Origin of the sequence: Gluconacetobacter dulcium (assembly GCF_014174165.1) — a bacterium.
GTDB lineage: Bacteria > Pseudomonadota > Alphaproteobacteria > Acetobacterales > Acetobacteraceae > Gluconacetobacter > Gluconacetobacter dulcium.
This window is the reverse complement of the sequence record NZ_JABEQN010000023.1, coordinates 1-55171: the sequence shown is the minus strand read 5'-3', so window position 1 is coordinate 55171 and position 55171 is coordinate 1. Positions and strand designations below refer to the sequence as shown.

Genomic DNA, 55171 nt, shown 5'->3' with positions numbered 1-55171 from the left:
CCACCGGCTTGGCATGGCGCAGCACGAACAGCACGTCGCGGAGCGAGGCATGGGCGGGAAATTCAAGTTCGGCCGCGTGCAGAACACCATCCTGGCGGGTCAGATGCACAGCCACGCGAAACAGCAGGTCGCTGGCCCGCCCCGGCGCGATCACCCCTGCACGCTGCAAGGTCGCCGCCGTGCTGGCCAGGCCACCACGGGCAACGACCACCGCGCGGGCCTCGGGCGCCGGTCCCGGCGCGCCATATTGCCACCATCCCCAGGCGGCAATGCCCCCGCCCGCCGCGCACACCACCAGCAGCAGGCTCAGGCTGAAAATCAGAAGACGCTTGAGCATGATGCTCTTTTTCCGCGTCACGATGTCAAAAACAAGGCCCCCGGAAGCGGATCAGGCAGGCGCCCGATCCGTCATTCCGCGCAGGCTCAGACGCCGCGAACGATGATGCTGGCGTTGGTGCCGCCGAACCCGAAACTGTTCGACAGGGCGATATCGATCTTGCGGCGCTGGGCCTCATGCGCCACGCGGTCGATCGCGCTTTCGGTGGACGGATTGTCCAGGTTCAGCGTCGGCGGCGCGACATTGTCGCGGATCGCCAGGATCGAGAAAATCGCCTCGACGGCACCCGCCGCACCCAGCAGATGGCCGATCGCGGATTTGGTCGACGACATCGCGACCTGGCTCGCCGCATCGCCGAACAGACGCTCGACTGCCTGCAATTCCAGGTCATCGGCCATGGTCGACGTGCCATGGGCATTCACATAGCCGATATCGGAAACCGCGATGCCGGCGCTGCGCACGGCGGCCTGCATGGCGCGATAGGCACCCTCATGCCCCTCGGCCGGCGCGGTGATGTGGTACGCATCGCCCGACATGCCGTATCCGATGATCTCGCCATAGATCTTGGCGCCGCGCGCCTTCGCGTGCTCGTATTCTTCCAGCACCACGATGCCGGCGCCCTCGCCCATGACGAAGCCGTCGCGATCGCGATCCCAGGGACGCGAGGCTTTCTCCGGCTCGGCGTTGAACGCGGTGGAGAGCGCACGGGCCGAGCTGAACCCGGCAATGCCCAACGGGCACACGGCCGCTTCGGCGCCGCCGGCCACCATCACATCGGCATCGCCGAGCATGATCAGGCGCGAGGCATCGCCGATCGCATGCACGCCAGAGGCGCACGCGGTCACAACCGAATGATTGGGGCCTTTAAAGCCGTATTTGATCGAAACATGGCCGGAGACCAGATTGATCAGCGCCGACGGAATGAAGAAGGGCGACAGGCGACGCGCCCGCCCCTCATGCACCGTGATCGACGCATCGTAAATCGTCTGGAGTCCGCCGATGCCCGAACCGATCATCACGCCGGTCCGGCAGCGGTCTTCCTCGGATTCGGGCTTCCACCCGGAATCCTCGACCGCCTCGGTCGCCGCGACCAGACCCAGATGGATGAAGCGATCCATCTTCTTCTGGTCCTTGACCGGCACCCAGTCGGACAGGGTCAGGCAGCCCGCCTCGGTCGGCCCGGCCGGTACCTCGCCGGCGACATGCGCCGGCAGGTCCGAGGGATCGAACGAGGCAATGCGGCCGATCCCGCTTTCGCCGGCGATCAGGCGCGACCAGTTATGTTCGAGCCCCAGCCCGAGCGGGCTGACAATGCCCATACCGGTAACAACAACGCGCCGACGTCCCGGCGCTCCTCCGGCAGATTGTATCAACCCGCACCGCTCCCTGATCACAAAATCCGACGTTCCGTAGAAGCAGCCTCAGGCGGCCTTCTGCTTCTCGATGTAGTCGATGGCGTCCTTCACGGTCGCGATCTTCTCGGCTGCATCTTCCGGGATCTCGACGCTGAAAGCCTCTTCGAAGGCCATCACCAGCTCGACCGTATCCAGGCTGTCCGCGCCCAGATCGTCGATGAAGGAGGCCTCCGGCGTGACCTTGCTTTCCTCGACGCCGAGGTGCTCGACCACGATCTTCTTAACCTTGTCAGCGATTTCGCTCATCTGTCTTCGCTTCCTGTCTGCCCCAATGAGATACGGGCGGTTCGAAATTCATTCGTCCTGTCTGACGTCCCGCGAAACGGAACTGCCGGACCATGCCCAGCCCGCTTCCGGACGAAGCAGCGGCGGATTAGCACGGTTCCTCGGCACTCGCCAAGGCGGCGGACCTTCTTTCCGTCATAATCCGCTGCCAAAACCTGAAATCCGCCTTCGCGAAATCGGCCTGTTGTCCGCCATATCCCGGCCTGCGTCCAGCGGAATCAGCGTGTTCCCCGCCGATCAGGGCATCGCCATCCCGCCATTGACGTTCAGCGTCGTGCCCGTGATCCACCCGGCCTCGTCCGATGCCAGATAGGCGACGGAAGCCGCGATATCCTCGGGTTTGCCCATCCGTCCCAGCGGAATGCCACCCAGCAGCTTCTCGCGCTGCGCCTCGGGCAGCACATCGGTCATCGCGGTCTGGATAAAGCCCGGCGCCACGACATTGACGGTCACGCCGCGCGACCCGGCTTCCTGCGCCAGGGATTTGCTCATGCCGATCATGCCCGCCTTGGCCGCCGCATAATTCGCCTGGCCGGCATTGCCGGTCACCCCGACGATCGAGGCGATGCTGACGATTCGCCCGGCCCGGCGGCGCAGCATGCCCTTCAGCGCGGCGCGGCACAGGCGGAAGGGCGCGGCCAGATCCACGTCCATCACGCGGTTCCAGTCCTCGTCCTTCATGCGAATCGCCAGCCCGTCCCGCGTCAGGCCGGCATTATTGACCAGGATATCCAGCGGCGCGCCGGCCGCGACCTCGGCGGCGGCCACCAGCGCATCGGCCGCCTTGGGGTCCGACAGGTCGGCGGGGCACACATGGACCCGCTCGCCGTCGGGCGCGATCTCGCTGGCCACGGCGGCCAGCACCGCCTCGCGCGTGCCGGAAAGCACCACCCGCGCCCCCTGGGCATGCAGGGTCCGCGCGATCGCGGCACCGATTCCCCCCGATGCGCCCGTCACCAGCGCGGTCTTGCCATCCAACCTGAACATCAGCCCGTCCTTGCCTGAAAAACCATCTCTTATAACGACGCGAGAAACGCCTCGATATCCGCCGGGGTGCCGACCGAACGGGCCGCCGCATCGGGCGCGATGCGCCGCACCAGCCCGGACAGCACCTTGCCGGCCCCCAGTTCGACAAAACTGTCGACGCCCATCGCCGCCATCGCCTCGACACTCTCGCGCCAGCGCACGGTGCCGGTCACCTGCCGCACCAGCAGGTCGCGAATCGCCTGCGGGTCAGTCACCTTGGCCGCCGAGACATTGGCCACCAGCGGCACCACCGGCGGCGTAATTTCGGCCCGCTCCAGCGCCTCGCCCATCGCATCGGCCGCCGGGGCCATCAGCGAGCAATGAAACGGCGCCGACACCGGCAGCACCACCGCCCGCTTCACCCCGCGCGCCTTGGCAATCGGAATCGCCCGCTCGATCGCCGTCGCCCGGCCCGAAATGACGATCTGTCCGCCGCCATTATCGTTGGCCACTTCGATGATTTCCGTGCGGTCCGGCTCGCCTTCCACACGCACGATCGCGGCCTCGGCGCAGATCGCGCGCGCCTCGTCCAGATCCACGCCGATCAGCGCCGCCATCCCGCCCTCGCCTGCCGGCACCGCCTTCTGCATCGCCGTGCCGCGCAGGCGCAGCAGGCGCGCCGTCTGCGCGATCCCGAACGACCCCGCCGCCGCCAGCGCCGAATATTCGCCCAGCGAATGCCCGGCCACCAGCGCGGCCACGCGCTTCAGCTCCAGCCCGCCTTCCTTCTCCAGCACCCGCAGCACCGCCAGCGACACCGCCATCAGGGCAGGCTGGGTATTTTCGGTGCGGGTCAGATCCTCCATCGGCCCCTCGAAGATCAGGGCGGAAAGCTTCTGGTTCAGCGCATCGTCGACTTCCTGGAACACTTCGCGCGCCGGGGCGAAGGCTGCGGCCAGTTCGGCGCCCATCCCGACGGACTGGCTACCCTGACCGGGGAAGATGAAGGCGTGAACGGTCATGCTGTCCTCATTATCCAAAAGAAATCTCACGTTCCGGCCCGCGAAATGCCGACAGGACGCGGCGCCTGTCAATCGCGCGGCATGGCCTCACGGCGACGGAGCGCCAGCAGCAGGGCGTCCCATGGCAGGGCCGCGACTTCGCGCAGGCGCCAGAACCAGCGCCGCAGCAGGCTCCGGGCCGCCGGCACCTGGGGCGGGGGCACCCGTACCACCCGCCAGCCCGCCAGCCGCATCAGCACCAGACAGCGCGGCAGGTGATAGCCGCTGCTGGCAACCGCGACGGCGCCGCGATAACCACGCGCCCGCAGCAGCACGGAGCACGCCAGCACCGAGTCCAGCGTATCCCGCGCCGTCGCCTCGATCAGGATCGCCGAGTCCGGCACCCCGGCCCGGCGCAGCAATTCCGCCATCACGGGCGCCTCGGCCGGGCGCCCACCCAGGCTGCCGCCGGTCGGCACGAACAGCGGCGCCGCGCAGGTCCGCCCGAAAGCCTCGGCCGCCGCGACCCGGCGGCATAATGTCGCGGAAGGTGTGCCGTCGGGATGAACCGCGGCCCCGAAGATCACGATGGCGAGCGGCGCATCCGGCCGCCCGTTCACAACGGCGCCTGAAGCAGAAGCTGGTTCAGCCCGGCGAAGGTGGCGAAGGTTATCCGCCACACCTGCCGGAACTGCGCGGCATCGACGCCCCGATTATCCAGGAGCGCGGCCAGTTCGCCCACCGTGCGCCTGCCATCGACCAGCGGCAGCAGCCCGCGCGCCTGCGAAATGACCGGCACCAGCACTTCACGCCCCGCCAGACGGACCGGCAACCGATTATCGGGCCGCATCAGCCGCGAGAGACCCAACCCGTCCAGGCCCCGCAGCACCGGCACACACGCCGGGTCCATCGGATCGGCCCGCCCCACGACCTCACCCGCCCGGCGAACATAAGCCACCTGAAACGCCCGCCCTACCCCAAGCAACTCGGCCAGACCGGCCCGCGCGCGATCGGGCAGGAAGTCGAGATCGGTGCAAAAGGCCGGGTCCGCCTCCAGAAGCGCCGGCTCATATTCCAGCGGCGCCATCAGGCAGACAGGCGCCAGCCCCGCCGCCGCCAGCAGGTCGAACAGCCCACCGACAGCGCAGCCACCACCGCGCCCATCCGATGCGGGCATCACCACGCGGATGCCGCCGCCCGGCGCCAGCACCCCGCCCAGGGCCTCCAGCCGAGCCCCCGGCTCCGCCTCCGCGCTTAGGTCGCAATCAATATAATCGTAAACAGAAGACGGGAGCGGCGCATCGGCAGCGAGAAACCCGACCTCCCCCGGTCGCCCCTCCGCCTCCAGGCTCTCCGTCAGTCGCGCCGCACGCGCCGCATCGCCCCCGGCCACCAGCACGCGCAGCGCGCGGGAGCGCGGCCGCAAGGCCCCGAACAGCCAGTAATCGACTTCACGCGGATCACCGGCCGATCCAGTCGTCAGAGAGGATGCATGCACCATGGCCCTATCGGGGCAGCAGCTTTCCGCGCTGCCAGGCCTCGGCCGCCTCATCGCCGGTCATGCCGTCGCAGCGCACCGCATATTCCAGCGCGCTCACCACCTTGTGGCCCAGCATCAGCTCGTCCAGCTCATCCAGCAGGTCGGAATCCAGTTCCGCCCGCGCCTCGCGACGCACCAGCATCCGGGCCGCCTGCTCGCCGGCCAGCACGGTCCTGGGGTCTTCCAGCGACCGCAGCCGGCCGCCATGGTGCAGGAAATGCGGCTGCCACAGCGGCAGGACCGCCGCCTCGCCGGTCTCGATCGCCTTCGCGGCATATCGCCAGGCCTCTTCATCCGGACGGGCATCGATGGTGAAGCCGCGCTCCGTCAGCCCATAGGACCCGACGCCGAGCCGCACCCGTTCCAGCACCGATTCCGCCGCCACGATGTTGCGGTTGACCACTCCGTCATCCAGCCCCAGATCAGCGATCGAAACCACGCCCGGCGCGCAGCCTTCAGGCATGAACCAGCCGAAAACAGGCTTGTACAACTCACCCAGCGGGTCCATGCCCAGCGACGGGTCCGCCCACACGGCATCGACATCGGGCAGCCACGCGGACACGAACAGGTCGATCCCGCCCGCCTTCATGGCCGCCGTCAGCTCGTCCCGGCTACCGGTAACGTATTCGACGTCCAGGTCATAAGCTTCCAGCACACGCACGACTGCCGCGGCAGCGGCCGCGTGCAGGATGGTTTCCGGATGGCCAAGCGTCACCGTCGTCATCGCACCTCTCCCCGATCACGAGGGTGGTTCCAGCAGGTGGCACCCGTTTGCGCAAGGGGCGGAACGGCAAAAAACCGCCCCGCCCCTGTTCTCAGACTACGCGGTTTCCCGCCGTCACCAGATCTTCACCCGCTCTTCAGGCTTCAGATACAGCGTGTCGCCCGGCTTGACGTTCCAGGCCTTGTACCAGGCATCAATATTGTGCATCGGAATATTCACCCGCGCCTGCGGCGGCGAATGCGGGTCCGTCATCACGCGCTGGCGGATGGTGTCGTCACGCAGTTTCTGCCGCCAGACCTGCGCCCAGCCGAGGAACACGCGCTGGTCCCCCGTCAGGCCACCGATCACCGGGGCCGGCTTGCCGTGCAGCGAGGCATGATAGGCATCCAGCGCCAGCGTCAGCCCCCCCAGATCGGCGATGTTCTCGCCCATCGTCAGCTTGCCGTTCACATGCACGCCCGGCAACACCTCGAAGGCGTCGTACTGCTTGCCGAAGCGATCGGCGAGCGTGTTGAAGCGTGCCGCGTCGTCCTTGGTCCACCATTCCTTCAGGCGGCCCATATAGTCGAACTTGCGCCCTTCATCGTCGAAGGAATGCGTCATCTCATGGCCGATCACGCCGCCGATCGCACCGTAATTGACCGCCGGGTCCGCCTTGGGGTTGAAGAAGGGCGGCTGGAGAATGGCGGCCGGAAACACCACCTCGTTGAACAGGGGGTTATTGTAGGCATTGACCGTCTGCGGGGTCATGTCCCACTCGTCCCGATCGACCGGGTGGCCCAGATGACCCAGCCAGTACCGCCATTCGAAGGCTTCGGCGCGGGCGGCATTGCCATAGGCGTCCCCCTGCCTGACGACGAGGGTCGAATAATCCCGCCAGCGTTTGGGGTAACCGATCTGGATGGTGAAATGGTCCAGCTTCTGCACGGCGGCGGCGCGGGTCTGCGCCCCCATCCATGTATTATGCTGCAACCGCACCCGGAAGGCCGCTTTCAGTTCGGTGGTCAGCGATTCCATCATCCGCCGGTATTCCGGCGGGAAATAGCGCGCGACATAGGTCTGTCCCAGCGCCATGCCCATCGCATGGCCGGTCGCGGTCACGCCGCGCTTCCACCGGTCGGGCAATTGCGGCTGGCCGCCCAGCGTCCGGTCGTTGAAATCGAACGATGCCTGCACGAACGCCTTGGGCAGGTAATGCGCGGCGCTGCCCGCCAGATGAAAGGCCAGCCACGCCCGCAGCGTGTCCAACGGCGTTTCCGACGCAATCTTCGCCTCGCCGACCACGGCGTCGGGCTCGCCGACGATCAGCGTGCCCGATTTCACGATCGTCTCGGGCAGTTCGGCGCCCGTCAGATAAGCCGCCCAGTCGAAGCCGGGCGCACGCCTGGCCAGATCGGCAACATTGATGGGGTTATAGGTCTTGTCGGGGTCGCGCATGTCCTGCCGCGCCCAGTGAACCTCCGCCAGCCGGGTCTCGAACGCCACGATGGCCTGGGCCTGCTTCGCGGCATCCGGCCATCCGATCAGGGTCAGGACCTGCTGGACATAAGCCTGATAGGCGGTCTTCTTCGCCGCCAGCGCGGGCTTCAGGTAATAATCGCGATCCGGCAGGCCCAGCCCGCCCTGGTCCAGCGTCAGCGCATAGACCGTCGGGTCCTTGGCATCCGGCTGGATGCCCATGCCGAACAGCGAATGCTGGAACCCCGTCTGCGCATGTCCCAGCAGGGCGGCAAAGGCGCTCCGGTCTCCCACCGCGCGAACGGCGTCCAGGTCGGCGGCGAGCGGCGTGGTCCCCCGCGCTTCGATCCCCTTTTCGTCCATGAAGGTGGCGTAGAACGTGCCCAGCTTCTGGTCGACCGTCACGGGATCGGCCACCGGATGGGCCGCCAGCTCGTTCAGGATATCCTGCACGCGCTTGCGCGACAGTTCATGGAGCATGTTGAACGGCCCATAGGCCGTCATGTCGGGCGGAATGACGATATCGTGTACCGCCCGGCCATTCGCGTAACCGAAGAAATTATTGCCCGGCGCGATCGACAGGTCGCGCCCGTCCATATCGAAGCCCCATGCGCCGTAAGACGGGGCATCGATCCCATCGGGCGCCTTCGCGGCGGCGGCCTGATCGGCCGCCACCGCCCCACCGCCCCAGCTCACGGCCACCAGCAGGGCCGCGCCGCACAGCCAGCCACGCCGGCCATACCGTCTGAAATCCGACATCCCGTTGCCTCGAAATTCTGTTACAAACGGGTTACGGTAGAACGGTTTATTTGCGGTGCCCAGCCCGTGCCGCGGTCGCTTTCACAGGCTCCGGCGGACGCGCCAGCGCGGCCACGCGATAGTCGAAACACAGGACGCCGGCCAGATACGGTGCCGCGAACGCCTTGAACGCATCATGCGCGGGATCGAAGAAGCCCGGCTGGGTCACGACCGGCCGGCCGACATAATAATTCCGGTCCCCTTCCGAGCGAAAACTCACCAGAAAGCCCATCTGGTATCCCTCGTCCGTGCCCTCGCCGCTGTTCTGAAAGCCGGTCTCGATCGACTCGACCACCGGACGGCCATCCGGACGACGGGAATCGACCGCCAGTTCCAGAAAGCGCCGGGCCACCTCCGCCTTCTGGAACGGCGTCACACTCTTGAGGAAGCGGAACAGCACCACATGCCGGATCAGGGCCGGGCGAAATCCGGGCGCGGTAAAGGCGGCAACCCCGACCTGGGCCAGATCCTGCTGCACCGCGACGGCGGCGGCATCGGGCGGCGGCGGCGTCGCGGGCGATGTCGCGATCGGCAGAGAATACGGATCGGCCAGCGCGGCCGCCGTCGGCGACAGCGCCGCCACGGTCAGGCCGAGGCTCGCGGCCGCGATCATTTTGCGCACCAACATCGTCACTCCCTCCTGGTTCCCGCCCCGTCAGGCCAACGCCGCCTGACGCGCGAATTTCTTCTGGCGTATGCGAATCAGATAATACATGCCCCGCGCGACCAGTTCATGCACCCAGCCATGCGGCGCGATCCCGATCGTCTTCAGGATCATCCCGGTCACGCGCACAGTGTGCCGGGGCTGATAATAGCGCATCGCCCGCGCCATATAAGCCGCAATGCAGCGGCCATGGTCGTACGGCAGGCCAACCGGATCGTTGGTCGTATGATAGGCCGAGGCGAGTTCGTCATCCTCGCTTTCCGTCACCCGACCCAGCGCAATGCGCATGCGCTGCCACACACCCAGCTTCTCGCGCTTCAGGTAGCGGTTCATGTGGTCGTAGAACAGCTTGAAATGCCTGTATTCGTCCGCCGCGATCTGCCGACAGATCGCCTTCAGCAGCGGCTCGTCCGTGGCATCGGCCAGGGCGGTATAGAAGGATGACGTCCCCGTCTCGACCATGCAGCGGGCAATCAGCTCGCCGGTGCGCGATCCGCGAATGGACCGATCGACCTCCAGTTCCAGCTTGTACGACGCGCGATACCGTTCGAACGCCAGCGGATAGTCCCATGACGGGTCCGCCAGCATCGCCCACCGCCCCAGCGCGTCGCCATGCTGCACTTCCTCGATCGCCCAATTGTCCGCCGCCGCGCGAAAGGCCGGGTCGTCGAAGAACACATTGTTCAGATAATGCGCATAATCCACGCCGTTCCGCTCGACGACCGACGCCGCCTTGACCAACTGGACGATATCGGGGTCGACGCGCGCCGGATCGAAACAGTCCCAATCCATCTGCTCAAGGCGCCAATGTTTCATCGTACTCCGTCTTTCATGCCATCCGCCCCGCTTCCCTCTTTCCCGTCCTTCCATGCGGAAGGGCATATACGAAGCCTGAACAAGTCCTTTTCAGCATCCGAGATGGCATAAACCGGCCGATTATGCCATGCAGACGATCGCTGACGCATACGCGGCCGGTGCACCGTCCGGGCTTCCCGAGACGCAACGACAACAAACGCGGATCATAACCGTATGAACATACACGAATATCAGGCGAAAGCCCTGTTGAAGGGATTCGGCATGCCCGTACTGGACGGGCGGGTCGTCCGTTCACCCGACGAAGCCCTGGTGGCCGCCCGCACGATCGGCGGCCCGATCGTCGTCGTCAAGGCACAGATTCATGCCGGCGGTCGCGGCGCCGGCCATTTCGCCGACGATCCGGGTGGCAAGGGCGGCGTCCGCCTGGCCCGCACGCCCGACGACGCGCAGCAGGCCGCCGTCGCGATGCTGGACAGCACGCTGATCACCCGCCAGACCGGCCCGGCCGGCCGCATCGTCCGCCGCCTGTATATCGAAGCCGGCTGCGAGATCGCGCGCGAACTCTATCTCTCCCTGCTGGTCGATCGCGCCACCGGCCGCATCGTCATCGTCGCCTCCCAGGACGGCGGCATGGCGATCGAAGACGTCGCCGCCGCCACGCCGGAGCGCATCCTGAAAGAGGCGATCGACCCCGCCATCGGCCTGTCCGACTACCAGGCCCGCACTCTCGCGGCGCGGCTGGACCTCCACGGCCGGTCGATCCGCGCCTTCACCACCGTGCTGCGCGCGGCCTACGAGGCGTTCGTGTCGCTCGACGCCGCGATCGTCGAGATCAACCCGCTGGTCGTCACCGGCTCGGGCGACCTGGTGGCGCTCGACGCCAAGATGAGCTTCGACGACAACGCCCTGTTCCGCCATCCGGAACTGGAAGAACTGCGCGACGAGAACGAGGAAGACCCCCGCGAGCGCGAAGCCGCCCGCCACGGCCTGGCCTATGTCGGGCTGGACGGCACGATCGGCTGCATGGTCAACGGCGCCGGCCTGGCCATGGCGACCATGGACATCATCAAGATGGAAGGCGAGGAACCGGCCAACTTCCTCGATGTCGGCGGCGGCGCCTCGCGCGAGCGGGTGGCGGCGGCGTTCCGCATCGTGCTGTCCGACCAGAAGGTGCGCGGCATCCTGGTGAACATCTTCGGCGGCATCATGCGCTGCGACATCATCGCCGAGGCCATCGTCGCCGCCTCGCGCGAAACGGGCCTGCGCGTGCCCCTCGTGGTTCGCCTTGCCGGCACGAATGTCGAACGCGGCGAGGAAATCCTGTCCCACTCCGGCCTGAAGATCATCCCCGCCAGTGACCTGGGCGACGCGGCGCGCAAGATCGTCGCCGCCGTGCGCGCGGAAGGAGTCGCCTGATGTCCATCCTCGTCCATAGCGATACCCGCGTCATCACCCAGGGCTTCACCGGCGCCCAGGGCACCTTCCACTCCGAACAGGCCCTGGCCTATGGCACCAAACTGGTCGGCGGCGTCACCCCCGGCCGTGGCGGCGAAACCCATCTCGGCCTGCCGGTCTTCGACACGGTCGCCCAGGCGTGCGCGGCCACGCGGGTCGATGCCAGCGTCATCTACGTGCCGCCCGCCGGCGCGGCCGATGCGATCCTCGAGGCCATCGCCGCCGGCGTGCCCCTGATCGTCTGCATCACCGAGGGCATTCCGGTGCTGGACATGGTGCGCGTGCAGCAGGTGCTGCACCGGTCGGACAGCCTGCTGATCGGCCCCAACTGCCCCGGCATCATCACGCCGGGCGAATGCAAGATCGGCATCATGCCCGGCGCGATCCACCGCCCCGGCAAGGTCGGCATCGTCTCGCGCTCCGGCACCCTGACCTACGAGGCCGTGGCCCAGACCACCGCCGTCGGACTGGGGCAGAGCACCTGCGTCGGCATCGGCGGCGACCCGGTCAAGGGCATGGATTTCACCGATGTGCTGGAACGCTTCATCGCCGACCCCGACACCGACTCGATCATCATGATCGGCGAGATCGGCGGAACCTCGGAAATCGACGGCGCCACCCTGATCCGCGACAGCGGGACGAAGAAGCCGGTCGTGGGCTTCATCGCTGGCGCCACCGCCCCGCCGGGCCGCCGCATGGGCCATGCCGGCGCCGTCATCACCGGCGGGCACGAGACGGCGGCCGCCAAGATCGAAGCCCTGCGCGACGCCGGAATCCACATCTCCACCAGCCCCGCCCTGCTGGGCCAGACACTGCTCGACGTCCTGTCAGGCAGTTTCTAACACCCCACCCGGTCCGCCCCACCCAAGGGGCGGACCGATCACACCTGCCAGCGGCCGATCCGCCCGTCTGCGGAAAAATACCGAAAAATCGCCTCCAACTGGCCATCCAGCATGGCCCGTCCCGGATGGATCGCCGCCCCCGCCCAGCGGCCGCATGCAGGATCGGCGTCATCTCCGGGGTCATAATCACCTCGACCGCCAGAACGCCCGGTCCGACCCGTTCCGGGCCGAAAGGCAACGGATCGTCCGCACGCAGGCCAAGCGAGGTCGCATTGACGACCAGATCATGCCCGCCGACATCCCGCTCATGGAGCGCCAGCAGCCGCTCTCGCGAGCGATTGATCAGCGTCAGCCGCGCAGGCCCCCGCTCGGCCAGCGCCACCGAGGTCGCACTGGCCGCCCCGCCCGCCCCGACGATGCAGATCCGTCGCCCGGCCACCGAATGCCCGGCGGCGGCCAGCCCCGCGACAAAACCCTCGCCATCCAGCATGTCACCCGCAAACGCATCCTCGCCAACCCGGCGCAGCACATTGACCGCCCCCGCCAGTCTGGCACGGGGCGTCAGATCCCGGCACAATTCCAGGACATATCACCCCTCCGGATAATCCTCACGCCAGGGACATCAGATATCCCGACACCGCTCCGGCTCTCGGCAAAGCCGGCGATATTTCCGATAATCGGCCTGATGCCGAAACAGGAACAGCACATAATAATCGCGATAATGACGCTTGTTGCGCGCGACCTTTTCATAAAACGGAAAAACGTCGCAGGGTCCGTCGAACCCCTCCACCGCCGCCCCATCGGCGATCACGCACCGCACCTGAAAAAGCGGACCATACAAGGCACTGTCCGAGCTGTTGATCCGGCACACATGATACAGATCCTTCCGAAAATCCTTGAGACGTTCGGGAAGAAGAAAAATCATGTCCTTTTCGATGAATCTCTGCACACCATCCGGCCGGCGCAGGTAGCGCATGTCGTCCGGCATGTCGGCGTGGAAGGCGAAATCTCGTACAATCATATCCCGGCCCGACCTACCAGACGGATGACATTTAATCAAAACACGATGAATATAAATCCGGAGGCAGAAGCCACATGCCCCCATTTCCTTGACGCACCACCACACGCCTTATATTCATAAGACGATGATTTAATGCACATGAGGACGCACCCGCGTGCAGCAGAATGAAACGGCGGCCACGGCCGCCCTCGCGGAGCACGGCGTGCCCTTCAGCGTCCATCGCTACGACTACAACCCGGCAGGCGCGCTGATCGGCATGCAGGCAGCCACCGCCATGGGCGAGGACCCGGCATGCGTCTTCAAAACCCTGATGGTGCGGGTCGATCGCGAAAAACCCGTCTGCCTGATCGTTCCCGCCGCCGGCAAGGTCAACCTCAAGGCCGTTGCCGCCCTGTTCGACGGCCGCAATGCCCGGATGATCCCGGCCGAAGAGGCCGAGGCCCTGACCGGCTTTCAGGTTGGGGGCATCAGCCCGTTCGGCCAGAGAACATCGGTACCGATCGTGATCGACGAAACAGCGTCCGGCAAGGAGCATATCTACATCAATGCCGGGGAGCGGGGCCTGGTCGTAAAGATCACGCCGGAAGACGCACGCGTGGCCGCCAACGCCATCCTGGCACCGATTCTATCGTCTTAAGCTCCAGCGGAACATCACGCAGCGTCCTGATGCAACAGCCTGGCTGCGCTCCCCATCAAAGCCTGATTGAAAACGCGCGTCGGGTCGCCGCCGGCCCACATTTTCATTCAGGCTCTCAGGCCGCCGCCAGCACCATCGGCAACACGTCCGACACCAGCCGCCGGGAAAGCTCGGCCTCGTCCCGCTTCGAAAGCCCCTTCAGCCGCATCATCAGCAGCGGCAGCATGACGGCCCCCATCACCATCATCAGCGTCAGTTCGGGCGACCCGTCATGCCGCAGCAATCCATCCTCACGCGCCTCCTGCAACAGGGGCAGCATGGCCTCCTGGTAGGGTTCCCAGATTTCACGCAGGATATAATCCTGCCGCTCACCGGGCAGGCTCAGTTCGTCGGAGAGAAATTTCGCCAGTTCGGGAATATCGCAATTGGCGGTGATGAAGCGCGTCAGCCCTTCCCTTACCCGCTCCTCGGTCGAGCTCGAGCCACCATGCAGTTCCTCGATCGAATGGCGCGCCGCAGCCAGACGCAGCGCAATCTCGTCCACCACCGCTTTCCACAGCGCGAATTTCGACCCGAACTGATGGGAAATCAGCGCGGGATCGACCCCCGCCTCCGCCGCGATCTCCCGCAATCCCGCTCCGTCATACCCCTTGCGCGAGAAACAATGCAGGGCCGCGCCCAGCATGGCGTCACGCGCCGCAGGTGTTCCCTTCGCCGGCCGCCCCCGGCGACGGCTGAGCGGAGTATGATGGATCGGCACCAGATCGTCCTTTTTCAGTGTCAAGTCCAAATCCTAGCACCGCCGGATCGGGTTTCCTATTCGTTCCCTGATGAAAAACCCGGCAAAGCGGCGGTCGGGCACGATTCACGCTGACGCCACAATGTCATCAACCGTGCCCGCAGGGCCGGCCGGCTGGCATAGAGATAAAGCCCCCGCATCGGCCGCGTCATCAGCACGCTGATCGCGTTCAGCATGATCTGTTCGCGCGCGCCCTCCGGGTCGGCAATCGTCCCTTTCCCGGCAAACGCGGCGCCATCCTCATAGCGCGCCGCATCGATGGTGATCCGATCCGTCGCCGCGTCATAATCGACGCTCGAGCCGAGAATGACCCCGGCATAATTCAGGTCGAACCCCTGCACGGTATAAACCGATCCCACTTCGTCAATGGTATCGGCCCGCTCCGCCCACGGCAGCCGCGCCTGCGGCAACGCCCGATCCCATCGCAGGTGAAAGCGCCCCTCGGTGATGAAATGATCATGTCCGTCGAGAACATAAGGATAATCATAAGTCGCCAGCATCCGGCACAGCCCAACCGCGTCCTCATGCCGGCGGATCAGCGCGTACATCGCCTGCGCATCGTCGAAGAGGCGGAAATCGAACGGCTGGGGCGCCGGCAGCGGCAGCAGTTCCCGCCGGCAGAACGCCTCGATCCAGCGCGGTACGTCATCATGGGCGTGCATGCGCAACTGGGTCGTCAGCCGCTCGAAGACGGCTGGCCGATCCCCCAGCAGCCGACGCAGCGACGCCTCATCCCAGAAACTCTTGAATTTCAGAACCTGCCGCGGATCGAAGACCATGACGACGACGCGGCTGGCCCGGATAATCTCCTCCAACTGATTGTCCTGAAGAAAACGATTATAGGCATCCCGGCGGCTCAACAGCAGATGCGCCTCGTCGACGAACACGATATCCGTCCCCTGCCCGCTCTTGTGCGCCTGGTTGATGAAGTTGGTCGGCCGCTCATAATCGCGTTTGCGCAGGATCGCGGAGCCCTCGGCAATCCGGCGGTACAGCTTGATCATCTCCGGGTGATTGACCAGAAACATCATGCTCCGGCCCGACAGGGCATCCCCGCTGCAACGCCCCGCCGCCTGCCGCAGCCTGGCGAACGCAGCATTCATGACGATGCTCTTGCCCGTGCCGGCAGCGCCCTCCAGCACCAGCACGCCGCCACGCCCCCCTGCATGCAGCCGGCAGAAATCCACGATCCGGCCCACCAGCCGCTCCTGTTCCTCCGTCAGCTCACGATCGGGCGAGAGTTTGAGCGCGGCACGATTGTCTGAAATAGGCATGGCGAACGTGCAGTCCCTGCGTCTGAACCGCGCCCTCGGTCAAAAAGGGCGCCTCCGTAGTGGCCATTTCCGCTATTCAACGGTCAATGATTTTTTAAATCCACACCCTCTCTCCTCTATCCCATGGCGCACCCCAACAAGCCCTGTCGGCGCGACATGGGTGACATCCCCCCCGCTTCTGTGGCACAGCGTTCTCCCTTATCGCCGACAATCCAGGAACCTGCCCGATGCCCGATGGTCTCATGCCGGCCGCATCGCCCGCTTTCGCCGATCCGTCCCTTCCGCCGGTCCGTACCGACTGGACGCGAGACGAAATCGCGGCGCTGATCGCCCTGCCCTTCCCCGAACTGCTGTTCCGGGCCCAGAGCGTGCATCGCGCCCGCTTCGACCCCACCGAGGTGCAGATCTCCACCCTGCTCTCGATCAAGACCGGCGGCTGCCCGGAAGACTGCGCCTACTGCCCGCAGAGCGCGATGCACGAGGATGGCGGCGTCAAGGCCAGCCGCCTGATGGCGGTGGACGCCGTGCTGAAGGAAGCTCGCGCCGCGCGTGATGCCGGGGCCGCCCGCTTCTGCATGGGCGCCGCCTGGCGCTCCCCCAAGGATCATGACCTCGAAACCGTCTGCGCGATGGTCGAGGGCGTGAAGGCCCTGGGGCTGGAAAGCTGCGTCACCCTGGGCATGCTCGATGCCCGCCAGGCCCAGCGCCTGCGCGATGCCGGGCTGGACTACTACAACCACAATCTCGACACGTCGCCCGAGCATTACGGCAACATCATCTCCACGCGCACCTATCAGGACCGGCTGGACACGCTGTCCAATGTTCGTGACGCCGGGATCAATGTCTGCTGCGGCGGCATCGTCGGCATGGGCGAGGACGAAAGCGACCGCGCGGGCCTCATCGCCAGCCTGGCCAGCCTGCCCAAACACCCCGAGAGCGTGCCGATCAACCTGCTGGTGCGCGTCGCCGGCACCCCGCTGGCCGAGGCCGAGGCGGTCGACCCGATCGATTTCGTGCGCATCATCGCCGCCGCCCGCATCGCCATGCCCGCCAGCCGCGTGCGCCTGGCCGCCGGCCGCGAGGACATGACGGACGAAGCCCAGACCCTGTGCTTCCTGGCCGGCGCCAACTCGATCTTCTACGGCGAAAAGCTGCTGACCACCCCCAACCCCGAAGCCAGCCGCGACGCCCGCCTGCTGGCTCGCCTGGGCATGCATACGTCTCTGGTTCAGGCGTCCTGAACAGGCTGCCGGCCGCCTCCATGCGGCCGGCAGACACCGACAGCACGATTTAAGGCTTGCGTCCGGGCACAGCCTGTCCGAAATCACGCCGCATGGCCTATATGATCAAGGAGATGTTCGCGACCCTCCAGGGTGAGGGCGCGCATGCCGGCCGCGCCGCCGTATTCTGCCGTTTCGCCGGATGCAATCTCTGGTCGGGGCGGGAGGCCGATCGCGCGGGCGCGACCTGTCGTTTCTGCGACACCGATTTCGTCGGCACCGACGGCGAAGGCGGCGGCCGCTTCGCCGACGCCGGCACCCTGGCCGACGCCATCGCCGCCACCTGGGCCGCACCGAACATGGAGCACGCCTTCGTCGTCTTCACCGGCGGCGAACCCCTGCTGCAACTCGACGCCCCCCTCATCGCGGCGGTCCATGCGCGCGGCTTCGAAATCGCCATCGAAACCAACGGCACCCTCCCGGCCCCGGAGGGCATCGACTGGATCTGCGTCAGCCCCAAGGCCGACGCACCGCTCGTCCAGCGCACCGGCCACGAACTGAAACTGGTTTTCCCCCAGCCGGAGCGACTGCCCGAAACCGTCGCCGATCTCGATTTCCAGCAATTCTGGCTCCAGCCGATGGACGGCCCCGACCAGGCCCGCAATACCGAACAGGCGGTCGCCTACTGCCGCACCCACCCACGCTGGCGCCTCTCGTTGCAGACCCACAAGCTGATCGGGATTCCCTGACATGGCCGCATCCCTCACCCCCACCGACCCGAAGCAGGAAAGCGCGATCGTCCTGTTCTCCGGCGGCCAGGATTCCGCGACCTGCCTCGCCTGGGCGCTGTCGCGCTTCGGCCGCGTCGAGACGCTGGGCTTCGCCTACGGCCAGCGCCACGCGGTGGAACTGGAATGCCGCGACACATTGCGCGCGGGCATGGCGGCGCACGACCCGGCCTGGGCGGCCCGCCTGGGCGAGGACCACACGCTGGCGCTCGACGCCCTGGGCGCGGTCTCCGACACCGCGCTGACCCGCGACGCCGCCATCACGATGAACGAGAACGGCCTGCCCAGCACCTTCGTGCCCGGCCGCAACCTGATCTTCCTCACCTTCGCCGCCGCCCTGGCCGCCCGCCGGGGCGCCCGCCACATCATCGGCGGCATGTGCGAGACCGATTATTCCGGCTACCCCGATTGCCGCGACGACACGATCAAGGCCATGCAGGTGGCGCTGAACCTCGGCATGGCCAGCCGCCTGGTCCTGCACACGCCGCTGATGTGGATCGACAAGGCCGATACCTGGCGCCTGGCCGAAAGCCTGGGCGGCCCCGATCTGGTCGCCCTGATCAACCGCGAGAGCCATAGCTGCTATCTGGGTACGCGCGAGACGATGCACCCCTGGGGCCATGGCTGCGGCACCTGCCCGGCCTGCGACCTGCGCCGCAATGGCTGGGAACGCTACATGGCGGGGCGCAAGAATGCTTGATCTGGTCTTCACCCGCCGTTTCTCGATGGGCCACCGGCTGATCCACGGCGCCAGCGAAAGCTGCGCCCTGCCCCACGGCCACAACGAATTCGTCACCGTGCGCCTGCGCCCCACCGCTCCCCGCCGGCTCGACGGGGCCGGCAACATGGTCGTGTCCTTCCAGCGCGCCAAGTCGCGCTGGCACCGCTTCGTGGACGAACGGCTGGACCACGCCCTGCAACTGGCCGAGGACGATCCCCTCCTGGCCTGGTTCCGCGCGCACGAGCCCGAACGCGCCCGCCGCATCATCGTCACGCCCGGCGACCCGACCACGGAACTGATGGCCTGCCTGATGATGGCCAAACTCAACGCGCTGCTCGACGCCGACGGCGCCCTGCTGCGCTGCGCGGAGATCACCTTGCAGGAGACCCCGACCAACACCGTCCGCTACGAAGGCGACCCGCTGGACATGCTGCCCGCCCCCCGCCCGGCCGGACAATGCTGGTGGCGGCGCGCCGACGACAGCATCGCCGACGCCTGACCCGGCAATGTCCGAATCCGCCCTTTCCGCCGCCCCGCTCTCCGGCCTCGCCCGCTACCGCGCCGAATGGGCGGCCAATCCGGCGCGCGAGATCCTGGCCGGCATGGTCGGCACCTTCGCGCTGATCCCCGAAGTCATCGCCTTCTCCTTCGCCGCCGGGGTCGATCCGGAGGTCGGGCTGTATGCGTCGTTCGTCATCAGCGTCGTCATCGCCATCGCGGGCGGCCGCCCGGCCATGATCTCCGGCGCCGCCGGCTCGGTCGCCCTGGTGGCGGCGGCGCTGGTCCGCGCGCATGGCGTGCAATACCTGCTGGCCGCCACCCTGCTGGCCGGACTGTTGCAGATGCTGGCCGGCGCGGCACGGCTGCACCTGCTCATGCGCTACGTCTCGCGCCCCGTCCGCACCGGCTTCGTCAACGCGCTGGCCATCCTGATCTTCTCCGCGCAACTGCCGCACATGTTCCATGTCACATGGCACACCTACGCCCTGATCGCGCTGGGCCTGGCCATCATCTACGGCGTGCCGCGCCTGTTCACCGCCATCCCTTCACCGCTGATCTGCATCCTGGCCCTCACGGCCGTCGCCACCATCTGGCCCATGCCGGTGCATACGGTGGCCGATCTGGGCCGCCTGCCCGACAGCCTGCCGCACCTGGTCTGGCCACGGGTGCCGTTCTCCCTCGCCACGCTGGACATCATCCTGCCCTTCGCCGCCGCCATGGCCATGGTCGGCCTGCTGGAATCGATGATGACCGCCAGCGTCGTCGACGACATGACGGAAACCCACAGCAGCAAACGCACCGAATGCGTCGGCCTCGGCCTGGCCAATGTCGCCGCCGGCCTGTTCGGCGGCATCGCCGGCTGCGGCATGATCGGCCAGACGGTGGGCAATCTCCGCTATGGCGGGCGCGGCCGTCTCTCCACCTTCATCGCCGGCGCCTTCCTCCTGCTGCTGATGGTGGCGCTGCGGCCATGGGTCGCCCGCGTACCCGTCGCCGCCCTGGTGGCGATCATGATCATGGTCTCGGCCAGCACCTTTTCCTGGTCGTCGCTGCGCGACCTGCGCACCCACCCGCGCGGCGCCAGCCTGGTCATGCTGGCAACGGTGGCGGTGGTCGTCGTCACCCACAATCTGGCGGCGGGCGTGCTGGTGGGCGTGCTGCTCAGCGGCCTGCTCTTCGCCGCCAGCGTCTCGCGACTGGTCACGGTCGCAGCCCGGTACGACGCCGCCACCGACACCCGGACCTACAGCGTAACGGGCCAGCTCTTCTTCGCCTCCGCCGACCTGTTCGCCGAGGCGTTCGACACGCACGACACCGCCCGCCACATCCGCATCGACCTGCGCCACGCCCATTTCTGGGACATCACGGCCGTCGGCACCCTGCGCGACATCGTCGCGCGAATGGAAAGCCACGGTCTCGCGGTCGAACTCGCGGGCCTGAACACGGCCAGCGCGACCCTCATCACCCGCCATTCGGACCTCAGAACGGGGCTGTAAATGCGCGCTGGCGGCGATCCGACGCGCGTTTCCTGCGCTTCGGTGCTCGCGGCCATCAAGGCCGCTCCGCTCCGATGCTCGGAAACACACGACGGCCGTGCCGCTGCGCGGCACTCTCGCTCGCCAGCCCACATTTCCAGCCCCGTTCTCCGAGGCACCACACGCCTCAGACCGACGGAGCCGACTCCGCGAACAGCCCCCATGTCCAGCCCCGTTCCCCGAGCCCCCCCTCAGACCGGCGGCGCCGGCGCCGCAAACGGGTCGGGCGCCCCGACAGCAGGCGCGGCACTCGGCGATTGCGCATGAAGGCTCTGCCCGGCCTGTAGCGTCAGGGCCGCCGCGCCGGCGGCATCCCCCGCCTGCCCCGCCGCGCGGGCCGCCAGGGTCAGCGCCCGCGCCATGCCGCGATAATCCACCATCTGCCGCCGCAGATCGGCAGCCTGCACAGCCAGGTCCCGCGCCCCCGCCGGGTCATGGGGCAAGCGCATCCGGGCCTGCAATTCATCCTCGTCCGCCTGCCATTTCGCAGCCACGGGGCGCCTATGGGCCAGATGCGCCACTGCCTGCCCCAGCATCGCGCGGTCGCCCACCCCATCCGCGATCAGCCCGGTCAGCAGGCTGGCCTGTTCGGCAATCGCCGGATCGGGGCTCGCCATCGCCCCGGCGGCCAACGGCGCCGCCTCGCGGTCCCGCGACAGCCGATGCAGGGCCGCGGCCTGCGTCAGGTCCAATCCCGCATCGGTGCCCGACCGCCCCCGCACCGCCAGCGCGGCCCGCGTGGCCGCAAGGGTCGAGAGCGCATCGGCCGGCTTGTCCTGCGCCAGTTGCACCACCGCCAGATTATAGCCGGCATCGCCGATCGCCCCGGCATCGTCGCGCGCCAGCGCACGCGTGCCGGCCTGCCGATACTGGCCTTCCGCGACCGCCAGCCGCTCCAGTCCCGCCGACTGGCGCCCGCTCTCCATCGCCTGGTCCAGCACGGCATCGCCGGCGGGCGCCACCCTGCCGCCCCCACACCCGGCCAATGCCGGCATGGCCAGCACCAGCAGCAGGGCCGCGCGCGTGTACCGAGCCTTCATGGCGCGATCCTCCCCGCCGGCAAGCGGTTCGACGCGGGGGCCTTCGTCCCGCCACCGCCCAGCAGCCACAGGCCGCGCAACTGGTCGGTCAGCTTCTGGAGGCTGGCGGCGGTGGTCTGCGCCTGCGTCAGCAGCACCGGCAGCTCGGCCGACGTCTCCTGGAGGTTGCGCGTAATCGCCGGCATGTTCGGGGTGGCCTTGCGCAGATCGCCCGACATGGCGCGGACATTGGCCATGCTGGCATCGGCCTTCGCCATGACCGACGACAATTGCCGCTCGATCGGCGTCAGATGGGCAACCGCATCGTTCAGCGATGTCACCAGCGTCTCGGCCTGACGGATCAGCTTGTCGTCGGTCATCAACTGCCCGGCGGTGCCCTTGCCGGCATGCAGGTCCGTCACCGTGGCATCCAGCATCGACATCATATGCTGCGCACTATCCAGCACCGGCATCACCCGCGCGCGAATATCGGCGAATGTCTGGGTGATCATGTCGGCCGGATTGGGTGCCGAATGCGCGGTCAGCACCGCGTAATGCCAGTCCATCACCTCCCCGGTGCCGCGCGTGATGTCGATATAGTTCGCCCCGGCCACCACGAAGCGCCGTCGGATGGTGGCGGTGCTGTCACGACGCACGAAGGGTTCGATATCCGGGTCGATATCCGCGATCGCGTACATCCCGCCGCTCGGATTGATGCGGATGCGCCGGATGGTGCCGGCATGAATACCCACCACCTCGACATCGTCGCCCGGCGCCAGCCCGCTGACGCCGCCGTCAGGCAGCACGATCTGCAACCGACCGGCCGGCGTCAGCCAGTTATGCAGCACACCCGCCTCAATCACCGCCGCCGCACAGATCAGCAGCGCCACCAGCACCAGCAGCCCGACCCATTCGTCGGCATAGCGCACCCGCACCAATTGCCGCGCCAGGCCCTTTACTTGATCCTTGGCCATCAGACCCCCCGCACCGGGAAAAGACCTTCATCGAGAAGGCGCAGATGAACATTCACCGCCGACCGGTAATCGGCCCAGGTGGCGGCATGGCGTACGAACCAGATCACCGCCGCGCCCCGGTCGCGCGCCGCCGTGATCGCCTCCAGAAACGCGACCGCCGCGTCCGCCGGCAGCACGTCGGAGATATCCTCCAGCACCAGCAGGTCGGGCCGGCCGAGAAAAGCCCGCACACAGGCGGCGCGCGCCAGATCGGCCGCCGACAGATGCCCCGGACTGGTCACCGGCAGGCCGGGAAAGCCGAATGCCAGCCCCAGCGCCATCGCATCCGCCACCACGTCCGCCGTCGGCCGCGTCGTGTGGTGCAGTTGCTGGAGAATGATGTTCTGGTGCGTGCCGAACAGGTCCAGCCACGATCCGCGCCGGGTAATCCGCCCGATCCGCCCCCGCAGGGCGTAAAACTGGCGGTCTCCCAGTTCGGCCCAGTCCAGCCCCATGAACCGCACGTTGCCCGAGGCCAGCGAGATCATGCCGCAGCACAGATCGGCAAACAGCGTCGCCCGCGCGGAATCCCGGCATTCCACCACCGCGCAGTCACCGGGCATCAGCCGCAGGTCGATCGGCACCGGCGCCATGCCGCTTTCGTCGAACGACGGCTGGGCGGCGCGAAGTTCCAGGATCGCTCCCTCGTTCGCCATCGCTCAGCCCCCCAGGATGAACAGGATATTGACGACCATCACCGTCATGATGCCGCGCGCGAACCCGCGCGGCATCAGGGTCGCGATCGTATCGTCGGCATCCACCAGCAGGCCGGTCATGCAGGCCCCCAGGCCCACGAAGAACCCGACCAGAATGAATTTCAGCGGAATGACCAGAAAATCCCACGACGACATCGCGGCCAGCACATTGGCGAAGAACGTCCACACCGATGTCGTGATCACGCCCGAGGCATGGGTGATGATGAAGCCCATCAGCAGCGCATTGGTGGCGAACAGGATGCCCAGCGTAAAGCCGCCGACCATGAACGCGCAGGTGCGCGGCAGCACCAGCAGCAGGAACGGGTCCATGCCCTGCGCCTGGAGGGCGCGGATCTGCCCCCCCAGCGTCAGCATGCCGATTTCCGTCAGCACCAGCATGCCGCTGCGCCCCAGCAGGATGATCCCCACCAGCACCGGCGAGATCTCGCGCACCAGCACCGACACCAGGATCGAGCCCGTCATCTGCGCCATGCCGGCAAAACCAAGCCAGTAGACCGCCTGCGACACCACCATCAGCCCCGCCAGCGTGGCGGTCACGATGGTGCTCAGAAACCCGCCGCCCACCACCTGGCGCAGGCACAGGCGGAATTCCTCCCGCACCGTCCGCCGCCAGGAATTGGGGCGCATGCTCTCGCGCACCACCCCCCACGCCGACCCGATCAGCACCAGCACGAACCGGACCTGATGGCGCGTCAGCCGCCCGATCCAGGCCAGGGCGGGCCTGATACGCGCCAGCCGCGCCTTCAGCCAGCCCGACGGCCCGTCCGGCAGCCCCTCAGGCAGCCCCTCCGGCGACCCGTCTTCCGACAGGTCGGGCGGCCCCGGTGCAACCGTCCCGCCCGTCACCGGCGCCCCGCCAGAACATAGGTGCGCGTCATTCCCGCATGCGGCACGAAGAAGCGCCCGCGTTCACGGAACAGGAACCGCCCGCGCAGAAGCTGATACACCTCATCCGACACCTGGATGGTGCCGACATCCGGCGCCCCCTGGGCCATCATCTCGGCCATGCCGATGGCATCGCCCCACAGGTTGAACACTTTCGGGTCGTCACCGAGCAACCCGCCGAACACCGGCCCGACATCGATCCCCATGCGAAAGACCGGGTCCAGGTCGGCGCGCGACAGGATCGAGAGCGACGCCTCGCGCATCACCAGCGCCGCGTTCGCCATCCGCTCGGCGGCCGCCGGATCGGGCGTGTGCGTACACCCGGCCACGCAGACCAGCCGATGGCCCAGCATCTTGATGGAATACAGCCCATGGTCCCGCGCCACGGTCTGGAGCTGAAGCGCCAGCGCCTCCACCAGCGCGATGATCCGCGCCGGATCGTCCCGCGAGGACGTAATGATATCGGCAAAGGTAATGACCATGACCGCCACGGCCGGGAACAGCCCTTCCACCGGCCCCCCATGCCCGTCAGCCTGCGTGCTGCCCGGCGGAATCAGGAAACCGTCGCCCAGCGAATGTTCGGCCTCCTCCGCCGGCGGCGCGGCCAGTTCCTCGGCGGCGGCGGCAACGGCGCTGTAATGCTGGGCGGAAAAACGCGCCGACACCACCCCGCCGATCATGGCGACGAAATGCGACACCAGCCCGGCACGCGGCGCATCCTCCAGCGTGATCATGCCGATCGGCCCCGACGCCCCCAGAATGGGCGCCAGGAACAGGCTGCGGCTGCCGAAGGTCCGCATGAACAGCCGATGGAAACTGACCGTCCGCTCGTCCGCCCCCGCATCGGGCACCGTAATCGCATCGCCATGCGTCACCAGGTCGAAAAAAGCCTGGAGGTCGGTGCGCGACAGTTCGAAACCGCCCGAATGGGCATCGTGCCGCGCATCGTAGGAATCGACGCACAGCAACGTGGCGCCGTCATGCATCAGCCGCCAGACCGAGGCCCGCCGCGCCAGCGTCATCTCCGCCAGGCTGCGCGTCAGGATCAGCGCCTCGTCGGTCGGGTCGAACAGCGCCGGATAGCCGGCCACCGCCCGCAATGCCTGGCTCTCGCGCCCCGAAACCGCACGCAGGCCCGCCAGTTCCGCCGCCACCCGGTCGGTCCGCCGCCCCTGGCGGAACAGCAGCCCCCCCAGCAGCGCGGCAAGCGCCACGATCATCAGCGAGAACAGCAGGTTCTGCCGGCCGTCCACCATCGCGAAATTGGCGAAATCGCTTTCCGGCGCAACCAGGATCAGCACCCATTTCTTCGCCGTCGAGGGCAGCGGGGCCGCCATGGTCACGAAATTACGCTTGCCGCTGCGAATCGCATGCGGCCCGTATCCCAGCACGCGATACACGTCGAACGCCTGCGCCAGCGCCGGATAGGTCTGGGGGTCCAGCACCATCTTCGACGGGTCCCAGTTGGCTTTCTTCGCCACATCCAGCATGTGCCGTCCGGCCAGAAGATGCCCGTCCTGATCGACGATCAGCGCATGGCCGTTCTTGCCGATCTTGAGGGAATCCAGAAAATTCGTCAGCTCGTTCATCGACAGATTGACGGCGAAGACGAATGTCTTGCCATCCAGCCCCTGATAGACGATCGAGGCCGTGATGATCATCTGGCCGGTCTGGCTGATCAGATAGGGCGCCGACCAGTAAAGCTTGCCGGACTCCGCCGTCCCCCTGAACCACTCGCGGGTCCGTGGGTCAAAATTGCCGGTCGGATTGCTCTCCGTCCGCAGCAAGTTGCCCTTCTCGTCGCGAAACTGATGGACGAACTGCGCCCCGGCCCCCTCGCCGGTCAGTTGCGTCGTCTCCAGCCCCTTGCCCTTCGGGTCGCGTTCGATCAGGTCGAAATGCCCGTCGGAATCGGCCAGATAGAAGGAATGAACCTGCGGCACATGCCGCAGCATGCTGCCGCCGTAGGAATTGAAGATCTTGATGATGGCGGCCTGCGAGCCATGCTCCAGCATATCGCGCGCAATCACCGTTCCCGCCGTGGCCGGGCCAAGGTAATCGCCGACTTCCTGCGCGATGTAGTTCTGCTCGCTGACCAGCAGGTCGTGGGTCAGCGCCAGCGCGCCCGAGCGGATCGAGCGATAGGAATGCAGCCCGATTCCGGCGATGACGGCCACCACCAGCACGACGCCGAAAATGGGCACACCGACATGCAGCAGAAAACGCCTGACCTGATCGGAACGGGCATCGGCGGGGTCCACGATCTCGTCAGCGTTCAATGATCTCTTCCCGATCTGTTGGCCCGGAGCGCACGACGGCTGCCTGTTACGATAGGATACACGCGCCACAAAAACCAACCCGCGAGATGCCTACCAGCCCCCCCGCCCCGTTACAGAGACCAGATCGGCTCCTTGACCTTCTCCAGAAAGCGGCTGTGCGCCGCCAGTTCCTCGGGCGTCGGCACGATCGGGCGCGGCGTGCGGTTCGTGACCCGCGCGTAGCTGTGCGCCGCCGGCCCGCCGGCCCCGTCTTCCATCATCAGGCCCAGTCCGCGCTGGCGCCCCCCCATCAGTTCCAGATAGACCTCGGCCAGCAGCCGGCAGTCGAGCAGCGCATTATGGGTGGTGCGGGCCGAGAGATCGATCTCAAAACGCCGGCACAGGGCATCCAGGCTGTTCGGCAGGCCCGGATAGCGTTCGCGCGCGATATCCAGCGTATCGACCATCCGGTCCAGCGACAGCACCGGCCGGCCGGCACGCTCCAGTTCCGCGTTCAGGAAGCCGAAATCGAAGCGCGCATTATGGGCGATCATCTCGTCCGGCCCGATAAACGCCAGAAACGCATCCGCGATTTCATGAAACCGGGGCTTGCCCTCCAGATCCGCCAGCTTGAAGCCGTGAACTTTCGTCGCCTCCTCGGGAATATCGCGCTCGGGATGGATCAGCACATGGAAATTCTGCCCGGTCGGCAGATCGTCGATCAGTTCCAGCGCGGCGATTTCGATAACCCGGTCCCCCTTCTTCGGGTCCAGGCCAGTCGTCTCCGTATCGAACAGAATCGTTCGCTTCATGGCGTCTTCCCTTCCGCGCACAACCGCGTTCCAGCATCCACGCACAACCGCGTTCCGGCATCCGCGCGCATCCGCATTTCGGCATCCGCGCGCATCCGCGCGACCAGTCGCCGCACCCGGCGCACGGTATCATTCCGCGACAACCCGGTACAGATCACATCATCCGCCCGCCGCCGCTTCTCGCGGTCGGGCATCTGGCGCGCGATCACCGCCGCCACCTCGCCGGGCGCCATGCCCCGCCTCCTGGCCACGCGATGGATCTGCACATCCGGCGGCGCCGACACCACCGCGACCCGGTCGCACAACCGGTCCCCCCCCGTCTCGAACAGCAGGGGAATATCCAGTACCGCCCAGGAATGCCCAGCCCGCCGCGCCCGCGCCAGAAACCGGTCTCGCTCCTGCCGCACCATGGGGTGCAGAATGCGCTCCAGCCCCTTCATCACCGCCCCATCGGCAATGGCCGCGCGCCGCAGCACCGCGCGATCCAGCACCCCGTCCCGCACCGCATCCGGCACCAGCCGCCCGATCGCCGGCAGCGCCCGGCCACCGGGCGCCTGCAACGCATGGACCGCCGCATCGGCATCGAACACCGGAAAGCCGGCGCGCCGCAGCATCCGCGCCACCGTCGACTTGCCCATGCCGATCCCGCCGGTCAGGCCGAGAATGCGCATCGTCACCGCGCGAGGTCGGCGTCGAACAGCGCCTGGATATCGGCATCGACCTCCGGATCGACCCCGAACCAGCATTTGAACCCCAGCCGCGCCTGATGCAGCAGCATCCCCGTGCCGTCCACCACCCGCAGCCCCCGCGCCACGGCGGCGGTCAGCAGCGGCGTCATGCGCGGCACATACACGATGTCCGACACCACCATGTCATCGGGCGCCCGCGACAGGTCGGGCGTAAACACGTCGTCCGGCCCGCCATGCATGCCCAGCGACGTGGTATTCACCAGCAGCGCATGCCCCGGCAGACGGTCCGTCCAGTCCGCCCAGTCGATCACCGAAACCGGCACCTGCCCGTCCGCCGACAGCGCCTCGGCCAATGCGACAGACCGAGCGGCCGTGCGATTGGCCACCGAAACCGCGACCCCGCGATCCAGCAGGCTGGCGGCAACCGCCCGCGCGGCGCCTCCGGCGCCCAGCAGCAGCACCGGCCCCCGCGTCACATCCACGCCCTTCGCCTCCAGGCTGGCGACGAACCCGTCGCCATCGGTCGAATGCGCCTCGATCGTCCCATCCTGCCCGAAGACCAGCGTATTGACCGACCCGGAGCGCACGGCGGAGCGATGCAGCCGGTCGGCAATCGCAAACGCCGCCTCCTTGTGCGGAATGGTCACGTTCGCCCCCCGGAACCCCGCGGCGCGCAGGCCATGCACCGCCACGTCGAACGCGCCGGGCGCCACCGGCAGCGGCACATAGGCACCGTCGATCCCATACCGGGCCAGCCAGAAATTATGCAGCAGCGGCGAGCGCGAATGCGCCACCGGCCACCCGATCACCCCGGCCAGCGCGGTCGTCCCGCGAATCGTCAGCCGGCCGGGCGCCACCCGCGCCAAGGAAGGATGCGCCACCACGTCGTCCATTTCCGCCTTCATGCCGTGTAGCGCGCCCAGGCCAGCGGCAGCAGCCGCGCCAGCCGGTCCGCCCATTCGCGCTGCCCCGCCGCATCGGCGACCAGGTCCTGCCTTATCTCCAGTTCCACATGCGGCAGGTCGCGCCTCTCGCCATGGAACGGCACCGTGAAATCGCTGGTATCGGTCAACGCATAGGGCTCATTGTCCCCCACCAGCAGGCCCGGTTCCCGCTCCAGCAGATCCTTCAGGATCAGCCCGAAACGCGGGCCATGATTATGCAGGATGCCCGCATGCCACGGGCGCGCCACGTTATCCATCTCGGGCGTGAAACTATGCAGCGACACCAGCACCGTCGGCTGCCCCCGCGTCAGGCGCGCATCCAGTTCCTCGGTAATCCGGTCGTGATAGGGCTGGAAAATCCGCTCCACCCGCTCCGTCTCCGCCGCCGCATCCAGCGCCGCATTGCGCGGCACCACGGTCCCGTCACTGGCCCGCACGATCGAGGTCGGGTGCCCCGGCGCGCGATTGCAGTCGATCACCAGCCGCGAATAGACCTGCTCGACCAGAATCGTCTCCAGCCGTTCGGCCAGCAGCCGCCCCATGCCGGCCATGCCGATATCCCAGGCGATATGCCGTTCCCAGTCCGGCGCCGACACGCCCAGATCGCCCAGCCGGGCCGGCACCGCCCGCCCCGCATGGTCGCTGACCAGAACGAATGGCGACAGGCTCCCCCGGCCATGCACCCGCACCGGCTGCGGATCGTCCGCGCCCAGCAGCGGTCCATCCTGTCGCATTCTGTCATCCTTACCTGATATGCCGATTCCGGCCGGTTCTACCGCGCCCCCCGCCGGCACGAAAGCCACAGCCCGCACCACAGCCTCATACCGCAGCCCCTCAACCGCCGGCCGCCAGCCCCCGCACCCGCTCCGGCGTCGATGCCGGGTCCCAGCGCACCGGGCCGACGACCCGCGCCACCTCGCGCCCCGCCCGGTCGATCACCAGCGTCACCGGCACTCCATCCTCGCGCAGCGCGGTCGGGATCTGCATGTGCGGGTCGCACAGCACCGGCAGGCCGGCAATGCCATGGGTGCGATAGAATCGCCGCACCAGGTCCACCCCTCCATGGTCGATCGAAACCGGCAGCACCGCGATATCCCCCGCCGGCGCCACCTGCCGCGCCAGCGCGGCCAGCGCCGGCATCTCCGCCACACAGGGCTGGCACCAGGTCGCCCACAGATTCAGCACCACGATCCGCCCACGCCAGTCGGCCAGATGCCGCGTCGCCCCCGCGTCATCCACAAAGCTCAGGTCCGGCAGCGCGCGCGGCGCGGCCGTGCGATGCGCCGGCAGGTCTACCGGCACCGGCCCTTCCGCCCGCGCCGGCGGCGCAAGGATGGAATTGCACCCGGCCCACGCGGCCAGTAGGGTGCCGCCATCTGCGAGCAACGCTCGCCGACCGACGGTTTTCGACAGGATCTGGGGCATGGCATGTCTGTGAACGAAGAACATGCGACCGACAATGACTCCGCACGGGCGAATGTCCAGTGGGGCGGTCGGTTCGCGGGTGGCCCCTCGGCCATCATGCAGGACATCAACGCCTCGATCGGCTTCGACAAGGCCCTGTGGCGGCAGGATATCGCGGGCTCGCTGGCCCACGCCGCCATGCTGGCGAAAACCGGCATCATCAGCGCCGAAGACGAAGCCGAGATCCGACGCGGCCTGACCGGCATCGGCGAGGAGATCGAAGCCGGCCGGTTCGATTTCAGCCCCCGGCTGGAAGACATCCACATGAATATCGAGGCCCGCCTGTCCGACCGGATCGGCGAGGCCGGCAAGCGCCTGCACACCGCGCGCTCGCGCAACGATCAGGTCGCGACCGATTTCCGCCTCTGGGTGCGCGACGCCATCGACGGGCTGGACGGCCAGATCGCATCCCTGATGCGCGCCCTCGCCCGCCGCGCGCGCGAACACGCGGCCGACCCCATGCCGGGCTTCACCCACCTGCAAACCGCCCAGCCCGTTACCTTCGGCCATCACCTGATGGCCTATGTGGAAATGCTGGCCCGCGATCGCGGCCGCCTGGCCGACACCCGCCGCCGCCTGAACGAATGCCCGCTCGGCTCGGCGGCCCTGGCCGGCACCTCCTTCCCGATCGACCGGCGGATGACGGCCAGCGCCCTGGGCTTCGACCGCCCGACCGCCAATTCGCTCGACGCCGTGTCCGACCGCGATTTCGCGCTGGAATATCTCTCGGCCCTGTCGATCATGGCCATGCACCTGTCGCGCCTGTCCGAGGAAATCGTGATCTGGTGCTCGGCCCCCTTCGCCTTCATCCGCCTGTCCGACGCCTTCACCACCGGCTCGTCGATCATGCCGCAGAAGCGCAACCCCGACGCGGCGGAACTGGTGCGTGCCAAGATCGGCCGCATCGGCGGTGCGCTGGTCGGGCTGCTGACGGTCATGAAGGGCCTGCCGCTGGCCTACGCCAAGGACATGCAGGAGGACAAGGAACCGGTCTTCGCCGCCACCGACGCCGCCGCCCTGTCTCTGGCGGCCTGCGACGGCATGATCCGCGACCTCAAGCCCAATACCGAGCGCATGCGCGCCTATGCGGGCTCCGGCTTCTCCACCGCCACCGACCTCGCGGACTGGCTGGTGCGGGTGCTCAAGCTTCCCTTCCGCACCGCCCACCACGTCACCGGCCGTCTGGTCGCGCTGGCGGAGAGCCGCAACGTGGACCTCGCCGACCTGTCCCTGGCCGACATGCAGGCCGAAGAGCCCGGCATCACGCAGGACATCTTCTCGGTCCTCACCGTCGAAGCCTCGCTCGCCTCCCGCACCAGCGAGGGCGGCACCGCCCCCGCCAATGTCCGCGCGCAGGCCGAACGCTGGCTGGCCGCCCTGGGCGATACACCATGACCCGGCGCCTGATGCGCCCCCTGGGCACCGCGTTGGGCACCGCGCTGGGCCTCGCCCTTCTGCTGACGGGCCTCGCGGCCTGCGGCAAGAAAGGCTCCCCCTCCGCCCCCGGCCCAACCTCGCATATGACGTATCCCCGCACCTACCCCATGCCCGACTAAATTTGTCGGGGGAAACGCGCGCTGGTGGCGATCCGATGCGCGTTTCCTGTGCTCCGGTGCTCACGGCCGTCAAGGCCGCTCCGCTCCGGTGCTCGGAAACACACACACCGGCCGCGGCCCTGCGGGCCGCTCTCGCTCACCAGCCCACGTTTCCCCCCACAAATTCCGAGTCTCACGCCCACCGGGAAACGGTCTGGCGTTCACGGCCTTTCGGCCGCTCCGCTTCGATGTCCGCCATGACGCTGGCAGCTTTCAGAACGGCTTCAGCAGGCGATCCAGATAATCCAGTTCGTCGCGCGGACGGGTGCGGTCGGAATCCCGGCGACGCAATTCCTGCTCGATCTCGCGGGCACGCTCGCGCGACATCGCATCGGGCACATGGGTATCGGCATCAATTCCCTCCTTGCCCTCGCCAGTCCGCCGGCCCAGCGGATCGCGGTCCCCCTTTTCGTCTTCCTGCGCGCTCTCGCTGGAATCCTCGCCGTCGCCCGGCTTGCCGCCGCCGGAACTGTTCGAGAAGCCCGGCAGGAAACTGGTCATGCCGCCGCCGCCCGATCCCTTCATCGCCTGATGCATCTGCTGGTCGCCCTTCTGGAGGTCGGCCAGGGCCTTGCGCTGCGCCGCCGCCGCCGCCGCGTCATCGCCGCCGGCCAGCGCGGTGCGCGCGTTCTTGATCGACTGCCCCGCGTCGGTAAAACCGGACGGCGCGTCCTTCCCCGTCAGGCCCTTGAATTCACGCCCCAACTCACCCAACGCCCGCCCCAGCGCGCGCTGCATGGCCCGGTCACTCCCTCGCGCGGCCTCGTCGCCCGGCATATCCGCGCCCTGCTGGCCCGGCCCGGACGACGGCGCCCCTTTCGCCCCATCGGCCGAAGCACTCCCCGGCGGCGGCCCGCCCTGCGGGCCGGACTGCTCGTCCTGCATGCCGGGCAACGGCCGCAGGCCAAGGCGGCGCATCAGTTCGGCCGCCGGCATCGTGGTCAGATCCCCATCCGAATCCGCCTCTTCCTCCTGCTTCGCCCGCCGCGCCGCCTCGGCCTTGTCCCGCGCGCGCTGCACGCGATCGAGCCGCGCCTGGCTGTGATCCAGCAGGCCGGACTGGCGGGCAATCAGGTCCCGCAGCGCCGCCTGCTGCTCGGCGGCCTGCTGGCGCGCCATCATCTGCGCCGCCAGGTTCGCCATATCCTGCGGCGAGGCCGTGCGCATATGTTCCAGCATGTCTTCCATGCGCTGCATCATCTGCATCGCTTCGGCGGACCGACCGTTCTTCGCCGCATCCTGCATCTGCTGCATCATCTTCGACAACGCGCGGTCCCCATCCTGGGTCATCCCCGGCAGATCGGGGATCGCGGTATGCGACTGCAACGCCTGCTGGGCCAGCGCCTGCATCCGGCGGGAAATCGCCTGACGCAACGCCTCCATCCGCCGCTGCAATTCGCTCTGTTCGGCGGGTGACTGACCCTGCGCTCCCAATGCCCGCATGCGGTTCAACTGCGCGGTCACGGCATCCTGCGCCGCGCGAACATCCAGCGCCGCCTGGGCACCGGCCTGCCCGCCATGCCGCACGTCCTCGATCTCCAGCGCCAGATACCACAGCCGCGCCACCACCTGATCCAGCGCCGCCTGATGCGCCACATCGGTGCTCTCCAGAAGAGCCGCCGCAGCAGCAAGATTCAGCAGCATCCCCGCATCGGCCTGAAACGGATCAGGCATCTCCCCCAGCGCCGCCAGATCGGCAGCGCCCTCGGCCGCCCCTTCACGCCCCAGCGCCAGCCGGCGCCTGATATCCAGCACGGCCTTGGCCACCGGACTGGTGAACTTGCGCGCGCCAAGACGGAATCGCGCCTCGGGGCTCGTGCCCTGCTGCCCGCTGGTGCTGGTCGCCACCAACCGCCCCACGACCTCTTCGCCCGCCCAGGGATCGGCCGAAAGATCAGGCGTGGTCACGCCGGACGCATCGCGCGGCTGGCCATCCAGCGGAATCGGCACGCTCAGCACCCGTCCGGCCGCATTCCCCTTGCCCTGCTGCGCCAGCCGCAACTCGGCATGCAGCGACGCGATGCCATAGGCCTGCTTGGCGGCATAAGGCAGCCGGGTGCGCCACTCGCCAGCCGTGCTCCCCGGCCGCGTACCCCATGCCACGGTCGGCGCCGCGTCGGGCAAAACCGTCACGGTCCAGTCGCTGAAGGTCCGCCCGCGCCCGCGCAGCGCCAGCGTCGCACTGCCCAGCAGTTTGATTTCCGCCGACCAGCTTCCCGGCCCCAGCGCGCGGAACCGCTCGTCCGCCACCGCAGGCCCCGCCCCCAGCGGTGCAACACGCACGCTCGGCCGGCCATGCAGATCCGTCACGCTGACACTCAGGACCGAACCCTGAGGCACCGTCGCCTGCCCCGTCCGCTCGTCCAGAAACACCGGCGCGCCGGGCGCATAGGCCGGCAGCGTAATCCAGGCCTGAATATGCGGCCGCGCCGCCCCCGGATCGTCCAGCCCCGGCCAGAACGCCGCCGCCAGCCGCCCCGGCACCTCAGGCCCGGCCCAGCCCAGCGCCGCCAGCAGGGCCACCGGCAAGACGATCCCCAGACGCCAGGGGTCCTGCGCGCCAGCCCACAGCCGCGGCCACCCGGCCCGCAACCGGCCGATCGCATGGCCCGTGCGCCACAGATGCGCGGCCCACAATCCCGCCTGTTCCGTACCGTCCGTCGCAGGACGATCGCCCAACGTCTGCAATGGCCGATGCGCCAGCCCCGACGCCCGCTCAATCCGCCGGTCAATATCGTCCGGCGTCGGCGCCACGACCCGCCGCCCCCGCCAGACGATCCACCCCACGCAGGCCCCGGCCAGCAAGGCCAGGATCACCCCGCGCAACAGGTCGGACAACGCCTGCGGCATCCCCAGCAGGCCCGCGATCATATAGGCGGCCAACACCCCCAGCACCGGCAGCACGACAGGCCGCAGCACTTCGATCCACAAGACCAGCCGCGCCCGATGCCGCGCCGCCGCCAGACGCACCGCGAACGGCACGACGGATGGCGCCGGCGCCCCGTCATTCCCCAGGGATGTGGACCCGCCCGCCATGCCGGGCTCAGCCGCCTTCCGGCACGGGCATCACCCAGTCGGGAATCCGGTCCGCCGCCCACAGGCTCTCAACAGGCTGGCGCGCACGGATCACCGACCAGCGCCCGCCATCCACCAGCACCTGGGCTGCCAGCGGCCGGCCGTTATAAGTGGAACTCATGACGGCCCCATAAGCACCAGTATCCAGCAGCGCCACCCGCGCCCCCTCGTCCAGACGCGGCAGAACCCGCCCATCAGCAAAGGAATCCGCGCTCTCGCAGACCGGCCCGACCACATTCACCGCCTCCGCCGGCCGCGTCGCATCGCGCGCCGAAACCGGCAGAATCCCATGCCAGGCCTCATAAAGGCTGGGCCGCATCAAATCGTTCATCGCCGCATCCAGGATCAGGAAGGACGGCAACCCATCCTCACCGACCTTGCGCAGGATCACCCGCGACAGCAGTAACCCGGCCGGCCCCGCCAGCCAGCGCCCCGGCTCGATCGCCAGCCGCACATCCAGATCGCCCAGTTCCGCCCGGATCGCCCCGGCCAGAGCCTCCGGCGCGCCCTCGACCTCATCGCGATAGGTGATGCCGAGCCCCCCGCCACAATCCACCAGACTCACCGACAGCCCCCGCGCCCGCACCGCGCGCACCAGATCCGCCACCCGGGCAAACGCGGCCCGATAGGGTGCCATGGCGCCAATCTGGCTGCCGATATGCACCGAGAACCCCAGCGGCTTCAGCCCCGGCAACGAAGCCGCGCGCTCGTACAGCGCGGCCGCACGGGCATAGGCAATGCCGAATTTGTTGGTCGAAAGCCCGGTGGTGATCTTCTCATGCGTACCGGCATCCACGTCCGGATTCACCCGCAGCGTAATCGGCGCCACCCGGCCGGACGACCCGGCGACGGCGGAGAGAATCTCCAGTTCCTCGGCACTCTCGACCGCGATGTGCCCAATGCCCTCGGCGAGCGCCAGCGCCATTTCCTCGCGCGTCTTGCCCACGCCCGAAAACACGATCCGCCCCGCCGGCACCCCCGCCGCACGGGCACGGCGCAGTTCGCCACCGCTGACCACATCGGCCCCGGCCCCTTCCGCCGCCAGAACGCGCAGCACGGCCAGATGATCGTTCGCCTTCACCGCGAAATGGATCGACGGCGCCAGCCCCGCCCCGCGCATCGCGCCGTCCAGCAGGCGATAGCGCGCCCGCAGCGTCCCCGCCCCCATGACCCATGTGGGCGTACCGACCGCATCCGCGATCGCATTCAGCGGCACGTCCTCCAGCGTCAGGCCGTCAAGAGCATGCATCGACAGATGCGGGCGCGCGGCCAGCAGGTCGGCAACGGTCGGGTCCTGCGCGGCAGGCGAAGAGGGGCGATCCAGCATGGATCGAGAATACCGGCACGGCGCCCAGGTTCCAAGCGCCACAACTCCCACACGCTGTTCTTTCGCCATACGATCCGATAGAGGGTTCACCAGCTTGAACAAACCAGGGAGGCTACAATGTCCGACGACACGCTGATCGACGCCGCGATCGCCGTCCGCACCAACGCCTACGCCCCCTATTCCCGCTTCCTGGTCGGCGCCGCCCTGCATGACGCCGACGGCCGCCTGTTCGTCGGCTGCAATACCGAAAACGCCGCCTACCCCGAGGGCATCTGCGCCGAAGGCGGGGCGATCTCGGCCATGGCGGCCGCCGGCGGCCGGCGCATCACGGATATCGTCATCTGCGGCGGCGGCGACCGCGCCTGCGCACCCTGCGGCGGCTGCCGCCAGAAAATCCGCGAATTCGGCGCGCCGGACCTGAGAATCCGCATGGTCAACCCATCCGGCGACGTACTGCTGGTCCGCACCCTGGCCGAACTGCTGCCCGACGCCTTCGGCCCCGAAGATCTGGCGACAGCCTGAGGCTTTACAACCAGCCGACCGCCCGGCAAGCCGCAACACGCGCCTTGCTGACGGGAATACTGAGCCCCGAGGGCAATTCCAGTTGCCAGGACTGCCCCCGGCGCGCGGCCCGGGGCGCCGCATGCATCGCACCCAGTACGAACGATGCACCTGTAGCCCCGCCTCGGCGCCCAGACTGTCGATCGCATCGCGCAGACGCAGCAGCGCCAGCGCCTGCCCCCTGTCGGTATGAATCCGCAGATAATGATCCTCCGCCGCGAGCGCGAGCAGCCTCGCCCCCGCCAGATCCGGGGCATGGCGTCCAAGGAAATCGCAGCACGACACGCCACCCGCGCCAGGCACCCGCGCCGGCGCAAGCTCGGCGGAAACACCATCCCGTGTCGCAGACCGCTGCCCCCATATCCCATAGCGAATAGCGGCCAGAATGAATCCCAGCCCCATCGCATCGGCATAGAACAGGGCAAAGTCGCCGAAGGTGCCGACGGTCCCGTTGATAACAAGCATGCACAACGGCACGGCGGGGACGGACGCAAGCCCCAGCGTCAGCAGATAGCCGCGAAAGAATGTCCGCCCCCCCCCCGCGCGCCCACCACCAAACCGCCGCGTCACGCCACCGCGCACCAGCCACACCGCCGCTTCCCAAATCGCGATACAGACCAGCCATTCGACCGCCCGTCGCGGCAGCGGCAGATGCGCGCTGCCCCATGGGGCCAGGAACGTCATGGCGATGGCGGTCGCAAAGGCAAAGCTGACCCGCCGCTTCAGCTCGCACGGCACCGCCGCCAGCGCATCGTCCAAGGCGTCCCCCATTCACGCTTCGCGAACGGCATATAAGCATCCATCCGCGAAAACGGCGAGACACTGGCGAAACCGGCCCTGCCCGCACCGTCCGATCTCCGCAACATGACGTGGTCGAACCACCAACCATGAACGGAGCACCCCGTGTCTGCCCCGATGATCGTCTCACATGTGCCGCTCTGGGTCTGGCTGCTGCTGGCCTATCTGGTCTGGCAGGGCTCCCGCGCCCTGTCCGACCATACCATTCCGCTGCGCCGGGTGGCGCTGGTGCCGATCGTGTTCATCCTGTGGGGCCTCTCGGGCCTGATCTCACGATCCGAAGGAAGCATGGTCCCCTCCCTGACCTGGATGGTGGCGGCGGCAAGCATGATACCCGCCGGCTACCGGATCGGGCCACGACACATGACGATCGACCGCGCCCGCGCACTCGTGCACCGCACAGCCACCCCATGGCCGCTGGTGCGGAATGTCAGCCTGTTCGCCGCGCAATTCGCCATCGGCATGGCAATAGCGATGAGACCGGAAGAACGGTTCGCACTGGGCCTGCTGCGCGCCGCACTGTCCGGGGCGCTGGCAGGCTACTTCCTGGGCTGGGCGCTGGCCTTCCGCCGCCAGTACGCAGCCACAGGCCGCATGACGGCATAAACGCCCCACGAGAGCCCGGCACGATCACGAACGACGATCGCCCCGGCTCTCACCCGCGATATCAGCCGAGGCCGCGAGCCCCCAGCCGACCATCAGAAAGATCCAGCCCGCCGTGCGCGCCGTAAACAGCGCGCTGCTGGACGCCAGCGGCCACAGCATCACACAAGCCGTCACGCACAGCATCGCCTGCTGCGGCGCCTGCACCGGCGACAGTGCCCGGATCATCCGCCACAACCAGCACGCCACCATGGCCAGGAAACAGCCCAGCCCAACCAGCCCCGCCGTAGTCGCCACATCCAGATAGATATTGTGCGGGTGAATGTTGCACCCCACCGCAACGCCACGGCTCGCGAATGTCCGGCCGAACAGCACGAGATCGCGAACATAGACCGGGTCGGCACAGGCATTCCTGAACCCATCCACCCCCACCCCCAGCCAGGGATGGTCCTCCAGCATGACCCCGGCACGGATATAGATCTGCCCATAGGCGCTGTCGGAAAAATGCTGCATCTGGTCCATGAAACGAACCACCAGCTTCGCATAGGCCGGCGGCGACAGCACGGGCAGCAGGGCCAGCCCCACCGCGCCCACCAACCCGGCGGCCAGCACCGGCCAGCGCAACCGGCGGATCAGCACGGCCATGACGACCAGCCCCAGGCCGAACAGCAGCGCGGGCATACGCTGCCCGATCAGAATCATCGTCAATGTCAGGAACATGATCAGCCCGACACCGGCCAGCCGCGTCCGCCACGCCGGCGCCTCCAGCCATCGCACGGCAAAAACCATCAGGCCCGGAAAAACGACCATCAGCAGCGCCGCCCCCGCACGCGGCTTGTAGAACGGCCCGGTCAGCGCGCCATCCACCCAGCGCGGATACCCCCATAGATTGGTCCCCAGCAGATATTGCTGCCAGCATTCCACGACCAGCCACAGGGCGGCCAACGTCACCGCCCCCCCCAGCCAGCGCCGCGCCGCGCCATCGCGCAGCACCCAGCGTTCCAGCGCCACGCAGAACAGCAGAAACCGCCCCAGCACGAACGCCTCGGCCACCGCATGGCCGGTGCCATGCATCACCGACGACAGGATCGCGCATCCCCAGAACGCCAGGGCGAACACCGGCCACCCCCGCCACCAGCCGCGATCACGCACGCGCACGCAATGCAGCAAAAACAGCACGGCGATGCCGGTCATGAATCCGTCGCTGATCGCCCGCCCCCGCAACAGGAAGAACGGCAACATCAGGGTCATCGCCACGGCGATTCCGCGCATCACGCCATCGGGCACGCCCAGGCGCCCGCCTACCTTATCAACCATCATCCCCACATAACGCCGCTTGCCCGTTCGTAGTCCCCCATACAGGCGCGCACGCATCCCTGGCGACCAGACCGACCGGCACGAATTGTTTCAGCACCCGACGGGCAACGCGCATACGCAGCACGCCGCCCCGATGTCAGAGCATCACGCGCGTCCATTCATCATCCGCACTTCCGAAAACCATTCGTCAGACAACAGGCGTCTCACGACGGATCAGGCAGGGTTGAATTCCGGAAACAGCGCCAACGCCTCCAGCAGCGTGCCGCTGACCGGCTGTCGGCCCATAAAGCCGACATAGTCTTCGCCTGCCTCCCCAATCTTTGGGATCACGCAGCACGGCCGTGCCCGACAGAGTTTTTCACCCATTCGTGAAAAACAGCAGAACGGCATGCCAAACAGGCACACCATGCGTCAGACCGGCATTTATTTTCAGGAAAAGGAAATTGGCGGAGGGGATGGGATTCGAACCCACGGTACGGCTTGACACCGTACAACGGTTTAGCAAACCGCCGCCTTCAGCCACTCGGCCACCCCTCCGCCGAGGAGCGTGTTTATCAACACGGCGTTTGCAGCGCTGCTTGTAGACTGTCACCACAGCGCCGTCAAACCCCAAACCGCCGGTTCCCCGGCGATTACAACACTTTCTTCAGCGCCTCATTCACCAGCGCCGGATTCCCTTTGCCGGCCATCGCCTTCATGACCTGCCCGACGAAGAATCCGAACAGCTTGTCCTTGCCGCTGCGATATTCCGCCAGCTTGTCAGGGTTTTTGTCCAGCACCGCCTGCACGGCAGCGTCGATCGCCCCCGTATCGGTCACCTGCCGCAGCCCCTTGCGCTCGACGATTTCCGCCGCCGCCTCACCGGTCTCCAGCATCTCCTCGAACACATCCTTGGCGATCTTGCCGTTGATGGTGCCATCGGTGATCAGGTCCAGCATCCCGCCCAGCGCATCCGCACTGATCGGACTATCCTGAATCGTGCGACCGGTGCGGTTCAGGGCCGCGAAGAAATCACCGATCACCCAGTTCGCTGCCAGCCGCGGATCACGCCCGCGCGCCACCGTCTCATAGAAATCGGCCGTCGCCTGTTCGGCCACCAGCACACCCGCGTCATAGCGCGGAATGCCATATTCATCCTGAAAACGCTGACGCTTCGCATCCGGAAGTTCCGGCAGCTTCCCGGCCAGATCCTGAACCCACGCCTCCTCGATCACCAGCGGCAACAGGTCGGGGTCGGGGAAATAGCGGTAATCGTGCGCATCTTCCTTGCTGCGCAGCGAGCGCGTCTCGGAGCGCGCCGGGTCAAACAGGCGCGTTTCCTGATCGACCGAACCGCCATTTTCCCAGATTTCCACCTGCCGCACGGCCTCGACCTCGATCGCCTGCATGACATAGCGGATCGAGTTGACGTTCTTGATCTCGCAGCGCGTCCGGAACGGCTCCCCGGCCTTGCGAACCGACACGTTCACGTCGGCACGCATCGAGCCTTCTTCCATGTTGCCATCGCAGGTGCCCAGATACCGCAGGATCATGCGCAGCTTGCGCAGATACGCCCCCGCTTCCTCCGGCGAGCGGATATCGGGCTCGCTGACGATCTCCATCAGCGCGACACCCGCCCGGTTCAGGTCGATGAACGAACGCGCGGGGTCCTGATCATGCATCGACTTGCCAGCATCCTGTTCCAGATGCAGGCGGGTAATGCCGATCATGCGCGTCGAACCGTCAGCCAGTTCGATCTCCACCGCACCCTCGCCGATGATCGGATGCGTAAACTGGCTGATCTGGTACCCCGTCGGCAGGTCCGCATAGAAATAATTCTTGCGGTCGAACCGGCTTTCCAGATTCACCCGCGCCTTCAGCCCCAGCCCGGTGCGCACGGCCTGCGCCACGCACTCCCGGTTGATGACCGGCAGCATGCCCGGAAACCCGGCATCGACCAGACTGACATGCGTGTTCGGCTCGCCACCGTACGAGGCCGAAGCCCCCGAGAACAGCTTGGACTGGCTGATGACCTGGGCATGGACTTCCAGCCCCACCACCAGTTCCCACGGGCCGTCGCGCCCTTCGATCAGATAGGTCATCACACCACCTCCGCGCGCACGGCCGGACGATGCGTGAAGCCCGCCGCCCGCTCCAGGGCACTGGCCGCCGCGAAAACCGATTCCTCGTCGAACGACCGGCCGATCACCTGCAAGCCCAGCGGCAGGCCGAATGCACTCAACCCGGCAGGCACCGACATCGCCGGCACGCCGGCCATGCTGGCCGGCACGGTAAACACGTCGTTCAGATACATCTGCACCGGATCATCCATCTTCTCGCCCTGCGCGAAGGCGGGCGACGGCGCGGTCGGCGTCAGCAGCACGTCCACCGTCCGGAACGCATTCTCGAAATCCTTGCGGATCAGGTTCCGCACCTTCTGCGCCCGCAGATAATAGGCGTCATAATAGCCGGCCGACAGCACATAGGTCCCCATCAGGATCCGGCGCCGCACTTCGGCCCCGAACCCTTCCCGCCGGGTCGCCTCATACAGCGCATCCAGCGACTCACCGGGCACCCGGCGGCCGAATCGCACACCGTCATAGCGCGCAAGATTCGACGAACATTCCGCCGGCGCCACGATGTAATAGGTCGCCAGACCGTATTTCGTGTAAGGCAGCGACACCTCGACGATCTCGCATCCCGCGTCACGCAGCCACGCGATGCCCTGTTCCCACGCCGCCTCGACCTCGGCAGGCATGCCCGCCACACGATATTCGGCGGGAATACCCACCTTCATGCCCTTCAGCGACCGGCCGCAGGCCGCGCGATAATCCGGCACCGCGATATCCACGCTGGTGCTGTCCCGCACATCGAAACCGGCCATGGATTGCAGCAGGATGGCACAGTCCTCGACCGTACGCGCCATCGGTCCGGCCTGATCCAGCGAACTGGCGAAGGCAATCGTCCCCCAGCGGCTGCACCGTCCGTAGGTCGGCTTGATCCCCGCGATGCCGCAATAGGAGGCAGGCTGGCGGATCGACCCGCCGGTATCGGTCCCGGTCGCTCCCATGGCCAGCCGCGCGGCCACCGCCGCCGCCGACCCGCCGGACGACCCGCCGGGCACCAGCACGGTCGCCTCATCCCCCGCCCGCTTCCACGGATTCTCCACCGAACCGAAGGCCGAGGTGATGTTGGCCGAGCCCATGGCGAACTCGTCCAGGTTCGTCTTGCCGACAAAAACAGCGCCATCGGCCAGCAGGTTCGCCGTCACCGTGCTTTCATAGGGCGGCACGAAGTCTTCCAGCATCCGGCTGGCGGCCGTCGTCCGCACGCCATCGGTGCAGAACAGGTCCTTGATCCCCAGCGGAATCCCGGTCAGCGCCGGCGCGTCCTCGCCGCCGGCCAGGATCGCATCGGCCCGCCGCGCGGCATCCAGCGCCAGATCGGACGTGACGGTGATAAAGGCATTCAGCCGCCCGTTCAGCCGCTCGATGGCCGCGACATGCGCCCCCACCAGTTCCGTGGCGGAGAATTCGCGGCGACGCAGCCCCCCCTGGGCAGCGGCGATCGTGAGTTCAGTCAGCATCATTCCACCACCTTCGGCACGGTATAGTACGGTCCCGCCGCATCGGGCGCGTTCGACAGCACGGCATCGCGTACGCCGCCGTCGGTCACCACATCCTCGCGCATGCGCAGGGCGGCGTGCCCGGTGCCGACCATGGGTTCGACACCGTCGATATCGACTTCGTTCAATTGCTCGATCCAGCCGAGAATGCCGTTCAGTTCCCGCTGAAGGGCGGGCAGGTCGGACTCGTCGATACCGATCCGTGCCAATCTGGCGATACGTCGGACCGTCGCGGGGTCAAGCGACATGAAGCACAACTTTCCATTATCATCTGGGGGGAATATCCTGCCGGTCAGGATACCGCGCGGACCATAGACCCAGACCATGCCCCTGTTCAACATGCACCAGATCCGCACCCAGTTGGGCCGCGGCCAACGCCTGCTGGGCATCGATCCCGGCCAGAAGACGATCGGCCTCGCCCTGTCGGACCCGCTGCTGATGCTGGCCTCGTCCTACGGCACGCTCAAACGCGGCAAGCTGGGCGCCATCGCCGCCGAAATCGGCCGGATCGCGACGCGTGAGGGCGTCGGGGGCCTAGTCTGCGGCCTGCCGCTGTCAATGGACGGCAGCTTCGGCCCGGCGGCCCAGGCGGCACATGACTGGATGCTGAACCTGTCGGCCCTGGTCGGCCTGCCCGCCGCGATGTGGGACGAACGCCTGTCCTCCAGCGCGGTGAACCGCATGCTGATCCAGGACGCCGACCTCACCCGCCAGCGCCGCGCCGAACTGGTGGACAAGCTGGCGGCCGCCTACATGCTGCAAGCGGCGCTGGACGCCTCGACCACGCGATCGGAGCCTGCCTGAAAACACGCCCGCCCCATGCGCCGCTTCCGCGACCCACACACGCGGCGATCGTCTTTTGAGACGATCTCTATCGTTTTTTTCAGAAAGGGAGCCCGAAGGATGGTGGGCGCAACAGGGATTGAACCTGTGACCCCTACCATGTCAAGGTAGTGCTCTACCGCTGAGCTATGCGCCCATCCGTTCGGTGAACAGGCTTCTAGCCGGGCAACCGGCGTTGCGCAACCCATCCGTACGGAAAAAATGACGAGCCAGTGACCGTTTCCGCCAACACATTAAAAAATAAGGATAATATCCTTCCGACCGCGCCGGATGGCCGCGCGTGACGCACACGGCCTCCCCGGTCCCCGCTGAATCGGACACGATATCGGACATGATATCGGACACGACATCGGTAGCGCCTCTCAGCCCTTTCGTGCTGGTGCCGCCCCTGATCGCGGGCGTGCCCCTGGTCGTCGCCTCCCCCCATTCAGGGCACGCCTACCCGCAGGATTTCCTCACCCTGTCGCGCCTGGACCGCACGCTCCTGCGCCGCAGCGAGGATTTCCGCGTCGACGAACTGCTGGCCGGCGCCCCCGGCGTCGGCGCCCACCTGATCCACGCCACCTTCCCGCGCATCTATTGCGACGTGAATCGCGATTCGGATGAACTCGACCCCACGATGTTCACCGAGTCCATGCCCCCCGAGCGCACGACCATCACGCCGAGGGTCCGCGCGGGCCTCGGCGTCATTCCCCGCATCTCCGCATCCGGCGCGCCCATCTATCGCACCCGCCTGCCGCTTCGGGAGGCAACGGACCGAATCGCCCGCTTCTGGGCTCCCTATCACGCCGCCCTGTCGGCCCTGATCGCGGCCCAGATCGCGGCCCATGGCGTCTGCGTGCTGGTCGATTGCCACTCGATGCCCGGCACCGGCCTGCGCGCGTACGACATGCCGGATTTCGTGCTGGGTGACGCCTGGGGGTCGTCCTGCGCGGCCGCGCTCACCGAGGCAGCCGAGGCCTGCCTGCGGTCCCACGGGTTCCGGACCAACCGCAACACCCCCTATGCCGGCGGCTACGTCACGCGCCATTACGGCAGACCCGCAACGGGGTGCCACGCGCTCCAGGTCGAAATCGGCCGCGCGCTCTACATGGATGAAAACGGCCTGACGCCGAATACCGGGTTCGGCGACATCCGCACCGTCATGACCGCATTGCTGCGCACGCTGGCCGGCATCGCCACCGACCTGGCCCACCCGTCCGGCATCCGGACGGGCTGAGAGCCTGACCGAAAATGCGCGGAGGCGCTCAGGCGGAAGGGGGCGCGCCGCCCGGTGTCTGATGATCGACCGCGGCCGGCAGAAACTGCGCCAGCGCGGGCAGGATCGTCGCCGCCGGCAGGCCCGTCTTGTCGACCAGCGCCTGCACCTGCTGGTTCGAGAGAATCGAACGCAACTGGTCGGCCGACACCGGCAGGTTCTCGCCAGTGCCGATCCAAGAGCGCACCTTGTCCCCCAGCCCGGCCTGTTCCGCCTGGGCCAGCAAGGTCGAGATACCGTTGGCCGACGTCAGGTCGGCCAGATGCTGATGCACCTGATCGGTCAGCCCCGTGCTGTCCGCCAGTTCCGTCAGCTTGTTCACCAGTCCGTCGAAAAGTCCCGCCATGATCCACCTTCAATGCCGATTGGTTCAGTAGAGGCCGATCGCCAGGGATCGGCCAAAGGGCCCGGACAAAAAAAAGACGGTGCCGAAGCACCGCCAAGTTTAGGGAGGAAACGTCCAAGAAGCAGCCGTTCAAACGAAACGCTGCAACCCAATTTTGATGGCTCAGATCACTTTTAAGTGTCAAGAAAAAATCGCGACGCCAAACACACGTCCACGGCCGACATGGCCCAATAGCCGTATCGAACGCGATCAAGATCGCAGGATTTAAACGGGATTTTTCCGGTCGGATGGTGGGTGCGACAGGGATTGAACCTGTGACCCCCGCCGTGTGAAGGCGACGGGCTGACCGCTTATTAAATTGATATCTCTCGGTTATTTATCACCATCTCGCGCTTGGCACGGATTTGGCACACATCCGGCGATGTCTGTCCAGTCCGTATGAGCGAGCCAAGTCCGAATCGCCGCCCGATAGTAATCCGGCATCTTTTTCGCATAGAGCGTTACCATAGTGATGGTCTGCCAGCCCCCATCCTCCTTGAGCTTCAGGAGGTCCTTGTGGACGCAATAGTGCCAGGTGGCGAACGTGTGACGCAGGCTATGCGGCGTCAGGTCGGGCACGAACTGGCGCTTTTCCGACCGGCTACCCTTCGGTAACCACACGCGCTCGTGACCCGGCAGCCCCGCGCGCTTGCAGGCGAAAGCCCATGCGCTCTTGATCTGCCCCCCGCCCGTTCGGCCCGTGTCGTGATACCCCTCTCCGATCTCTTTGCCGGCTGTAGCTCCAACAGGGCGGCGGCTCCGAACAGGGCGAAACACGCGGCCGGTCCGGTGAGCGATCCCGGTCAAGGCCAACACCGCCACAGGCGGCAGGTCGATATGCCGCTCATCACCCTGCTTTTGCCATACAACGGCCCGGCACCCGTCCAGATCGACATCCTGCCACTCCAGCTCCAGGGCCTCCGACATCCGCGCACCGGTTGCGATCAGGAATACCAGCAGCGGCCGCACATGCGGTGCGGCGGCGTTGACCAGATCGGTCGCCTCATCGGGCCGCAGGAACCGCATCTTGGTTTGAGTGATCCGGGGCCGCTCGAACGCTGGTTTGGAGCACCACCCGCGAATGGCTGAAAACTCGAGGATGGCGCGCAGTGGCGTCAGGACGGCCCTTATCTTGGTTGCGGCCGACGTCTCGGCACCCTTGGTCAGGATCGCCTTGTATGCCTGGTCAAGATCAGCCTGGCCTATCTGGTTGACCTTGCGCGTGCCAAAATGCCGCAACAGTCGGTCTGTATGTGTCAGCGTCGTTGCGCTCCTCTGCTCGGCCTCAAGATATGCGGTTACGGCACTCGCGAACGTTACGACAGCCCGCTTGCCATAGACCGACTCCTCCCAGAGTTCCGCCTCGCGTTTTGCTCTGTAAGCCTCTGCCTGCTTCGGGTCAGTAGTGCCTGTGCTTTCGAATATGCCCTGTCCTCGGACGGTTCCACGGACATAGAGTGTTTCGCGGCCTTTCCGCTTGACGATGGCGAGGGGCATTCCAGACTTTCAAGCAAGCATTTTATATCTTCGGGACGAAAGAGAATCTTATTGCCGATCCTCCGATGCGTGGGCGCACCATTGAATGACGGCATGGCTTTCAGGTGCGCCAGGAGCTTCGTGCGCCCCACGATCCCCCGTAAATCGGCAAGCACGCGGTCGAGCTTCAGGTAGGGTGCCTCAACCATCGAGCGTGCCTTCCATCCGCGCCTGGGTCCGCCATCCCGGCCGCGCCTGTTCCAGTGCAGTCAGGAGCGCATCCATCTCGGGCCATGGATCGAATGCGGCCGGATCCCTGCCATTCAGAATCGATGCGGTGCCCTCTTCTGACCAAGCCAGTTTGATCGCGGCAGCAATGACCGCCTGCGCCTGATGTCGGCCGATGGTAATGCCGGCCTCGCGGCCATTCTGGACACCGCGCTCGTAGGAGCCGTCGGCAGGGTGCCGATCGGCCTGCGCAGCGAAGTGCGCAACGGCCACCCGCACCACGGCTAAGTTATCATTGGTCGAAATCATCGCCTCATGAGGCAGCGCCTCGGGCGCTCGGACGATGATCGTCACTTTGGCATCCGGTCTTACCGTTGCCTTGATGGAGTTTGCATGGAGGTCGAGCATCGCGAAGAACGACGCTGCGGCCTTATCGTTGACAGGTTGTTCCATCATCACTCCGCAGCGATCACCGCCGCCCGATCGAGGGCGGTGACGCGGTTTGCCTGGGCCAGCAGGGTGGCCATGCGTTTGGGCACGCTGTTGCCGATCAGGCGCATGCTTTCCGATTTGGTAAGGCGCCGGCGCTTTCCGTCGATCTCGATCCATTCCGGCAGCGTCAGCTCATGCGCAGCGGCAGCCTCGGATGGGGCGAGCATCCGCATCAGGATGTCGGACAGCGCATGCGGCATGCCCTGGAACTGGACGGTGACGACTCCGTACCGGGCCAGTGTGGTCAGGGTATGCAGTGGATCCTCCACGCCCTGGGCGACGCCGCCCTGCCCGTAATACTTGGTCAGGAACGCCGCGACCGCCGCGACATGGTTCCCGCCGGCCGAAAGCGTCGGTACCGGATCTCGAACGTCAGCCGCCGTGCTGGTGCCACGCAGTTTCGTCAGGCTGGCCGCCGCGACGTATTTCTGTGTGCCGCGTGTGACCAACGTCGAAAGAGGCTGATCCATGCTGGCACCGATCACGCCTTCGGCGACCGTGAAATTGTGCTGAACCATCCAGGTGGCGACCAAGGCGAACTTGTTTCCACCAGCAGTCAGGGTGCCGATAGGCTTCCGGATATCGACTGGGCTCCGGATTTCGCCGGGGAAGTCGCCGTGCGCAAGTGTCGCGAGCGTCGGCGCCACGACCGCCAGTTCGCCGCGATGCGCAGTCGTCAGCGTCCGCAGAGGCTCCTGCATGTCATGGACGCGCACACCGCCTGTATGGGTAAGCGGCAAAATGAACGGCCGTGGCGAATCCAGAACGAATTTCCGCAGTCCGACTGCGATCCGGTGATTGGTATTCGCGGCCAGCGGCCGGGCACGGTCGAAAATCGACTGCATCGGGATCGACCAGTCGATGATCGTGTGGGCACCCACCCATGGCCGCAGGCCGAGGGCCTTGGCTTTGTCCGCCGGCGCGTGCGTCTGCTCGGGCCATTCGATCGGCTGGCCGTCCCGCCGCGCCACCGCGAACCAGCGTCGGCGGCTGGTCGGGATGCCGTAATCGGCGCAGCACAGATCGCGGTCCTGATAATCGTAACCCAGCCCCCGGATATGCGCGACGAACGCACGGTAGCTCCGGCCAGCACGCCGCTTGTCACGGACGAGCTGCTGCTGGTGACGCGGCACGCGCTCGCCCCGCTCGGCCACGGTGCCGTCCAGCTTGAGGACGCGGCCGGTCGCCTTGTCCCGCTTGGCGATCAGCGGCCCCCAGCCACGGATTTCCCGGACGTTTTCCATGCCGACCGCCACCGGCCGCGTCTTGCCGATCCAGCGGCAGACCTGCCACGGCAGGGAGCGCACCCGCGCCGATCGCGGGGCCGCGCCTTTGGCGACCGAGTGATCGCGGCAATCCGGGGACGCCCAGAGAAAATTCACAGCCCTGCCGCCAGTCGCCGCGATCGGGCAGACGTCGAAGATATCGCCCTTGACGTGCCTCGTGTGCGGAAACAGCGCGGCGTGCGCGGCCAACGCCACCGGGTCGTGGTTGTTGGCGACGTGGACCGGCAGGCCCGCATCCTCCAGGCCCGCACAGGCGCCACCGAGGCCCGCGAATAGAACCACGTTGATAGCGGTGTCCAGGGACCATTGCATCGGCGCCAAACGGCCGATCGGGGCAAGCACGTTCATGCTACCTCTCCAAACGGCAAACTCTGCTGCGCGAGGGCCTGCTGGGCAGCCGGATTGATCCAAAGCGCCTCGACGCGCGGCTGGGCGCCGTCGGCATGGGTACTGGTGGTGACGCGCATCCAGCCAGGCAGCGCGGCGTCATAGGACCGGTGCGGATAGCCGCTCAGGACCACCATGCCGGTCAGCTCGCACAGCGCGGCCAGCAGCCGGCTATGATCCTCTGTCGTCAGTTCGTGGACGTATCCATGACCCCGATGCGACAGGCGCCGCGTCGCCGGCAGATACGGCGGATCGACGTAATGCAGCGTCGTCGGCCGATCATGTTGGCGCATGACCTCGATCGCGTCGCGATGCTCGATCACGACCGCCTGTAGGCGATCCACGATCAGGCGCAACGCATCCGGATAGTTCGACCAGTCGCGGGCCGGTGTCGATTTCCCGCTGTCTCGGTTGGTCGATGAGCGGAAGCCCGTGGTGCGGTCCTGCCGGCTGCTGTCGCTCCCGAACCCCATAAACGACCGGGCGATCATTCGCCGCGCCCGCTCCACCGGATCCGCACCGGGCGCCGGCCGGCGACAATCGGCATCCTCGGCCCGTGCGAACGGGGTCAGGCGTAGCTGGGCGATCAGACGTTGCGCCTGTTCGGCGTCGCGGAGGACCCGGAACAAGCCGACCACGTCGTCGTCCAGGTCGTTATAGACCTCGGCGCCGACACGCGGCTTGCGCAGCAGGACGGATGCCGCGCCGCCGAACGGCTCGACATAGCAATCGTGCGGCGGAAAATGCTCGATCACCCACGGGGCAAGACGCCATTTGCCGCCATGCCAGCGGAGGGCGGGGCGCGAGATGGCGTTCATGACTGCGCTCCCCAATTCTTTGCATTTTCTGCAAGGATCTCGTGCATCGCGCGAGGCAGCGCGCCGAGAACCGACAAGACATCGAGCAGTTGCGCCATGCGAGGCTGACGCAAAGCCGCCTCCCAGTCCTTTACGACATCGGTCTTGACCCCGACTGCCCGAGCCAGATCCTGCTGGCTCATGCCGCTTTTCCCGCGCTCCCGGCGCAACATTGCGGCGATCGAGCACGTCAGTGCGACCTCACGCCCAGGTTCCAACCGAGTGACCGCCGGCTCCTGCGGTACCTCCGATACCGGTGCATCGGTATCACCGAGCCCCACTGCATCCAGCAAAAACCGCTGCGCTTTCTCAAGAGGCGTCCAAAATGCGTCGGGCGTCATAAGCTCCCGATCGTCGCCGTCTTCCGTCACCACAACACAGGTCCAGCCTTGGCTACGGTCCTCGTTGTCTTCCCACAGGATCAGTGCGCCCGCACGTTTGCCGTCCACGATGAGCGTCATCTCGTCGCCGGTTTCGGACGGCACCCAAGCGTATCGCTGCTTGCTCATGCCGCCCCTCCCCGCGCCCAGACCTGCCGCCCGTCACCATCGCAACCGGCACAGATCGCCAAGGCATCGACGCTCCGAAAAACGAACAGATCCCGGCCGCCCGACCAGGTGGTGCGAATCCAGCCCCGGCCCGCGCAATCGCGGCAGGCGCGCAGGGCGATGATGATGGCGAGCCAGCACATCATCGGCGTCCGGATATGGGAATTGGTCATCCGCGATACTCCGGCACGCGCGGCCCCCACACGAAGCAATCGAGCCATTGGGCTGCCTCGACGCCGGGAACAGACACAGTAAACCGCATCATTTCCTCGCCGTTATTGTCGTTGACCTGAACGATTTCCCATTTGTTGCTGGGGGTCAGCTCGTCGCCATCCCGCGTGCCATCGGAAGCGATGCACCATTTTGCCCAGTAATGACCTTCCTGATCCGGCATCGGATGGCTGGGCGCTTGCAGCTTGCTCATGACGGCCCCCACAGGACAGTCAGAGCCACGGCCAGCCAGAACAGCATGCCGGCACAGATCGCGATCAGGATCGCACGAAACGGGCTGACGCTCGGCTGTTCAACGCCCCTCATGACACGCGCCCGTAATGCGGCAGCATCACGCAGCCACCCGGCGGCGCCGGGATCTCGGGCACGCCGGGATCGCGCAGCAGGATGTGCTCGATCTCCAGCACGTTGTCGCAGATGATGCCGGTCAGCACCTTGTGCATCTCCGGGTTGCCCATGAAGCGACTCGTTGCCGCCGTGCGCTGAAGATATTCGATGTCCTTCGCCAGCTTCGCAATCCGGCGCTGCTTGGCGTAAGAGCATCGGCCCAGCAGTCGGGAAAACTGTTCCTCGGTCAGGGGTGCGGGCATGATGCCTCTCCTACCCGGCGCGCTATCGCGCATCCGGGGCGATTGTGTTTTCAGGGGGAGCGCCGTCCATCTGCGCTTGGCGGACGGCGGCGTAATCGCGCAGGCGGCGCGCCTGGGTAAGACAGGTCTCCGAAAGGGACGCCGCATCGCGCTCTATCTGCGTCGCAGCGCCCAGCAACTCAGCGTTGTCTGTCGGCGGGTGCGCCAGGATCGCGTCGACTAGCTTCGTGATTTGGCGGCCGATGTTGCTCATGACGCGATGCTGCCGATGCAGGCGCGGCGTGGACGGTTGGGGCGTCGCATCACCGTTGTCGGGGCAAAACGCACCGGCCGACTGTCGATCCCGTTACGGATCACGGTGCGGGCGAGGATATAGGCCCGCTCCAGATCGAGCAGCGCCATTTCGCCATGCGGGCCGCCATCTATCACCAGGCCAAGGGCGCGATCGGCCAAGGCCAGCAGCGCGTTCTGTGCGTCCAGTTCCGCGCGCGGGATCACCGCGGTTTCCAGCGCAGCATTCGGTCGACGCGCGCTCATGCCTGGATCGCCCGTTCACGCGCCCGGCGTTCGGAAGCCTCCTGACTGGTCTCGTCCTTCTTCGGACGACCTCCGAGGTTGCAGGGCTGAGCCCGGTCCAGCCGCTCCTCATCGAACCACTCGGGCCGGGGCAACCTGCCGTCGGGGCGCAAGCTGGGTGAAAGCTCGACGCGGCTACGGCCGGTCAGATACTCGGTCCGGGCGGTTGCGATACCGCTGAAGCCGGTAACGCGGTCCACATAGGACGAGCCTAGCGTGACGGTGATGGTCTGTGGGGTGGTGGGCAACGGTTCCTCCATCGCGGGGTGGCGATGGTCATTATTAGCTACAAGCTAATTAATCACGCAAGAGCAATTTTAGCTTAAGGCTAATCACATCCAGCCAGAGACGGTTATTTTATGTAACAATCAGGAGGAACAAATGGGAATTTGGCGCTGGCTCTTTGGATCGAAAGATAGAAAATCGAGCGAGCCGATCAAATTGCCGCCGCCTTCATGCGAGCAGTTCGACAGTCTTCCAGCAGCCATACAGCCCGCTGCATCTACGTCGTTGCCTTCGGAGAAACAAGGTAATGATACACTGAGATCGGGAGGCTATCTTCAGGACGTAAATAGACCTTTATTTATAGATATAGAAACAACAGGACTACATAGTTCCGATCAAATTGTAAGTCTCTCAATGATACTAGTGAATAGAAAAAATGATCACTCTAATAATTTGAAAATTTTAAACCTTATATTTGACCCACTTAAAAAATCACATAAAGAAGCCGAACGCATACATGGAATTGATGACTGGACGCTGAGGCATCAGGAGGTATTCGTACAGAGACTTGACGAAATACGAGACTTCTTGAGTGAGTGCGATGCAATAATCGCGCACAATGCTGCGTTTGATATTCCATTTGTAAAAAGATCATTCGAGATGTGCAGGCAGGAGATGCCCGAAAAACCAGTATATTGTACAATGATAGAAGCTAGAGCCCAAGGTTTTTACCCTGCCTCTTTGAAGGCTTGCGCAGAACGAATCGGCATACATCGAAAGAGCGATACGCACGATGCTTTTGAAGATGCGTTCATGTGTATGGCAATCTGGCTTTACTGGGTAAGGGGTCAGAGACCGCGGTCGGACTTTGAATTTCCGTCATGGCAAAACTTTATAGAGCCGCCTTGCCGCCCAGATATTCTACCCAGAAGAAATAATGTAACTAAGCGAACTAATTTTTATCAGAAGCTGCCCGGAGAAGCGTCATAACGGCAATTTTCACCTCTCTGTCTGCTGCTCTATATAAAGCCACTAGAGATTCTTCTTCTCCATTTTCATCACGATCTGGAAGACGCAGCTCCTGGCCGCTCAAAAGGTAATCAGTGCTTACACCGAAGAGACGGGCCAACGCAGGAATCCTATGTCGAGATGGCTTTTTCTTGCCGGACTCCCACTCACTCACCGTCGGTATGGAGACGTCGAGAGCGGCAGCAACCTCGGCTTGACCCAAGGTTGCATGTTCTCGTAATGTTCTCAAGCGCGTTGCTAAACTCATAACCCCAAAATGGCATAAAATTTCATTCTCATATTCGCCTGTAGCTAACGTCCACTTGCGCAGAAAATTAGCCCTGTGCTAATTATCGCAAAATGGAAAGCATGATCGACCTCGCGATAAAGCGTTCTGGTGGTGTCTGCGCCTTGGCGAAGGCCATTGGCGTCTCTCCTCCCAGCATATGCGGCTGGAAGAAACGCGGAAAAATCCCAGCAGAGCGCGTAGTTCTGGTTGAAAAAGCCTCCGGAATCGACCGAAGCAAACTGCGTCCGGATTTGTTCCCTAGCGGAGTAGCCGCATGACCCCTCCTGTCCCTCACACTCCCCAACATGCCGCCGAGGACGCTCCGGGTCACCCGGAGGCGATCCGGTCGGATGCGGCCCACGTGCGATGCCACGCGGACCTATCGACGGAACAGGCCGTGCGCATGTGGGCCGTAGATTACGTCTTTGGGCGAGTTGTCCTCGGCAAGGGGCGTGAAAACGATCTTTTTGACTACGCGGAGAAGCTGGTGGCCTTCGTTATGAAGAGGGTCGATGCCTCGGCGCCGTCGGCGGGAGATGCTGTATGACCGCTTTCCCCCTCACCCCCGCTCTCGAAATCGCTCTCAAGGACCTGATCGAGCAGGCCATGCGGAAGGTTCTGGTCGATCAGGCCGCAGAGAACGCGCGCCAAGCTGCCCTGAAGGCGGTGGATTTCTACCACTCTCCGGTTTCGGATGACGAAAAGGAGGATTTTAGATCCCTGTCGACAGAAGAGCAGGTCCATCATCTCAACCGAATCATGGGGCGGGTGGAGGATCTGATCCGGTCATCATATAGCCGGCCGCGACTGTCGTTTATTATGTATGACCCCGTTCCCTACATCATCTGCTATCCGCCAGATGAAAATCCTCGCTTCAGAGCCCCGTTATCTTCTGCCCCCCCCTTGTCTGTTGGTGATGTGCGAGGATGTATAGCGGAAGGGAGCCCGTCCCCCCCGAGGGTCTGGAGCCCGTTTGGGAGCATGGGTCCCTTCCGCCTTTGCTCAACCCTGAACA

Annotated in this window: 60 protein-coding genes, 2 tRNA genes and 1 pseudogene (1 of these 63 cut by a window edge); 17 read left to right on the top strand and 46 right to left on the bottom strand. The window is 66.3% G+C overall.

Annotated elements, in window-relative coordinates:
• The 11 genes from mltG to HLH25_RS16175 form a co-directional block, all read right to left on the bottom strand.
• Window positions 1-337: the 5' portion of an endolytic transglycosylase MltG gene (gene mltG / locus HLH25_RS16225; protein ID WP_182975056.1), read on the bottom strand. The gene continues 656 nt to the left of window position 1, outside the view; 337 of the gene's 993 nt are visible here — the first part of the coding sequence; the start codon lies at window positions 335-337; its stop codon lies beyond the left edge, outside the window.
• Between the two features lie 86 nt (window positions 338-423).
• Window positions 424-1710: a beta-ketoacyl-ACP synthase II gene (gene fabF, locus HLH25_RS16220; RefSeq protein ID WP_182975055.1), complete on the bottom strand. Its 1287-nt coding sequence runs from the start codon at window positions 1708-1710 to the stop codon at window positions 424-426.
• A gap of 48 nt (window positions 1711-1758) precedes the next feature.
• On the bottom strand, window positions 1759-1998 hold the full coding sequence (locus tag HLH25_RS16215) for an acyl carrier protein (protein ID WP_012227163.1): 240 nt from the start codon (window positions 1996-1998) through the stop codon (window positions 1759-1761).
• 276 nt (window positions 1999-2274) lie between these two features.
• A complete protein-coding gene (gene fabG, locus HLH25_RS16210; RefSeq protein WP_182975054.1) occupies window positions 2275-3024 on the bottom strand; it encodes a 3-oxoacyl-[acyl-carrier-protein] reductase in 750 nt (249 codons plus the stop codon).
• A 29-nt stretch (window positions 3025-3053) separates the two neighbouring features.
• A complete protein-coding gene (gene fabD / locus HLH25_RS16205; protein ID WP_182975053.1) occupies window positions 3054-4025 on the bottom strand; it encodes an ACP S-malonyltransferase in 972 nt (323 codons plus the stop codon).
• Window positions 4026-4093: 68 nt separating this feature from the next.
• Window positions 4094-4624: a YdcF family protein gene (locus tag HLH25_RS16200; RefSeq protein WP_182975052.1), complete on the bottom strand. Its 531-nt coding sequence runs from the start codon at window positions 4622-4624 to the stop codon at window positions 4094-4096.
• Complete coding sequence (locus HLH25_RS16195) at window positions 4621-5505, bottom strand: hypothetical protein (protein ID WP_182975051.1); 885 nt, start codon at window positions 5503-5505, stop codon at window positions 4621-4623. The genes HLH25_RS16200 and HLH25_RS16195 overlap by 4 nt, the downstream gene beginning before the upstream one ends.
• Window positions 5506-5509: 4 nt before the next feature.
• Window positions 5510-6268 carry a glycine betaine ABC transporter substrate-binding protein gene (locus HLH25_RS16190; RefSeq protein WP_182975050.1) on the bottom strand — a complete coding sequence of 253 codons (759 nt, stop codon included), beginning with the start codon at window positions 6266-6268 and terminating at the stop codon, window positions 5510-5512.
• Between the two features lie 114 nt (window positions 6269-6382).
• Complete coding sequence (locus HLH25_RS16185; protein WP_182975049.1) at window positions 6383-8485, bottom strand: M13 family metallopeptidase; 2103 nt, start codon at window positions 8483-8485, stop codon at window positions 6383-6385.
• A 46-nt stretch (window positions 8486-8531) separates the two neighbouring features.
• Window positions 8532-9152 carry a Dabb family protein gene (locus tag HLH25_RS16180; protein ID WP_375288991.1) on the bottom strand — a complete coding sequence of 207 codons (621 nt, stop codon included), beginning with the start codon at window positions 9150-9152 and terminating at the stop codon, window positions 8532-8534.
• Window positions 9153-9179: 27 nt separating this feature from the next.
• Window positions 9180-10004: a ferritin-like domain-containing protein gene (locus tag HLH25_RS16175; RefSeq protein WP_182975048.1), complete on the bottom strand. Its 825-nt coding sequence runs from the start codon at window positions 10002-10004 to the stop codon at window positions 9180-9182.
• Window positions 10005-10217: 213 nt separating this feature from the next.
• Between HLH25_RS16175 and sucC the strand changes: the two genes are divergently transcribed.
• Both sucC and sucD read left to right on the top strand, forming a co-directional pair.
• Window positions 10218-11420 carry an ADP-forming succinate--CoA ligase subunit beta gene (sucC, locus tag HLH25_RS16170; RefSeq protein ID WP_182975047.1) on the top strand — a complete coding sequence of 401 codons (1203 nt, stop codon included), beginning with the start codon at window positions 10218-10220 and terminating at the stop codon, window positions 11418-11420.
• A complete protein-coding gene (sucD, locus tag HLH25_RS16165; RefSeq protein ID WP_182975046.1) occupies window positions 11420-12301 on the top strand; it encodes a succinate--CoA ligase subunit alpha in 882 nt (293 codons plus the stop codon). Before sucC ends, sucD begins: the two co-directional genes overlap by 1 nt.
• A gap of 622 nt (window positions 12302-12923) precedes the next feature.
• Here the strand turns inward: sucD and HLH25_RS16160 are convergent.
• Window positions 12924-13427, bottom strand: a complete 504-nt coding sequence (locus tag HLH25_RS16160) for a hypothetical protein (protein WP_310889126.1) — start codon at window positions 13425-13427, stop codon at window positions 12924-12926.
• Between the two features lie 49 nt (window positions 13428-13476).
• Between HLH25_RS16160 and ybaK the strand changes: the two genes are divergently transcribed.
• Window positions 13477-13959, top strand: coding sequence for a Cys-tRNA(Pro) deacylase (gene ybaK, locus HLH25_RS16155; protein WP_182975045.1), 483 nt, complete (start codon window positions 13477-13479; stop codon window positions 13957-13959).
• 115 nt (window positions 13960-14074) lie between these two features.
• Here ybaK and HLH25_RS16150 read toward each other — a convergent pair whose 3' ends face one another.
• Together HLH25_RS16150 and HLH25_RS16145 are read right to left on the bottom strand one after the other, a co-directional pair.
• Window positions 14075-14743, bottom strand: a complete 669-nt coding sequence (locus tag HLH25_RS16150) for a TetR/AcrR family transcriptional regulator (RefSeq protein ID WP_182975044.1) — start codon at window positions 14741-14743, stop codon at window positions 14075-14077.
• 32 nt (window positions 14744-14775) lie between these two features.
• On the bottom strand, window positions 14776-16032 hold the full coding sequence (locus HLH25_RS16145) for a DUF2075 domain-containing protein (RefSeq protein WP_182975043.1): 1257 nt from the start codon (window positions 16030-16032) through the stop codon (window positions 14776-14778).
• A gap of 227 nt (window positions 16033-16259) precedes the next feature.
• Here HLH25_RS16145 and bioB point away from each other — a divergent pair, with 227 nt between their 5' ends.
• The 5 genes from bioB (at window position 16260) to HLH25_RS16120 (ending at window position 20758) form a co-directional block, all read left to right on the top strand.
• Window positions 16260-17273, top strand: coding sequence for a biotin synthase BioB (bioB, locus tag HLH25_RS16140; protein WP_114727124.1), 1014 nt, complete (start codon window positions 16260-16262; stop codon window positions 17271-17273).
• Window positions 17274-17365: 92 nt separating this feature from the next.
• Window positions 17366-18001: a 7-carboxy-7-deazaguanine synthase gene (gene queE / locus HLH25_RS16135; protein WP_182975042.1), complete on the top strand. Its 636-nt coding sequence runs from the start codon at window positions 17366-17368 to the stop codon at window positions 17999-18001.
• A gap of 1 nt (window position 18002) precedes the next feature.
• Complete coding sequence (gene queC, locus HLH25_RS16130) at window positions 18003-18740, top strand: 7-cyano-7-deazaguanine synthase QueC (protein ID WP_182975041.1); 738 nt, start codon at window positions 18003-18005, stop codon at window positions 18738-18740.
• Window positions 18733-19260 carry a 6-pyruvoyl trahydropterin synthase family protein gene (locus tag HLH25_RS16125; protein ID WP_182975040.1) on the top strand — a complete coding sequence of 176 codons (528 nt, stop codon included), beginning with the start codon at window positions 18733-18735 and terminating at the stop codon, window positions 19258-19260. Before queC ends, HLH25_RS16125 begins: the two co-directional genes overlap by 8 nt.
• A gap of 7 nt (window positions 19261-19267) precedes the next feature.
• The gene (locus tag HLH25_RS16120; RefSeq protein WP_182975039.1) at window positions 19268-20758 is read left to right on the top strand and encodes a SulP family inorganic anion transporter; all 1491 of its coding nucleotides are present in this window, start codon (window positions 19268-19270) and stop codon (window positions 20756-20758) included.
• 230 nt (window positions 20759-20988) lie between these two features.
• Here the strand turns inward: HLH25_RS16120 and HLH25_RS16115 are convergent, their stop codons facing one another.
• The 10 genes from HLH25_RS16115 to HLH25_RS16070 all read right to left on the bottom strand — a co-directional run bounded on the left by HLH25_RS16115 (window position 20989) and on the right by HLH25_RS16070 (window position 30558).
• Entirely contained in the window at window positions 20989-21837 is an 849-nt protein-coding gene (locus HLH25_RS16115; protein ID WP_246402578.1) for a hypothetical protein, read from the bottom strand.
• Entirely contained in the window at window positions 21834-22790 is a 957-nt protein-coding gene (locus HLH25_RS16110; protein ID WP_182975038.1) for an MlaD family protein, read from the bottom strand. Before HLH25_RS16110 ends, HLH25_RS16115 begins: the two co-directional genes overlap by 4 nt.
• On the bottom strand, window positions 22790-23485 hold the full coding sequence (locus HLH25_RS16105) for an ABC transporter ATP-binding protein (protein ID WP_182975037.1): 696 nt from the start codon (window positions 23483-23485) through the stop codon (window positions 22790-22792). Before HLH25_RS16105 ends, HLH25_RS16110 begins: the two co-directional genes overlap by 1 nt.
• 3 nt (window positions 23486-23488) lie before the next feature.
• On the bottom strand, window positions 23489-24391 hold the full coding sequence (locus HLH25_RS16100) for an MlaE family ABC transporter permease (RefSeq protein ID WP_375288990.1): 903 nt from the start codon (window positions 24389-24391) through the stop codon (window positions 23489-23491).
• Window positions 24388-26709 carry an adenylate/guanylate cyclase domain-containing protein gene (locus HLH25_RS16095; RefSeq protein WP_182975036.1) on the bottom strand — a complete coding sequence of 774 codons (2322 nt, stop codon included), beginning with the start codon at window positions 26707-26709 and terminating at the stop codon, window positions 24388-24390. Before HLH25_RS16095 ends, HLH25_RS16100 begins: the two co-directional genes overlap by 4 nt.
• A gap of 110 nt (window positions 26710-26819) precedes the next feature.
• Entirely contained in the window at window positions 26820-27500 is a 681-nt protein-coding gene (gene dnaQ / locus HLH25_RS16090) for a DNA polymerase III subunit epsilon (protein WP_182975035.1), read from the bottom strand.
• On the bottom strand, window positions 27497-28171 hold the full coding sequence (gene coaE, locus HLH25_RS16085) for a dephospho-CoA kinase (protein WP_182975075.1): 675 nt from the start codon (window positions 28169-28171) through the stop codon (window positions 27497-27499). Before coaE ends, dnaQ begins: the two co-directional genes overlap by 4 nt.
• 2 nt (window positions 28172-28173) lie before the next feature.
• Window positions 28174-29082: a shikimate dehydrogenase gene (locus HLH25_RS16080; RefSeq protein WP_182975074.1), complete on the bottom strand. Its 909-nt coding sequence runs from the start codon at window positions 29080-29082 to the stop codon at window positions 28174-28176.
• 8 nt (window positions 29083-29090) lie between these two features.
• Window positions 29091-29867: an N-formylglutamate amidohydrolase gene (locus HLH25_RS16075; RefSeq protein ID WP_182975034.1), complete on the bottom strand. Its 777-nt coding sequence runs from the start codon at window positions 29865-29867 to the stop codon at window positions 29091-29093.
• 100 nt (window positions 29868-29967) lie between these two features.
• Complete coding sequence (locus HLH25_RS16070; RefSeq protein WP_182975033.1) at window positions 29968-30558, bottom strand: TlpA family protein disulfide reductase; 591 nt, start codon at window positions 30556-30558, stop codon at window positions 29968-29970.
• 3 nt (window positions 30559-30561) lie between these two features.
• Here HLH25_RS16070 and argH point away from each other — a divergent pair, with 3 nt between their 5' ends.
• Window positions 30562-31992, top strand: coding sequence for an argininosuccinate lyase (argH, locus tag HLH25_RS16065; RefSeq protein WP_182975032.1), 1431 nt, complete (start codon window positions 30562-30564; stop codon window positions 31990-31992).
• A complete protein-coding gene (locus tag HLH25_RS16060) occupies window positions 31989-32153 on the top strand; it encodes a hypothetical protein (protein ID WP_182975082.1) in 165 nt (54 codons plus the stop codon). The genes argH and HLH25_RS16060 overlap by 4 nt, the downstream gene beginning before the upstream one ends.
• Window positions 32154-32405: 252 nt before the next feature.
• Here HLH25_RS16060 and HLH25_RS16055 read toward each other — a convergent pair whose 3' ends face one another.
• A complete protein-coding gene (locus HLH25_RS16055) occupies window positions 32406-35228 on the bottom strand; it encodes a DUF4175 domain-containing protein (RefSeq protein WP_182975031.1) in 2823 nt (940 codons plus the stop codon).
• Between the two features lie 7 nt (window positions 35229-35235).
• Complete coding sequence (lysA, locus tag HLH25_RS16050; protein ID WP_182975073.1) at window positions 35236-36594, bottom strand: diaminopimelate decarboxylase; 1359 nt, start codon at window positions 36592-36594, stop codon at window positions 35236-35238.
• Window positions 36595-36708: 114 nt separating this feature from the next.
• On the opposite strand from lysA, the pseudogene HLH25_RS16045 reads away from it, so the two are divergent.
• Window positions 36709-37116 (top strand): annotated as a pseudogene (locus HLH25_RS16045) (cytidine deaminase); the annotation flags it as partial.
• A gap of 942 nt (window positions 37117-38058) precedes the next feature.
• The gene (locus HLH25_RS16035) at window positions 38059-38559 is read left to right on the top strand and encodes a DUF6622 family protein (RefSeq protein ID WP_182975030.1); all 501 of its coding nucleotides are present in this window, start codon (window positions 38059-38061) and stop codon (window positions 38557-38559) included.
• A gap of 24 nt (window positions 38560-38583) precedes the next feature.
• Here the strand turns inward: HLH25_RS16035 and HLH25_RS16030 are convergent, their stop codons facing one another.
• The 6 genes from HLH25_RS16030 to gatC all read right to left on the bottom strand — a co-directional run bounded on the left by HLH25_RS16030 (window position 38584) and on the right by gatC (window position 43725).
• Window positions 38584-39876 (bottom strand): O-antigen ligase family protein, encoded by a 1293-nt coding sequence (locus HLH25_RS16030; RefSeq protein WP_182975072.1) that lies wholly within the window; start codon window positions 39874-39876, stop codon window positions 38584-38586.
• A gap of 210 nt (window positions 39877-40086) precedes the next feature.
• Window positions 40087-40281 (bottom strand): hypothetical protein, encoded by a 195-nt coding sequence (locus HLH25_RS20045; protein ID WP_182977201.1) that lies wholly within the window; start codon window positions 40279-40281, stop codon window positions 40087-40089.
• Between the two features lie 36 nt (window positions 40282-40317).
• Window positions 40318-40410: transfer RNA gene (locus tag HLH25_RS16025), tRNA-Ser, on the bottom strand.
• A gap of 95 nt (window positions 40411-40505) precedes the next feature.
• The gene (gene gatB / locus HLH25_RS16020; protein WP_182975029.1) at window positions 40506-41954 is read right to left on the bottom strand and encodes an Asp-tRNA(Asn)/Glu-tRNA(Gln) amidotransferase subunit GatB; all 1449 of its coding nucleotides are present in this window, start codon (window positions 41952-41954) and stop codon (window positions 40506-40508) included.
• On the bottom strand, window positions 41954-43438 hold the full coding sequence (gatA, locus tag HLH25_RS16015; RefSeq protein WP_182975028.1) for an Asp-tRNA(Asn)/Glu-tRNA(Gln) amidotransferase subunit GatA: 1485 nt from the start codon (window positions 43436-43438) through the stop codon (window positions 41954-41956). Before gatA ends, gatB begins: the two co-directional genes overlap by 1 nt.
• A complete protein-coding gene (gene gatC / locus HLH25_RS16010; protein WP_182975027.1) occupies window positions 43438-43725 on the bottom strand; it encodes an Asp-tRNA(Asn)/Glu-tRNA(Gln) amidotransferase subunit GatC in 288 nt (95 codons plus the stop codon). Before gatC ends, gatA begins: the two co-directional genes overlap by 1 nt.
• Window positions 43726-43801: 76 nt before the next feature.
• On the opposite strand from gatC, the gene ruvX reads away from it, so the two are divergent.
• The gene (gene ruvX / locus HLH25_RS16005; protein WP_182975026.1) at window positions 43802-44281 is read left to right on the top strand and encodes a Holliday junction resolvase RuvX; all 480 of its coding nucleotides are present in this window, start codon (window positions 43802-43804) and stop codon (window positions 44279-44281) included.
• Between the two features lie 100 nt (window positions 44282-44381).
• Here ruvX and HLH25_RS16000 read toward each other — a convergent pair.
• Window positions 44382-44456, bottom strand: a tRNA-Val gene (locus HLH25_RS16000).
• A 195-nt stretch (window positions 44457-44651) separates the two neighbouring features.
• Here HLH25_RS16000 and HLH25_RS15995 point away from each other — a divergent pair.
• Entirely contained in the window at window positions 44652-45539 is an 888-nt protein-coding gene (locus HLH25_RS15995; RefSeq protein WP_220791857.1) for an N-formylglutamate amidohydrolase, read from the top strand.
• Window positions 45540-45567: 28 nt separating this feature from the next.
• On the opposite strand, the gene HLH25_RS15990 is transcribed toward HLH25_RS15995, so the two are convergent.
• The 12 genes from HLH25_RS15990 to HLH25_RS15935 all read right to left on the bottom strand — a co-directional run bounded on the left by HLH25_RS15990 (window position 45568) and on the right by HLH25_RS15935 (window position 52882).
• Window positions 45568-45924: a YidB family protein gene (locus tag HLH25_RS15990; protein WP_182975025.1), complete on the bottom strand. Its 357-nt coding sequence runs from the start codon at window positions 45922-45924 to the stop codon at window positions 45568-45570.
• A gap of 372 nt (window positions 45925-46296) precedes the next feature.
• Window positions 46297-47460: a tyrosine-type recombinase/integrase gene (locus HLH25_RS15985; protein WP_182975024.1), complete on the bottom strand. Its 1164-nt coding sequence runs from the start codon at window positions 47458-47460 to the stop codon at window positions 46297-46299.
• Window positions 47461-47640: 180 nt separating this feature from the next.
• Complete coding sequence (locus HLH25_RS15980) at window positions 47641-48123, bottom strand: hypothetical protein (protein ID WP_182977200.1); 483 nt, start codon at window positions 48121-48123, stop codon at window positions 47641-47643.
• Window positions 48123-49793 (bottom strand): DNA cytosine methyltransferase, encoded by a 1671-nt coding sequence (locus tag HLH25_RS15975; RefSeq protein WP_220791856.1) that lies wholly within the window; start codon window positions 49791-49793, stop codon window positions 48123-48125. The genes HLH25_RS15980 and HLH25_RS15975 overlap by 1 nt, the downstream gene beginning before the upstream one ends.
• Window positions 49790-50650 carry a DNA adenine methylase gene (locus HLH25_RS15970; RefSeq protein WP_182975022.1) on the bottom strand — a complete coding sequence of 287 codons (861 nt, stop codon included), beginning with the start codon at window positions 50648-50650 and terminating at the stop codon, window positions 49790-49792. The genes HLH25_RS15975 and HLH25_RS15970 overlap by 4 nt, the downstream gene beginning before the upstream one ends.
• A complete protein-coding gene (locus HLH25_RS15965) occupies window positions 50647-51198 on the bottom strand; it encodes a helix-turn-helix domain-containing protein (RefSeq protein WP_182975021.1) in 552 nt (183 codons plus the stop codon). Before HLH25_RS15965 ends, HLH25_RS15970 begins: the two co-directional genes overlap by 4 nt.
• Window positions 51195-51410, bottom strand: coding sequence for a hypothetical protein (locus tag HLH25_RS15960; protein WP_182975020.1), 216 nt, complete (start codon window positions 51408-51410; stop codon window positions 51195-51197). Before HLH25_RS15960 ends, HLH25_RS15965 begins: the two co-directional genes overlap by 4 nt.
• On the bottom strand, window positions 51407-51661 hold the full coding sequence (locus HLH25_RS15955) for a hypothetical protein (protein WP_182975019.1): 255 nt from the start codon (window positions 51659-51661) through the stop codon (window positions 51407-51409). Before HLH25_RS15955 ends, HLH25_RS15960 begins: the two co-directional genes overlap by 4 nt.
• Window positions 51662-51770: 109 nt before the next feature.
• Complete coding sequence (locus HLH25_RS15950; protein ID WP_182975018.1) at window positions 51771-52058, bottom strand: hypothetical protein; 288 nt, start codon at window positions 52056-52058, stop codon at window positions 51771-51773.
• Between the two features lie 22 nt (window positions 52059-52080).
• The gene (locus HLH25_RS15945; RefSeq protein WP_182975017.1) at window positions 52081-52311 is read right to left on the bottom strand and encodes a hypothetical protein; all 231 of its coding nucleotides are present in this window, start codon (window positions 52309-52311) and stop codon (window positions 52081-52083) included.
• Complete coding sequence (locus tag HLH25_RS15940) at window positions 52308-52595, bottom strand: hypothetical protein (RefSeq protein ID WP_182975016.1); 288 nt, start codon at window positions 52593-52595, stop codon at window positions 52308-52310. Before HLH25_RS15940 ends, HLH25_RS15945 begins: the two co-directional genes overlap by 4 nt.
• On the bottom strand, window positions 52592-52882 hold the full coding sequence (locus tag HLH25_RS15935) for a hypothetical protein (RefSeq protein ID WP_182975015.1): 291 nt from the start codon (window positions 52880-52882) through the stop codon (window positions 52592-52594). The genes HLH25_RS15940 and HLH25_RS15935 overlap by 4 nt, the downstream gene beginning before the upstream one ends.
• Before the next feature lie 133 nt (window positions 52883-53015).
• Here HLH25_RS15935 and HLH25_RS15930 point away from each other — a divergent pair, with 133 nt between their 5' ends.
• Entirely contained in the window at window positions 53016-53849 is an 834-nt protein-coding gene (locus HLH25_RS15930) for a 3'-5' exonuclease (protein ID WP_182975014.1), read from the top strand.
• On the opposite strand, the gene HLH25_RS20785 is transcribed toward HLH25_RS15930, so the two are convergent.
• Complete coding sequence (locus HLH25_RS20785) at window positions 53812-54135, bottom strand: helix-turn-helix domain-containing protein (RefSeq protein ID WP_182975013.1); 324 nt, start codon at window positions 54133-54135, stop codon at window positions 53812-53814. The genes HLH25_RS15930 and HLH25_RS20785 overlap by 38 nt on opposite strands.
• A 101-nt stretch (window positions 54136-54236) precedes the next feature.
• Between HLH25_RS20785 and HLH25_RS15920 the strand changes: the two genes are divergently transcribed.
• Window positions 54237-54434 (top strand): transcriptional regulator, encoded by a 198-nt coding sequence (locus tag HLH25_RS15920; protein WP_182975012.1) that lies wholly within the window; start codon window positions 54237-54239, stop codon window positions 54432-54434.
• A 265-nt stretch (window positions 54435-54699) separates the two neighbouring features.
• Window positions 54700-55171: hypothetical protein (locus HLH25_RS20040; protein WP_220791855.1), on the top strand; the 472-nt coding region annotated here is incomplete at its 3' end.

What these genes read in the sequence shown, in the direction of transcription:
- HLH25_RS16215 (WP_012227163.1), bottom strand. Translation starts at nt 1,998, where the DNA reads ATGAGCGAAATCGCTGACAAGGTTAAGAAGATCGTGGTCGAGCACCTC.
- fabG (WP_182975054.1), bottom strand. Translation starts at nt 3,024, where the DNA reads ATGTTCAGGTTGGATGGCAAGACCGCGCTGGTGACGGGCGCATCGGGG.
- fabD (WP_182975053.1), bottom strand. Translation starts at nt 4,025, where the DNA reads ATGACCGTTCACGCCTTCATCTTCCCCGGTCAGGGTAGCCAGTCCGTC.
- HLH25_RS16195 (WP_182975051.1), bottom strand. Translation starts at nt 5,505, where the DNA reads ATGGTGCATGCATCCTCTCTGACGACTGGATCGGCCGGTGATCCGCGT.
- HLH25_RS16190 (WP_182975050.1), bottom strand. Translation starts at nt 6,268, where the DNA reads ATGACGACGGTGACGCTTGGCCATCCGGAAACCATCCTGCACGCGGCC.
- HLH25_RS16185 (WP_182975049.1), bottom strand. Translation starts at nt 8,485, where the DNA reads ATGTCGGATTTCAGACGGTATGGCCGGCGTGGCTGGCTGTGCGGCGCG.
- HLH25_RS16180 (WP_375288991.1), bottom strand. Translation starts at nt 9,152, where the DNA reads ATGTTGGTGCGCAAAATGATCGCGGCCGCGAGCCTCGGCCTGACCGTG.
- HLH25_RS16175 (WP_182975048.1), bottom strand. Translation starts at nt 10,004, where the DNA reads ATGAAACATTGGCGCCTTGAGCAGATGGATTGGGACTGTTTCGATCCG.
- sucC (WP_182975047.1), top strand. Translation starts at nt 10,218, where the DNA reads ATGAACATACACGAATATCAGGCGAAAGCCCTGTTGAAGGGATTCGGC.
- sucD (WP_182975046.1), top strand. Translation starts at nt 11,420, where the DNA reads ATGTCCATCCTCGTCCATAGCGATACCCGCGTCATCACCCAGGGCTTC.
- HLH25_RS16145 (WP_182975043.1), bottom strand. Translation starts at nt 16,032, where the DNA reads ATGCCTATTTCAGACAATCGTGCCGCGCTCAAACTCTCGCCCGATCGT.
- bioB (WP_114727124.1), top strand. Translation starts at nt 16,260, where the DNA reads ATGCCCGATGGTCTCATGCCGGCCGCATCGCCCGCTTTCGCCGATCCG.
- queE (WP_182975042.1), top strand. Translation starts at nt 17,366, where the DNA reads ATGGCCTATATGATCAAGGAGATGTTCGCGACCCTCCAGGGTGAGGGC.
- queC (WP_182975041.1), top strand. Translation starts at nt 18,003, where the DNA reads ATGGCCGCATCCCTCACCCCCACCGACCCGAAGCAGGAAAGCGCGATC.
- HLH25_RS16125 (WP_182975040.1), top strand. Translation starts at nt 18,733, where the DNA reads ATGCTTGATCTGGTCTTCACCCGCCGTTTCTCGATGGGCCACCGGCTG.
- HLH25_RS16120 (WP_182975039.1), top strand. Translation starts at nt 19,268, where the DNA reads ATGTCCGAATCCGCCCTTTCCGCCGCCCCGCTCTCCGGCCTCGCCCGC.
- HLH25_RS16115 (WP_246402578.1), bottom strand. Translation starts at nt 21,837, where the DNA reads ATGAAGGCTCGGTACACGCGCGCGGCCCTGCTGCTGGTGCTGGCCATG.
- HLH25_RS16110 (WP_182975038.1), bottom strand. Translation starts at nt 22,790, where the DNA reads ATGGCCAAGGATCAAGTAAAGGGCCTGGCGCGGCAATTGGTGCGGGTG.
- HLH25_RS16105 (WP_182975037.1), bottom strand. Translation starts at nt 23,485, where the DNA reads ATGGCGAACGAGGGAGCGATCCTGGAACTTCGCGCCGCCCAGCCGTCG.
- dnaQ (WP_182975035.1), bottom strand. Translation starts at nt 27,500, where the DNA reads ATGAAGCGAACGATTCTGTTCGATACGGAGACGACTGGCCTGGACCCG.
- coaE (WP_182975075.1), bottom strand. Translation starts at nt 28,171, where the DNA reads ATGCGCATTCTCGGCCTGACCGGCGGGATCGGCATGGGCAAGTCGACG.
- HLH25_RS16080 (WP_182975074.1), bottom strand. Translation starts at nt 29,082, where the DNA reads ATGGACGACGTGGTGGCGCATCCTTCCTTGGCGCGGGTGGCGCCCGGC.
- HLH25_RS16075 (WP_182975034.1), bottom strand. Translation starts at nt 29,867, where the DNA reads ATGCGACAGGATGGACCGCTGCTGGGCGCGGACGATCCGCAGCCGGTG.
- HLH25_RS16070 (WP_182975033.1), bottom strand. Translation starts at nt 30,558, where the DNA reads ATGCCCCAGATCCTGTCGAAAACCGTCGGTCGGCGAGCGTTGCTCGCA.
- argH (WP_182975032.1), top strand. Translation starts at nt 30,562, where the DNA reads ATGTCTGTGAACGAAGAACATGCGACCGACAATGACTCCGCACGGGCG.
- HLH25_RS16060 (WP_182975082.1), top strand. Translation starts at nt 31,989, where the DNA reads ATGACCCGGCGCCTGATGCGCCCCCTGGGCACCGCGTTGGGCACCGCG.
- HLH25_RS16055 (WP_182975031.1), bottom strand. Translation starts at nt 35,228, where the DNA reads ATGGCGGGCGGGTCCACATCCCTGGGGAATGACGGGGCGCCGGCGCCA.
- lysA (WP_182975073.1), bottom strand. Translation starts at nt 36,594, where the DNA reads ATGCTGGATCGCCCCTCTTCGCCTGCCGCGCAGGACCCGACCGTTGCC.
- HLH25_RS16030 (WP_182975072.1), bottom strand. Translation starts at nt 39,876, where the DNA reads ATGATGGTTGATAAGGTAGGCGGGCGCCTGGGCGTGCCCGATGGCGTG.
- HLH25_RS20045 (WP_182977201.1), bottom strand. Translation starts at nt 40,281, where the DNA reads ATGGTGTGCCTGTTTGGCATGCCGTTCTGCTGTTTTTCACGAATGGGT.
- gatB (WP_182975029.1), bottom strand. Translation starts at nt 41,954, where the DNA reads ATGACCTATCTGATCGAAGGGCGCGACGGCCCGTGGGAACTGGTGGTG.
- gatA (WP_182975028.1), bottom strand. Translation starts at nt 43,438, where the DNA reads ATGCTGACTGAACTCACGATCGCCGCTGCCCAGGGGGGGCTGCGTCGC.
- gatC (WP_182975027.1), bottom strand. Translation starts at nt 43,725, where the DNA reads ATGTCGCTTGACCCCGCGACGGTCCGACGTATCGCCAGATTGGCACGG.
- ruvX (WP_182975026.1), top strand. Translation starts at nt 43,802, where the DNA reads ATGCCCCTGTTCAACATGCACCAGATCCGCACCCAGTTGGGCCGCGGC.
- HLH25_RS15995 (WP_220791857.1), top strand. Translation starts at nt 44,652, where the DNA reads ATGATATCGGACACGACATCGGTAGCGCCTCTCAGCCCTTTCGTGCTG.
- HLH25_RS15990 (WP_182975025.1), bottom strand. Translation starts at nt 45,924, where the DNA reads ATGGCGGGACTTTTCGACGGACTGGTGAACAAGCTGACGGAACTGGCG.
- HLH25_RS15985 (WP_182975024.1), bottom strand. Translation starts at nt 47,460, where the DNA reads ATGCCCCTCGCCATCGTCAAGCGGAAAGGCCGCGAAACACTCTATGTC.
- HLH25_RS15980 (WP_182977200.1), bottom strand. Translation starts at nt 48,123, where the DNA reads ATGATGGAACAACCTGTCAACGATAAGGCCGCAGCGTCGTTCTTCGCG.
- HLH25_RS15975 (WP_220791856.1), bottom strand. Translation starts at nt 49,793, where the DNA reads ATGAACGTGCTTGCCCCGATCGGCCGTTTGGCGCCGATGCAATGGTCC.
- HLH25_RS15970 (WP_182975022.1), bottom strand. Translation starts at nt 50,650, where the DNA reads ATGAACGCCATCTCGCGCCCCGCCCTCCGCTGGCATGGCGGCAAATGG.
- HLH25_RS15965 (WP_182975021.1), bottom strand. Translation starts at nt 51,198, where the DNA reads ATGAGCAAGCAGCGATACGCTTGGGTGCCGTCCGAAACCGGCGACGAG.
- HLH25_RS15960 (WP_182975020.1), bottom strand. Translation starts at nt 51,410, where the DNA reads ATGACCAATTCCCATATCCGGACGCCGATGATGTGCTGGCTCGCCATC.
- HLH25_RS15955 (WP_182975019.1), bottom strand. Translation starts at nt 51,661, where the DNA reads ATGAGCAAGCTGCAAGCGCCCAGCCATCCGATGCCGGATCAGGAAGGT.
- HLH25_RS15950 (WP_182975018.1), bottom strand. Translation starts at nt 52,058, where the DNA reads ATGCCCGCACCCCTGACCGAGGAACAGTTTTCCCGACTGCTGGGCCGA.
- HLH25_RS15945 (WP_182975017.1), bottom strand. Translation starts at nt 52,311, where the DNA reads ATGAGCAACATCGGCCGCCAAATCACGAAGCTAGTCGACGCGATCCTG.
- HLH25_RS15940 (WP_182975016.1), bottom strand. Translation starts at nt 52,595, where the DNA reads ATGAGCGCGCGTCGACCGAATGCTGCGCTGGAAACCGCGGTGATCCCG.
- HLH25_RS15930 (WP_182975014.1), top strand. Translation starts at nt 53,016, where the DNA reads ATGGGAATTTGGCGCTGGCTCTTTGGATCGAAAGATAGAAAATCGAGC.
- HLH25_RS20785 (WP_182975013.1), bottom strand. Translation starts at nt 54,135, where the DNA reads ATGAGTTTAGCAACGCGCTTGAGAACATTACGAGAACATGCAACCTTG.
- HLH25_RS15920 (WP_182975012.1), top strand. Translation starts at nt 54,237, where the DNA reads ATGATCGACCTCGCGATAAAGCGTTCTGGTGGTGTCTGCGCCTTGGCG.